Raw genomic sequence first — 57671 nt, 5'->3', positions numbered from 1 at the left:
GCGGGGTTGAAGTATTAGGTTTCAATCTCGTTTTTTCTTTCTAATTAAAGAAATATTTCAAGATTACTTCTTACCTTTGCTGTTACGAAATCACTTTTAAACTAAATGAACAAGTAATTATGGCAACAACACCTCCGTTCAAGTATCAGCCCATGTTCGAAAAGGGTAAGGATACGACTGAGTATTATCTGCTTACCAAAGACTATGTGTCTGTAAGCGAGTTTGAAGGAAAACCTATCCTGAAGATTGAAAAAGAAGGCTTGACTGCAATGGCCAATGCCGCTTTCCGTGACGTTTCGTTCATGTTGCGTCGTTCGCACAACGAGCAGGTTGCTAAAATTCTGAGTGACCCTGAGGCAAGTGACAATGATAAGTACGTGGCACTGACTTTCCTGCGTAATGCTGAAGTTGCCTCGAAAGGCGTGCTGCCTTTCTGCCAGGATACGGGTACTGCCATTATCCACGGTGAAAAAGGACAGCAGGTATGGACGGGCTATTGTGATGAAGAAGCTCTCTCACTGGGTGTGTACAAGACCTATACCGAAGAGAACCTGCGCTATTCTCAAAATGCTCCTCTTACGATGTACGATGAGGTAAATACGAAGTGTAACCTTCCGGCACAGATTGATATCGAGGCTACCGAGGGCATGGAGTACGAGTTCCTTTGTGTGACCAAAGGCGGCGGTTCTGCCAACAAGACTTATCTCTATCAAGAAACGAAAGCTATTCTGAATCCCGGTACACTTGTGCCTTTCCTTATTGAGAAAATCAAAACGTTGGGTACGGCTGCATGTCCGCCTTATCATATCGCATTCGTTATCGGCGGTACATCTGCCGAGAAAAACCTGCTGACTGTAAAACTGGCTTCCACTCATTTCTATGACAACCTGCCGACTACGGGTAACGAATTCGGCCGTGCATTCCGTGATGTAGAGCTGGAGAAAGAAGTGCTGAAAGAAGCTCACAGAATTGGTCTTGGTGCACAGTTCGGAGGTAAGTATCTGGCTCATGATATACGTATTATCCGTCTGCCGCGTCACGGTGCTTCCTGCCCGGTAGGCTTGGGCGTTTCCTGCTCTGCCGACCGTAACATCAAGTGTAAAATCAACAAGGACGGTATCTGGATTGAAAAGCTCGACAGCAATCCGGGTGAACTGATTCCTGCCGAACTCCGTAAAGCCGGTGAGGGTGATGTGGTGAAGATTGATTTGAACCAACCGATGGAAAATATCCTGAAAGAGCTGACTAAGTATCCGGTTTCCACCCGCCTGTCTCTGAACGGCACTATCATCGTGGGTCGTGACATCGCTCATGCCAAGCTGAAAGAACGTTTGGACCGCGGTGAGGATTTGCCGCAGTATATCAAAGACCATCCTATCTACTATGCCGGTCCTGCCAAAACTCCGCAGGGAATGGCTTGCGGTTCGATGGGCCCGACAACGGCCGGACGTATGGACCCGTACGTAGACCTCTTCCAGAGTCATGGCGGAAGCATGATTATGCTTGCCAAAGGTAACCGCAGCCAGCAGGTTACGGATGCCTGCAAGAAGTACGGCGGTTTCTATCTCGGCTCTATCGGCGGTCCTGCCGCTATCTTGGCGCAAAACAATATTAAGAGCATCGAATGTGTGGAATATCCCGAACTCGGTATGGAAGCTATCTGGAAGATTGAAGTGGAAGATTTCCCGGCATTTATCCTGGTGGATGACAAGGGTAATGACTTCTTCAAACAATTGAAACCGTGGAATTGCAGTAAATAACGGATAATCCCGAATATGATATAAAAGCCGCTCAGGAAACTCTCCTCGAGCGGCTTTTTGTATGATGACCGGTGGAATATAAGGCAGGTAATGGAATTTCCTTTTTAATGTTGCCGTTAATCTTTTATCTGTTTTTTCCACTGTTCGTACTTTTTCAGCACTTTCAATCCGGCATTGTTATACCAGCTATAGCCGTTGCGGCGCTCATACCCTATCTCGGAAATATCGTACTTCTTCACTCCGTCGCGGTCGCAGAAGAAAGGGCGGTTGTCTTCAAGGGTATAGAAACGTGCCCAAAATACGGGGCAAGGATAGTCATCCTGTGGGCAAGGAACCATCCGGTAGTCTTTTTTACCTTCGTTGTTGGTAAAGTCCTTACGCATGATACCCGTAATCTTGTTTGCCTTGAACCAACTGACGGCTGCTTCTACAGAAGCGATAATCCGGGGTGAGGGGTCGGGGATGGACATCAGCAGCAGGACGATATTGTCCGATTCGGCGCCGCTGAGCGAGGGAAGTTCGTAGGCGCGTGCCTTGGCAGGGGCAAGGGTGTGTTCATCGTGCTGGGCGCACCACACAGTCAGTTTGCCGTTTTGTTTTACCTGAGTGTTGAGAATGCACTCCACACCTTTGTCGAATGCGATACGGGCGCGTTGGCAAAGGGTATCCGGTACATAGGTGTACGGGGCTTTCTTGTTGTACACATCACGCAACAGGTTCATGACGTTCACCATTGCATTGTCGTTGTAGGTGATGTGGGTATAATAACCTTTGGGGCGCGGCCAGAACTGAGGCCAGCCGCCGTTGGGGTATTGCGCTTTCAGTAGGTAGCGTATGCCTTCTAAGGCAGCGTCTTTGTATTTCTCTATGCCGGTGGCAAGGTAGATGCGGGAAAGGTAGCGTATCTCTGTGCTTGTGGCATTGTTGTCGATGGTGCTTTGGTTGACGTTATCTTTGTCGGCAAGGGCTTTCTGGTACTCATCGGCTGTCAGTTCGGCGGGCATATAGATGTTTTTGGGCCAGCCACCGGTTGTTTGCTGGTAGAGCAGTACGTTGTCGGCAATACGGACAGCTTCGGGAGTCGTGAAGAAGGCATCGTCCAATTTAGGGGCCAGCTTTACCCAATCCTTATAAGGATGTTTCTCTTTGTAGTCGGTTGTTTTCTGTGCATTGGCGCCTGTAAACAAGGCAAGCAATGCACAGAAAAAGATTGTTCGTTTCATATTGGTATTGTTTTTGGTTTCTCTTTACGAACAAAAGTAGGGAAAAGTTTGAAGAGAAGATGGCAATATTTGTTTTTAAGGGAGTAAAAATTGTGATTTATACGGTATGTCTATTCCAAATACTGTTCTACTCTTCCGCTGATTTGCAGCAGGGATATTTCGCACAATTTGGTGTCGTACTCTGCCGATAGGATACGCTCCTCGGCATCCAGCAGACTCTTTTGCGCTTCGCGCATCTCGATGCCGGAGAGGTTGCCGAGCATATAGCGTTCCATGGCAATCTCATGGTTCTCTTTGGCTGCAACGAGGTTCTGTCGTTCCAGCTTCAGCATCTGGAGATTGTTCTGGTAGGCTTGCCACAGGTTGCTCAAGTCGGCGCGTAGGGCTTGTTCCAGTTGCTCGCGTTCCAAACGGGCGTTTTGTACGGCAATGCGTGCATTGCGGAGTTCGCGGCGGCGGTTACCGTCAAAGAGATTGAAACCTACGGTGACGCCGAAGTTCAGCCCGAGGTTGCTGCGGCGGCTGTTGGCGGAAATATCATATTTGTTGAGGGTATAGCCGTAGCCGCCATTCATCTTTATGTACGGGTAGTCGCGGGAACTGGCTTTTTTATAGTCCAGCCGTGCCAGCGTATTGTTCTGTTCGGCTTTCAGTAAGGCGGCGTTGGCTTGCAAGGTGGCATTCCAGAGTTCATCGAAATTCAGTTTGGCGCTGACGTTGATGAGGCTGTCTTCAACGATGAAAGGGCGGTCTACGTCTTCACTTGCCATCAGCTCGTTCAGTTGGATACGCGAGGTATGCAGCAATTCCTGTTGTTTCATGTATTGCGCGCTGTCGGCATTGAAGTCTACTTTGGCCTGCTGGTAGTCCAGGCGGGAGAAGTTACCGATGTGATACCGTTCCTCTACGATGCGCAGACGCTCTTTGGAGAGCGATACGGCGTAGCGGAAGTTTTTCAGACGGATGGTGTGCTGCACGTAGTTGTAGTACTCGGCGGCGATGTTGGCAATGAGGTCTTCGATGGCGATACGGGTGTTGGTTTCGCCCTGGCGTTCCAGCTCTTTCAGCTTTTGGTAGTTGGCGGTGATGTTGAAGCCGTCGAAGATTGTCCAGCTCAGGTTGATGCCGGCATCGACGGTCTGGTCGAACACGCCGTTTTCTTTGGTGGTTTCACCGGTGGTGCGCAGCTTGGTTTCGGTATTGTCCAAAGTACCTTTATAGCCGGCAGACAAGTCGAGCGTGGGCAGGTAGCCGGCATTGGCAAGGGTGGCATTGTTCTTGCTTACTTGCTGTTCGTTACGGGTGATACGCAGGGAATAGTTGTTCAGCAGTCCCTGTTTCAGACAGGATTTCAGGGTATAGACAGGTGCTGGCTGTGCCTGGACGGCAAGCGCGGTGCACAGAATGATCAGGAAAGATAAAAGCGTACGTTTCATTCGTTCTTCAGTTTACTTCGGTTGGTAGATACATAACTATAAATAGCGGGGACGATGTACATCGTAAGCAATGTAGACACAAGCATACCGCCTACTACGGCCGTACCCATGGCGATGCGTTGGTTACACCCTTCGCCCGTGGCGAATGCCAGCGGTATCAGTCCCAGTACGGTAGAAGCGCTCGTCATCAGGATAGGGCGCAGACGTTGCAGGGCGGCATCCTTGATGGCTTGCATCTTGTCCTCGCCGGTTTCCTGCTTCTGGTTGGCGAACTCTACAATCAGGATACCGTTCTTTGCCACCAGCCCAATCAGCATGATGATACCGATTTGGCTGAATATATTCATCGTGATGCCGCCGAAATACATGAATACCAGTGCGCCCGCAATGGCAAGGGGCACGGTCAGCATGATAATCAGCGGGTCCTTGAAACTTTCGAACTGGGCGGCAAGAATCAGGTAGATAAGCAGGATGGCCAGGATGAAAGCGAACATCAGGCTGGAAGAACTTTCGCGGTACTCTTTTGAGTCACCGGTGAGGGCGGTGCGGAAAGTATCGTCCAATGTTTCTTTGGCAATCTTGTCCATTTCGTCCAGACCTTGCCCAATGGTCTTGCCGTCGGCAAGTCCGGCGGAAATAGTAGCGGACACGAAACGGTTATAGCGATACAACTTGGGCGGGGCGATGCCGTTTGTCAGCTCTATCAGGTTGTCGAGCTGTACCATGTCTCCCTTGTCGCTACGGATGTAGATACTTTTCAGGTCGGCAGGCTTGTTGCGTTGCTGACGGTTGATTTCTCCCAATATCTCGTATTGCTTTCCATTCATATAGAAGTAGCCCATACGCTGGCCGCTCAGACCGTATTGCAGTGTCTGGGCGATGTTGCGGGTGCTGACACCCATGATGCTTGCCTTGTCGCGGTTGATGTTGATGCGGGCTTCCGGCTTGCTGAACTTCAGGTCTACGTCCGCCATCTGGAATACCGGATTCTCATATACCTTTGCCATGAACTTGGGCAGCACTTCCTGCAATTTCTCAATGTTGGTGGCTTGCAACACATACTGTACGGGCATACCGCCGCGCCGTCCGCCGAAGGATGAGGACTGTTGTACAAAAGAGTGTGCCATGGTCTTTTTCTGTACTGCTTTCGATAGCTTTTCCGCCACTTCCATTTGCGTGTAGTCACGGTCCTGCATGTCTTTCAGGGTGATGCGTACGTTACCGCTACCGCTGGATACGCGGGCGGTTACCGCTTCGGCATCGGGGACGATGGAGTCGACAAGCTGATTGATGTCTTCCGTGTAGTCGCGGATGTATTCGTAGGTAACACCTTCGGCTCCGCGCGTGTTGATGCTGATTTGCGAACGGTCTTCCAGTGGCGCCATTTCCGCAGGGATATGGTTCCAAAGAAAGCCGATAATGAGAATGGTTGCCGCAGTGAAAGGAAGTGCAATCCAGCGTTTGCGCAGGAAGGCTGCCAAAGAACGGCTGTAAAGGTTGTTCAGTCCTTCAAAGAACGGTTCGGTCTTACGGTAGAACCAGCTTTGCTTCTCTCTCTTTATCAGCAGCTTGGTAGCCAGCATCGGCGTAAAGGTCAGTGCGGCAAAAGAGGAGATGATAACCGAACCGGACACCACGATACTGAACTCACGGAACAGACGTCCCGTCATACCGTCCATAAATACGATGGGAAAGAATACCGCTACCAGCGTAATGGTGGTAGAGATTACGGCAAAGAAGATTTCTTTGGCTCCCTCGATACCGGCCTCTTTCGGGGGCATTCCTTTTTCGATGCGGACGTAGATGTTCTCCGTCATTACAATGGCATCATCAACCACAAGTCCCACGGCAAGTACAATGGCAAGCATGGAGAGTACGTTGATGGAGAATCCTGCCAGGTACATAACGAAGAATGCTCCGATTAATGATACGGGAATTACGATACACGGAACCAGGGTGACGCGCCAGTCGCGAAGGAACAGGAAGATGATGATGATGACAAGGACGAAGGCCTCGTATACGGTCTGTTTTACTTCATCGATGGAGGCACGGATGAATTTGGTGTTGTCGAAGCCGTAGGAGTAATGTACGTCTTCCGGCAGGTCTTTCTTCATGTTCTCCATTCGCTCGTACACGGCATCGGCTATCTGGATGTGGTTGGCACCCGGTTGCGGAATCACTACGACGCCTACCATAGGCACGCCGTTCATCTTCATATAGCTTTTGATGTCTGCCGGACCGAGTTCGGCACGGCCTATGTCGCTGAACCGGACAATACGGTTGCCGTCCTCTTTCAGGATGAGATTATTGAATTCCTCTGCCGTATGCATCAATCCGAGTGTGCGGATAGTCAGCTCGATGGTGTTTCCCTCGATGCTGCCCGAGGGGAGTTCCACATTCTCATTGTCTACCGCATTCTTTACGTCGATAGGAGTAATGCCGTAACCGGACATCTTGATAGGGTCGAGCCACAAGCGCATGGAATAACGTTTTTCTCCCCAAATGCTTACACTGCTCACATCGGAGATTGTTTGCAGTTGCTCTTTTACGGTGAGGTCGGCTATTTCGCTGAGTTCCAGCAGCGAGCGTTTGTCGCTTTGCAAAGCAACCATGAGGATAGGCATGGCGTCTGCATCGGCTTTGGATACGGTTGGCGGGTCGCAGTCGCGTGGCAGGTAACGCTGGGCGCGCGACACTTTGTCACGTACATCGTTGGCGGCTGTCTCCAGGTCTACGGAAAGTTCGAATTCTACCGTAATACGTGACGAGCCCTGTTGGCTGACACTGGAGAGTGAACGAATGCCGGGGATACCGTTGATATTCTGCTCCAGCGGTTCTGTAATCTGGTTTTCAATAACGTCGGCGTTTGCTCCGGGGTAGGAGCAGGATACGGAAATGATGGGATTGTCCACCGACGGATACTCGCGGACACCGAGGTAGTTGTACCCGATGAAACCGAAGAGTAAGATAATCAGTGTCAATACCGTAGAGAGTACCGGTCGCCGTATGCTTAATTCGGATATATTCATGATATGAAGCGTAAAGTATGAAGTATTAAGGTATAAAGTGCAAAGTCTGGAATATAAAGTATAATGTACGGATTATGAGTTATATCGCCCGGCATAGACTTGCCATAGCTCATACTTTATACCTTATACTTTATAAAATTTCGTACTCAGTTAATGTTGTCCAATGTCACGGGCAGTCCTGTGCGGAGCTGCAAGGTTCCCGAAGTAATGATTGTATCGCCTATGTTCAGGCCTTGCAATACTTGCACTTCGGCTTCCGTCCGAATGCCGGTAGTAATCTCTACCGGTTGTGCTTTTCCTGATTTATAAAGGAAAATCTTATCCTTGCCCATTTCCGGAACGATGGCCTCGGAGGGTACGGCAAGTGCGTTTTGTATTTCGTCCTTATTCAGCTTGATACTGGCATAACGGCCCGGCAGTACGGCGCTGTTGGCATTGGGATAGAGCGCACGGATAGTCAGTGTATGGGTCGTGGGGTCTATCTTTGATTCGCGTGCATAGACGGTGGCATGGAAAGTGTTTAGTTTGCCTTCGAGCGTGAAGTCCAGTCCCGCACCTGTCTTTACGTCATTGGCATAGCGTTCGGGTACTGCAAACTCTACTTTCAGCGGAGAAAGTTTGGTGAGCTTGGCTACAATGGTGGAGGGAGACGCGTATGTCCCGACACTGACCTGCCGCAGACCGATCACTCCGTCAAAAGGAGCGCGAAGTTCGGTTTGTGCAATGTTGGACTCTATCAGGTCGATGTCGGCATTCAGGGTTGCCAGTTCGGTCTTTACCTGTTCGTATGCTTCCTTACTGACGGCATCTCTTTCCAGCAACGCATTTTGACGGAACACGCGGTCTTCCGCCAGTTTCAACTGTGATACCAGCCTTTGTAATTGCGCCTGAAGAGGGCGGTCGTTTACTTTGGCGAGCAATTGCCCTTTCTTCACGAAGCTGCCTTCTTCAAAGTTTATTTCGATAATCTTGCCGGATGTCTCGAATGAAAGGTCTACTTCCTCATCAGGCAGCAGGCTGCCGCTGATTTGTATTTCGTCTTTCAGCAGTTGCGGTTTGATTATTCGGGCATTTACGTTCAGCACCTTTTTGCCGCCACGTTTACCGGTCATTACCTTGTCGGCAGCTGCCAATTCTTCATTTGTCTTGGGAAGCTGGGAATAAATGCCTCCGCCTATCAGTCCGGCACCAATGAATATGATGATGCCCCATTTCACTTTTTTATTCATGTTGTAGTATTAGTAGTATATTTAGCCATAGATTTTGACGGAAAATATACCCGAAGGTTTAAAACGGGAAAAGTTAATAAAAGTGATAGGGTAATAGAACGGTAAGGCAAACCTGCCACTTTATTATTCTCTTAGTATGCTGCCCTGTATTTGCCCTCTTCCTTATCTTCCAGCATGTTCAGGTAAGAGGCGTAGCGGGATTCGCTGATGTAATGTTGCTCTACCGCTTCGCGCACGGCGCAGCCCGGTTCGTGGCGGTGGGTACAGTTGTTATAGCGGCAGTCGGCGGAAGCCTTGAATATTTCCGGAAAGTAATGCCCTATTTCTTCTTCCTCCATGTCGAATGTTCCAAAGCCTTTGATGCCCGGTGTGTCGATAATGTAGCCGTCACCCGGCACGGGAAACATCTCGGAAAAAGTAGTGGTGTGCATGCCTTTGTTGTGATAGGCGGAGATTGCGCCGGTTTTGATATCCAGTTCCGGAAGGATGGCATTGATAAGGGTGGATTTACCTACTCCGGAATGTCCGGAGAAGAGCGTTATTTTCCCTTTGAGTTTTTCTTTTATAGTGTCGACTCCCTCACCGGTTTTGGCGGATATCTTGAAACAAGGGTAACCGATGGTAGTATAAAGATTGATAAGTCCGTTCAGGTAGCGAAGCTCGTCTTCGTTGTAAGCGTCTGCTTTATTGAAGATGATATTGACGGGTACGCGGTATGCCTCGGCCGATGCCAGAAAACGATCGATGAATGTAGTGGAGGTTTCCGGATAATTCACCGTTACCACCAGCATACACTGGTCAAGGTTGGCGGCAAGGATGTGAGACTGTTTGGACAGGTTGGACGAACGCCGGATAATATAGTTCTTCCGGTCTTCAATTTCGTTGATGAACGCTGTTCCTTCCTGATTCAATATGATTTGCACATGGTCGCCTACTGCCACCGGATTGGTGCTACGGATACCTTTCAGGCGGAAGTTGCCTTTAATTTTGCATTCAACGTATGTTCCCTCGTCGGTCTTTACCAGATACCAACTTCCTGTATTTTTAATTACCAGTCCCCTCAAAATAGTTGAAAGTTGAGAGTTGGGAGTTGAAAGTTGAAAGTAAGGAGTTGTTGGAGAACGGTCGGTGCCGTACGGTAACTCTCGGCTTTCAATTTTCAACTCTCAACTATATTTATACTGTCATAATCTCTTTATCCTTTGCTGCCAGCATATCGTCAATCTGCTTGATATACTTGTCGTGAATCTTTTGCAGCTTCTCTTCACCGCCTTTTTGGGCGTCTTCCGCCAATCCTTCTTTCACTGATTTCTTAAAGGCGTCGATGGCATCGCGGCGTGCGTTACGTACACTCACTTTGGCGGTTTCGCTTTCGTTCTTACACTGTTTGGCAAGTTGTTTACGGCGCTCTTCCGTCAACGGGGGAATGCCGATGCGGATAATTTCGCCGTTGTTTTCGGGCATGATGCCGAGGTCGGAGTCGATGATTGCCTTTTCAATGATGCGGAACATGCTCTTGTCCCACGGCTTGATGGCGATACTGCGGGCATCCGGAGTGGTTACGGCTGCTACGTTGTTGATGGGAACCATGCTTCCGTAAGAATCGACACGGATTCCGTCCAGCAAACGAACATCGGCTTTTCCGGCACGGATGTGGGCCAATGATTCTTCCAGATACATTACGGCCATATCCATTTTCTCTTGTGCTTCGTCTAAGATGTCTTTTACGTCTTTCATATTTCTATTGTTTGAAGTAGCTTTTAGTTTGAAACTTTGCAAATATAATTGTTTCACGACAGATTACACAGATTTACACAGATTATTTTATCCGATAATCTGTGTAAATCTAAATCCGTATCCATTAATGTAAACCGGCGGATGTACGCCGAGGAATGTCAGTTATGTACCAGCGTCCCTATTTCTTCGCCCTGCATCACTTTCTTCAGATTACCTACGGTGTCCATGTCGAAGACGATGATGGGCAGGTTGTTTTCCTTGCACATGCAGGTAGCCGTCAAGTCCATGACTTTCAGGCCGCGTTTCAGCACTTCGTCGTAAGTGATGTCGTGGAATTTCGTTGCCGTAGGGTCTTTCTCCGGGTCGGCGGTGTAGATGCCGTCAACGCGTGTGCCTTTCAGCATGACGTCCGCTTCTATTTCGATGCCGCGGAGGCTGGAGCCGGTATCGGTCGTGAAGAACGGGTTGCCCGTTCCGGCAGACATGATAACCACTTCACCTGCTTCCATACACTCGATGGCTTTCCATTTATTGTAGAATTCGCCGATAGGCTCCATGCGGACGGCGGTCAGTACACGTGCCTTTACGCCTGCCGCTACCAGTGCCGAGCTCAGTGCAAGGCTGTTGATAACGGTTGCCAGCATACCCATCTGGTCGCCTTTGACGCGGTCGAAACCTTTGTTGGCGCCGCTCAGTCCGCGGAAGATGTTGCCGCCGCCGATAACGATGCCGATTTGTATGCCCATCTCGTGTATTTCCTTAATTTGTGCCGCATATTCGGCAAGGCGTTTCTCGTCGATGCCGTATTGCTTTTCTCCCATCAGGCTCTCGCCGCTGAGTTTCAGTAAGATTCTTTTGTATGTTGCCATAGTTTATTAATTTATTTCGCTTAGCGGCAAAGATAGAAAAATAATGCCAATCGGTATAAACAAATTCCGGTTATTCTTTCAACGTGTAGTCGCCGGCTTGGGCGGTGACCACTGCCTGTAACTCGTCGAGTGTCTTTTCGCCTTCCGAAAACTCCACGACCGCTACTGGCGGGTTGAGGGTTACGGTGGCATGTACGCCTTCCATACTGTTCAAGGCTTTTTCCACATGCATGCGGCAATGGTTGCACATCATGCCTTCCACTTTAAATTCTTTTTTCATGACGTTTTCAGTTGATGGTTCTACTTTATTTTCCGGTTGTCCTGCCGGGGTGGCGGCAGGGCTTTCCGCAGTCTCTATCTTTTTCCTTTTCAGCCGCAGACTGTTGGTTACTACGCTGACACTGCTGAATGCCATGGCTGCACCGGCTATCATTGGATTCAGCAGGAAGCCGTTGACGGGGTAGAGTACGCCGGCTGCAACGGGTACACCTATTATATTGTAAATGAACGCCCAAAACAGATTCTGACGGATGGTGCGCACAGTCAGTCGGGAGAGTTTCAACGCTTCCGGTATCTTTGTAAGGTCGGAAGAAATGATGGTCATCTTGGCCACATCCATGGCGATGTCGCTGCCACCGCCCATGGCAATGCTTAAATCGGCTTGCGCCAGGGCTGCACTGTCGTTGATGCCGTCGCCTGCCATTGCCACTTTCCTGCCGTTTTTCTGCAGGCTGCCGATAAAGGCGGCCTTATCCTGCGGCAGCACCCCCGCCCGATAATGGAGGATGCCGGCTTTGCGTGCAATCTCCCGGGCAGTGGCTTCGTTGTCGCCCGTCAGCATATAGACTTCGATGCCGGCGGCTTGCAATTCGCTGACGGCTTGTATGGAGCTTTGTTTTATTTGGTCTGTAATCCCGGCTATGGCAAGTGCGTTTTCGCTGTCGGCAAACCAGATGACGGTCTGTGCATCCGCTGCCAGGCGGGCGGCTTCATCGCTTAGCGACCGGCTGACGGTAATCCGGTTTTCTTCCAGCAGTTTCCGGTTGCCGGCATAATAGGTCTTTCCGTCCGACTCGCCTTTCACACCTTTGCCGGTAATACTTTCAAAGTTGTCTATACTTACGTCCCGGGCATTCTGTAAATGGCGGACTACGGCTTCGGCAAGCGGATGTTCCGATAACTTTTCCAGACTGTAGAAAATGTTTTCATGCGCTGCCGTCTGCGTTGCCCAAATCAAATCGCCGACTACCGGCTTTCCTTCGGTCACGGTTCCGGTCTTGTCCAGTACCACCGTATCAATCTTTTTGGCGGTTTCCAGGCTTTCGGCGTCTTTTATCAGAATGCCCCGTTCCGCACCTTTGCCGATGCCTACCATGATGGCGGTGGGTGTGGCAAGTCCCAGGGCACACGGGCAGGCGATGATAAGTACCGTAACCAGCGCCAGCAATCCGTGTGTAAAACCGTTCTGCCCATCCAGCAACATCCATGCGATGAAGGACAGTACGGCAATGCCGATAATAACCGGCACGAAGATGCCCGCAATCTTGTCTGCCAATTGCTGGACGGGGGCTTTGCTGCCTTGCGCATCCTGCACCATGTGGATGATTTTAGCGAGCAGCGTATCCGTCCCTACTTTCTCCGCGCTGAACCGGAAACTCCCTTTTTGGTTGATAGTGCCGGCAAAGACTTTGGCGTTCTTTTGCTTGGCTACTGCTACCGGTTCACCGCTCAGCATGCTTTCGTCCACGTACGAACTGCCTTCCGTAACGATGCCGTCCACGGCAATCCGCTCTCCCGGTTTCACTAAAATAATGTCTCCCGGACGAATCTGTTCAATCGGAACAACCTTCTCAGATGAGGGACCGGTGATAACGGTTACCGTTTTGGGTTGCAGACCCATGAGCTTCCTTATGGCGGAAGAGGTATTTCCCTTAGCCTTTTCCTCCAGCAACCGCCCTAACAGGATAAAGGCGATAATGACGCTTGCAGCCTCGAAGTAGACGTGCGGATGGATGCCCCTTTCCAGCCAAAATTCAGGGAACAGCATGTTGAACAGGCTGAACAGGTAGGCGATTCCGGTGCTGTTGGCTACCAGCGTATCCATATTGGCGGTGCCGTGTTTCAGTTGTTTCCATGCGCTGGTAAAGAAACTTCTTCCCAACCAGAATACGACGGGAGTAGAGAACAGCCACATAATAAGATTGGCGTACAGCATATCCATAAAGAACATGCCGATAACCATAACGGGCACGGACAAGACGATGGCCCATGTGGCGCGGAATTTCAGCGCGCGATATTTTTTGTCGTGCGCCTGCTCCACTTTATCCGGTGTATTCTCATCCTGTTTAATCAGCAAGTCGTATCCGGCATTCTGCACGGCCTGCTGCAGGGCTTCGGGAGAGCAATTTTGGGAGTCATATTCCACAGTTGCCGTTGCCGAAGCATAATTTACGGTTGCTTTTCGGACGCCGGGCTGGCGGTTCAGCGTCTTTTCCACTCTTGCGGAGCATGAGGCGCAACTCATTCCCATTACGGGAAAGGTTTCTTGAACGATGCTTTTGTTTGTCATATCAATAGTAGTACAATTTATTTCTTCCAGGATAAACTTCCGGTTTAATGGGAATAAACTTGAAGTTCAATAGGAGTAAACTTGAAGTTTAATAGGAATAAACTTTTAGTTTAATGTGGATAAACTTTTCTATGAAACAAAGATACGGCAAGGAAGTTGTCCGATAGTTGCAAAATTCGGGATATGATTTATAAGATTCTGCTTATATTTCGTCAAGCGGCTTGCGTTTGTTCCCCTTTATTTTCTTGAAGTGACTGGGAGTCATTCCGGTTACATGCTTGAATTGGGCGCTGAGGTAGGAGACACTCGAATAGTTCAGCATATCGGCTATTTCGTTCAGGGATAGCTCCCCGTACATCAGCAGTTCTTTGGCACGCTCTATCTTCTGTGCGATGAGGTATTTTTCGATAGTGGTGTTGGTTGTTTCCGAGAAAAGCTTGCTTAATGCGCTGTAGTCCCGGTGCAGCTTGGATGCCAGGTAATCGGACTGATTGGTTTTCAGTCCGTTGTCATCGTAATGTACCAATTCGATGATAGCATCTTTTATCTGCTCTACAGTCTGTGATTTCTTGTCGTCAATCAGTTCGAATCCGAATGTTTCAAGCGAGGCTTTTACACGCTGATACGTTTCGTCGCTGACTGCGTCGGGCAGGACGGCGATGCCCAGTTCTACCGAAAGCGGGTGCAGCCCCAGTTGCTCAAGCTGGCTTTTCACCACCATGATGCAACGGTTGCAGACCATGTTCTTGATGTGCAGTGTGTTTTCGGGATTGGGTGTAATATCGGGCATTCCGTTCTTTTTCGGGCAAAGATAATAGGTATGGTTTGTTTTTGCTTTCATTTGTCTGCGAATAAATATTAATGGGGTTTATGGCAACCTCATCGTGAAATGCCTTTAGTGAAAGCTTTTTTCCATAACCTTCCGGCTGAGCAATGTCTGCATAGCGCCCCGCATGGACAGGTAAACAAGAAAAGCAAGCCACAGGGCATGGTTGCCTAAAACCGTGTGGAATCCGTAGTACACCGCAAAGAAGCTGACGGCTGAGGCTGCCATGGAGAGAAGCATGCCGCGCGTTGCCGTTGCGCCGATAAAGATGCCGTCCCAGATAAAGGCGGCAATTCCGGCAGCGGGTATGGCAAGCGCCCAATAGAAGTAAGTGTCGGCGGCGGTTATTACGTTCCGGTCATCGGTCAGCAGTGCCAGAAAAGCATTGCCTCCCGAGGCATAGACCAGCGTGAACAGTACGGTCAGCCCGGCGCCCCATATAAACAGATGCCGGACGGTATCGGTAAATGCTTTCCGGTTGCGGGCACCTATGTATCGTCCGCTCAGGGCTTCTCCCGCATAGGCGAAACCGTCCATCACGTAAGAGAAAAGGGTGAAGAGTTGCATCAGCAACGTGTTTACCGCCAGGATAATTTCACCTTGCGAGGCTCCTGCCGAGGTAAAGAATAACGTAACGGCTACCAGACATAATGTCCGCAGGAAAATGTCGCGGTTCACTTGGAAAAAGCGTATCATTGCCTCTTTTTGAAGCACTCCTTTCCAAACGATATACTTCTTCAGTTTGCCGTAGCGGTTCATCCACAGTACCAGCCCCATAAGAAAACCCGCATATTGGGCAATCAGTGTTCCCAAGGCTACGCCTTCCACTTTCATCCCGAAGAAACAGACAAGGCTGAGGCTTGCCATGATGTTGACAATGTTCTGCGTAATGGCTATGTACATGGGAATGCGGGAGTTCTGCATACCGATGTACCACCCGGAGAGTCCGTATAGCCCCAGCATGGCGGGAGCGCCCCATATGCAGATATGAAAGTAGAGTGTTGCCATTTCCCTGACTTCTTCCGTGGGGTGGATAATCTGGAAAGCCGCTTGCCTGATAGGAACTTGCAGCAGGATAAGGCATAATGCCACGGCAAGTCCTATCCCCACCGAACGTATCAGCAGGCGGACAATTTCCGGCAGGTCCCGCTTGCCGTAAGCCTGTGATGTCATGCCGCTGGTTCCCATACGCAGAAAGCCGAATATCCAATAAATGATATTGAACAGCATGCCGCCTACTGCAATGGCGCCGATATAGGCAGGAGAACCCAGGTGTCCTACAATGGCTACGTCAATCAGCCCGAGCAGGGGCACGGTGATGTTCGATACGATGGAGGGTAAGGCTATCTGCAATATCTGTCTGTCTATAGGATTCATTAGCAATGTTTTATTTAAGAGAACGCAAAGGTACGCAGAAAAAGAAAAAACAGTGGGAAAGATTAACTATATTTCTACTTTCATCTATTGACGATTGCCGCGGAAATCCGTAAATTTGTAGATGAATTTCTATTGGGATATTTCAGGCTGTTTAACTATATACACTTTAAAATGAAAACCTTGACTTTTCTTTTCTTCGGACTCCTGCTGTGTCCGATGACGCTTTTGGCACAATCGGCAGATGTATTGTTGCAGAAGGTGGCTGATGCCTTGTCGGCAGGTAAGGACGATTATGCCGTGAGTCTGTTCCGTCAGGCTGCCGATGCGGATGCGGGACAGACGGAGATGTTCTATTGGACAAGCGTTGGAAAAGCCACTGCGGCAGCTCCGCGGCTTGCGCAGGAACTGGCCGTTTGCTACAGAGACAAACGGAATTACGACAAGGCATACCTTTTTTATAAGGAGTGGCTGCAGTATTATCCGGAAGATGTTTCCGCACTTGTAGCCTGTGCAGAGATGCAGATGATGCGCGGTGAAACGAAAGACGCGATGAAGCTCTATGAGAAAGTGCTGGCTTTGGATGCCGATAATCTTCAGGCAAATATATTTTTGGGCAACTATTACTACCTGCAAGCCGAGCAAAAGAAGAAAACGTTGGAGGACAACTATAAGAAAATCGTATCGCCCACACGTATGCAGTATGCCGGTTACCGTAACGGATTGTCGGATATTTACTCCAATGGGTATAGCAAGGCTAAGGGGTACTTGCAGAAGGTGCTTCAACTCTTCCCGTCTACCGAAGCGGGGAAGACCTTGGAGCGGATAAAGAAATTGGAAAAAGAGATGAATAATTGACGGTTCATCTCTTTTCTTTTCCTGCCTGTAGCAATGTCTATTTGGCGGTACGGATTGGCAACTTCATAAGTCCGTCTGGTGCAGAACGGGTGTCTGCTTCCTGAACGGCTTTGGGGCCCGGTATCAGAGGACTGTATAACAAAACATGCCGGATGCGTGCCCGCTGTTCGGGAGTAAATTGGTCGGAATGGCTGATTGCGTAATCCATGATGTTGTGTGAGACAAAGGATTCGCCTGTCAGGCAATTCTCACGGTTCACCAAATTGGCAAATGTGAAGTTTCCCGGTTCATTCGCCGCGATATATGCGTAATTCATATCGTATGCTTCCTTATTGTAGGTGGGGGTATCTGTGCAATAGTCGGTATCTTCACAACTGTTTCCTCTTTCTGTTTCGGAGAATACATGGTGTAATCCTAAATAATGCCCTAATTCATGAGCCAATGTAACGGTAATGTCTGCTGGTTTGTATGTGGTTGCCGTACTTTCTTCGTTGATGAACCGGCTGTTGATGGATACACAATAGGGGAAGGACAAGTTCTTCAGTTCCAATCGGGATACATTGATTTCACTGAGACCGGCCAGGCTGTTCGCCCCTTTTGTGGTAAACGGCAGATGGGATATTCCTAATGTCGTTGTATTACTGCCGGGCTCATTGGCAAAGTTGTAGACCATTATATTGATATATCTGTTGGGGTCCCATACATATCTTACATACCCTTTTCCCGCAGTTTCGTTTATATCATCATTCATAAAGACATCGCAATCTATCGGATAGCTGCCCGGCCATGAAATGTATTCCACTCCCGGCTGGTCCGTCTTTTCTCCATCCGGACTTGCGGTGGCGAGTGTAAAGGTAAGGTTCATGTCTGCGTTTTGCACGCTCTTCTTATAAAGCCGGTTTACTGCGTTCAATATTTCAGACAGGCGGTTGGGGCTGACATACTGTTGCGCGTCGGACTTGTTTTGGTAAAGCACATGGAAAACTACCGGCAGATTGTAGTGATATTGTTCTATGGGTGTATATCCAGCTGCTTGAGTGATTTCTATTTTTCTGCTCATCTTGGTAGCCGGTGATGCGACTGTTACTGTAACTTTTCTCTCTTTACTGTCGGGGTTGGCTTCTATTTGCAGGGTCAATGTCTGATTTCCGGAGCCTTTGCCTGGAGTGACGTTGCACCATTGTGCCGTTTTGGATATTTGCCACTCCACATCGCTTGTTACGGAAACCGTCAATGTGGCTCCGTCGCCATCGACATTGCTGAATGACGATTCGGAGAGTTCCAAACAGTTGGCTTCATTATCTTCGCAACCATATAAGATAAAACTTGCTATAACGGCTACAATTAAGGCTTGTATCTTCATGGGTTTATATATTGATTTCATACAAAACGTGTTTTATAAAGATAATGTTTGCCAATTTGTCTAATCAGATAATGTATTGCACCTCTTTAAATAAATATTCCCGTTCCTTGCCGTTCTCGTCTTCCAGGACAAAACGTCCGTCTTGCTCCACACGCAGCAGGCGGGCAGAGAATTTGCCGCCGGCATCTTCGTAAGGGTGAAAACCTCTGCGGCGGAATAGGGAGCGGGCATAACGGGCGGTTATTTCGGCGGTATAAGTACCGCTGTCTTCCGTTTGCAAACCGTTGTAGTAGATTTGTACCCTTTTCAGTATGTGCGATAAAATCTCATAGCGGTCGTGTTCCTGACCGGTAATTTGTTTCAGCGATACCGGGTTGGGGGCATCACTGTGAAACTCATTCTGATTGATATTGATTCCGATGCCGGAAATGCTGCGTCCGATGAAGTGTCCGGATAGGTCGTTCTCTATCAGTATGCCGCATATTTTCTTGTCTCTCCAGTAAATGTCATTCGGCCACTTTATCGTAATTTCGTCCGACCATCTGTCCAGCTCTTCCTTGATGGAAAGAGACACGATTTGTGATAGGATAAACTGGCGGCGCGCTTCCAGAAAAGTAGGATAGAGGACAAAGCTGAAAAGCAGGTTCTTGCCTCTTTCCGCTTCCCAGGTGTTGCCGCGCTGGCCTTTACCGGCTGTTTGAAATTCGGCTGTAACTGTAGTTAGTTCGGCAACGGATTCTTGCAACTCATTACATAACTGGCTGATGTACCGGTTGGTTGAGTCGGTTTCATCCAACACTATCAGCGGATAAGGAAACGTTTCAGGGCAGGGCTTCATACTCATTGCGCATTTTTTTAGTGAATTTCTTTATTACTTCTTCGTAGGAGTGGTCTATCAGATGTTTTATCAGTTTGTCATCTGCATCACTGTCCAGGAGCACCTGGTTCCAATACTTCTTGTTGAAGTGCCAGGCTCCTTCAACGGCATTGTAGCGGTCGCGCAATTCCAGCGCGTATTCCGGGTCGCATTTCATGGTGATGCGGTCGGGAGTGTTGAGATTGATGCATAAAAACATCTTTCCCATTACCCGGATAACGAGGAAATCCTCACCGAAAGGAGTATCTTCGGTTGCGGCCTTTTTACTGAGGCAATATTCGCGGGCGGTTTCTATATTCATTGTATTCAGGGGTTAGGGTTCTTTTAAAACACAGGCGGGTAAAATGCTTCTTTGATGTGCTCTATCTTGAAAGCACCGGCATCGCCCACTGCTGTAATGATGTCGAAGCGCACGGGGGCGTCAATGCGGAAATGCTTTACGTAAGCATCGGCTGCTATGACAATACGGCGTATTTTCTGCCAGTTGACGGCATCTTGCGGCTTGATGTATTCCGTGTTACTTCGGGTTTTTACTTCTACAATAATCAGTCCGTTGTCCTTGGTGGCAACAATGTCCAGTTCCAAACGGTTTTTCCGCCAGTTCCGGTCGCGTATCACATATCCGTTATGTTCCAGATAAGCCGCAACCGCATCTTCTCCGGCTTTTCCCAGAGCATTATGTATTGCCATAGTACAATTTTCTTTCTTTCAGTACAAAAATACGTTTTTTCTGCTTTGTTTTTACAGAAGTAAAGCTAATTTTGCAAAGAAATATGAGAAAGAGAGACAAAACGTGTGCAAAAGCAACACCGGAAGAACCTAAACGCGAGCAGCGCATGGTATGCCTGATGAGCGAAGAAGAGCTGCGGATTGTGGATCGTTATCTGGAGAAGTATAAGATAACGAACAAATCGCGCTGGCTGAGGGAAACCATTCTCATGTTTATCCATAAGAATATGGAAGAAGATTATCCTACACTGTTCGGTGAGCATGACATGCGAAGATGAGAAGTGGTGGAATAGGATAGATGTGTGATGTGGAATGAGATAAACTGCAAGTAGTAAGAATTATGACAGATACGGATTATATGAAGCAGGCGCTTTTGGAAGCGCAAAAAGCAGGTGAGCGGGGTGAAGTGCCCGTTGGTGCCGTTGTTGTTTGCAAAGACCGTATCATTGCCCGTGCCCATAATCTGACTGAAACGCTGACGGATGTCACTGCACATGCCGAAATGCAGGCTATCACTGCCGCCGCTGCTACGCTTGGTGGCAAATATCTGAACGAATGTACTCTTTATGTGACCGTTGAACCATGCGTGATGTGTGCCGGTGCCATAGCATGGGCACAAATGGGACGGTTGGTATTTGGTGCGGAAGATGAGAAACGGGGATACCAGCGTTATGCACCAAAGGCTTTGCATCCTAAAACTGCGGTAGTGAAAGGAGTATTGGCGGATGAATGCGCTGCATTAATGAAAGACTTTTTTGCTGCAAAACGCAGATAATACTTTTCTGAAAAATTTCGCTATAACAGGTTTGTCTTGTAGTGCGGAATACAAATAAATTATCTTACGGGATAATTATTGTGTAATGATATGACTCTCTGCAATTGTTATTCTTCTTTGATTTCTTCGAAATCCACATATTCCCCCTCGTCCTGGGAAAACAGTTTCTTGTGCCTGCCATGTGCGGTTTCTTCTTTTATCCTTGTTTTAGGTTCTTCGTTGGAAGAAGAGCCGGATTGTTGTCTGCCATTGAAAGAATACCCTCTTCCGGATTGATAATTTCCATTATCGTTCCGGTAAGTGTTTGATGAGCGGCGGCTACCCAAGCCGAAAATACTCCGGATAACAGTGCCGATGATGCTAAGTCCGATAAGCAGGATGGCGATTATAATGATAAATAAAAATCCTAAAAAATGAAACATGGGCTAATGTCTTTTTATGTGTTCGTTTTCAGCGAACGATAATACAACAACCGTGCCAAGAAAATGTTTACTTACGCTTTCCTGTGAGAAGTGACAGCAAGATGTACCATACAATTACCGCTGCGAAACCACTGACTTTCAAAAAAACAAGAAGCGGAATACTGATAATCAGGAAACTGAAACTTACTTTGTTGTCTTTCCATGAGAGGCTCTTGAATTTCAATGAGAACATCGGTATTTCCGATACCAGCAACCACGAAAACAAGCAAACCAATGCTAAGAGATAAAGCGGATTAAAGCTCTCCGAGATAAGTATGGGATGTATTCCCGCCACTAACGACGCCCAAAAAAGGGCATTGGCAGGAACCGGTACGCCGATAAAAGAACTGGTCTGGCGGGTGTCGTTGTTGAACTTAGCCAGACGCAACGCCGAGAATACGGAAATAAGGAATGCTGTGTAAGGCATATAAGGAACGATGAACTCCATGGATGCCGGATAATGCATTTCTTTAAATAAAGAGAACACTATTAGTGAGGGCGCTACGCCGAAACTTACATCATCCGCCAGCGAATCCAAGTCTTTGCCGATGGGAGAGTGTGCATTCAGCAGACGTGCCATCATGCCGTCGAAAAAATCGAATACGGCACTGAGGATAATGAATGCAAGCGCCAGGTTATAGTTGGCTTCAAAAGCCATGACGCAGGCGATACACCCGGAGAACAGGTTCAGGCAGGTTAAGGTATTCGGTATGGAGCGGGTAATGCAGTTTGCCATTGTTACTTGAGTTTTGCTATTACGGTCTGGTTGCCGGTAGTCAGTTGTCCGAGTTTAACAAGAACTTCCGTACCCAGCGGAAGGAATACATCCACACGCGAACCGAACTTGATGAAGCCCATATGTTCGTCGATATAACACTCTTCGCCCGGTTCGGCATAAGTTACGATACGGCGTGCCATGGCGCCGGCAATCTGGCGTGCCATGATTTCCACACCTTCGGGGGTTTCGATTACTACAGTGGAACGTTCATTGTCGGTGCTTGCTTTGGGCAACCAGGCTTTCATGAACTTGCCGTTCTGGTGAGATACCGACTTCACGGTTCCGTCCACCGGATACCAGTTGGCATGTACGTTGACCAGACTCATAAATATGGAAACCATGATACGGCGGTCATGGAAATATTCGGTTTCTTCAACCTCTTCCACTACCACAATCTTTCCGTCAGCCGGGGCAACCACGATTTTTTCAGTATTTTCCTGGCCGAACAAACGTATAGGACAACGGAAGAAGTTCACTAAAATGCCATAAACCACAAGGCTGATAACTGCCACTACGTAGAAGGGAATCTTACATTCCAAACCGAAGTAAAGCCCTGCGTTTACGGCGAGTATCAACAATAAACTGCCGGCCAATGTATGTGTTCCTTCACGGTGAATACGTATTTTCTTTAATTTTTTAAGTCGACCCATGTATCTTGTTTTATTCTTTTCTAATGCAAATTATCTGCAAAAATAGGCTTATTTTGAAAATCTAACAAGAATTTAGTCATAGAATTACAGATGTTGATAACTTTTTGAGGAATATTTTTGTTAGATGTAGCATAGGTCGTACCTTTATGCTCACTTATAGAAAGGATAAATTTATGCAGGATTTTGTTCATTTGCACGTACACACCCAGTATTCACTTCTTGACGGTCAGGCCAGCGTAAGCCGGCTGGTAGACAAGGCGATGAAGGATGGTATGAAAGGTATAGCCGTTACCGATCATGGCAATATGTTCGGTATCAAGGAATTCACCAACTATGTCAATAAGAAGAACAGCGGTCCGAAAGGGGAGATAAAAGACCTGAAAAAACGGATTGCCGGCATAGAGAGCGGTGAGATAGAATGTGAGGATAAGGAAGCGGAGATAGCGGCTTGCAGAGCAAAAATAACGGAAGCCGAAAATAAACTGTTCAAGCCCATTATCGGTTGTGAGATGTATGTGGCACGCCGCACAATGGACAAGAAAGAGGGTAAGCCCGACCAGAGCGGTTATCACCTGATTGTATTGGCGAAGAATGAAAAAGGTTATCACAATCTTATAAAGCTGGTGTCCCGTGCATGGACTATGGGATACTATATGCGTCCGCGTACCGACCGCAATGAATTGGAGAAGTATCATGAAGGATTGATAGTCTGTTCCGCCTGTATCGGTGGGGAGGTTCCTAAAAAGATTATCAACGACCAGTTGGAAGAAGCGGAAGAGGCCATCCGCTGGTATAAGAATCTTTTCGGGGATGATTATTATCTGGAATTGCAACGTCATAAGGCAACTGTTTCCCGTGCCAATCATGAGGCTTATCCTTTACAGCAAAAAGCCAATGCCAAACTGTTGGAATATGCCAGGAAGTACAATATAAAAGTAATCTGCTCCAATGACGTTCACTTTGTGGACGAGGAGAATGCCGAGGCGCACGACCGCCTTATCTGTTTGAGTACGGGCAAGGATCTGGACGACCCGAGCCGTATGCTTTACACCAAGCAGGAATGGATGAAGACCAAGGCGGAGATGAACGAGCTTTTTGCCGATGTTCCCGAAGCGCTTTCCAATACACTGGAGATTTTGGACAAGGTGGAATATTACTCCATAGATCATGCCCCTATCATGCCTACTTTTGCCATTCCCGAAGATTTCGGAACGGAAGAGGAATACAGGCGGAAATATACGGAAAAAGATTTGTTCGACGAGTTTACGCAGGACGAAAACGGAAATGTCGTCTTGGACGAGGAAGCCGCCAAAGCTAAAATCAAGCGTTTGGGCGGTTACGAAAAACTTTATCGTATTAAATTGGAAGCCGACTATCTTGCCAAACTGGCATTTGACGGTGCCAAACGGCTTTACGGTGACCCGTTGTCGGACGAAGTGAAAGAACGTTTGGTTTTTGAGTTGTACATTATGAAGACGATGGGTTTCCCCGGTTACTTCCTGATTGTACAGGACTTTATCAATGCCGCCCGTACGCAATTGGGCGTTTCGGTGGGACCGGGACGTGGTTCGGCTGCCGGTTCGGCCGTGGCATACTGCTTGGGCATAACCAAGATAGACCCTATCCAGTACGACCTGCTGTTCGAGCGTTTCCTTAATCCCGACCGTATTTCCTTGCCTGATATTGATGTGGACTTCGATGATGACGGACGCGGTGAAGTATTGCGCTGGGTAACGGAAAAGTATGGTCAGGAGAAGGTGGCGCATATCATCACGTATGGTACTATGGCAACCAAACTGGCCATTAAGGATGTCGCCCGTGTACAAAAGCTGCCTTTGTCGGAATCCGACCGTCTGGCAAAATTAGTTCCCGATAAAATTCCCGATAAGAAACTGAATCTTCCCAATGCCATCGCTTATGTACCTGAGCTTCAGGCTGCAGAAGCATCGCCCGACCCGCTGGTGCGCGATACGTTGAAGTATGCCAAGATGCTGGAAGGTAACGTGCGCGGTACGGGTGTGCATGCTTGTGGTACGATTATCTGTCGTGACGACATCACCGACTGGGTTCCTGTGAGCACGGCAGATGATAAGGAAACGGGAGAGAAGATGCTCGTTACCCAGTACGAGGGTTCGGTCATTGAAGATACCGGATTGATTAAAATGGACTTCCTGGGACTGAAGACCCTTTCCATTATCAAGGAAGCCGTTGAAAATGTACGTTTACACCGGGGACTGTCGTTGGATATCGACAAGATTTCCATTAAAGACCCCGCTACCTATAAATTATACTGCGACGGACGGACTATCGGTACCTTCCAGTTCGAGTCCGCCGGCATGCAGAAATACCTGCGCGAGTTGCAGCCAAGTACTTTCGAGGACCTGATTGCCATGAATGCTCTTTATCGTCCGGGACCTATGGACTATATCCCTGACTTCATCGACCGTAAATGGGGACGCAAGCCTATCGAGTATGATATTCCCATCATGGAGAAATATCTGAAAGATACCTACGGCATTACCGTCTATCAGGAGCAGGTGATGCTTCTGTCCCGTTTGTTGGCAGACTTTACCCGTGGTGAGTCCGATGCCTTGCGTAAGGCAATGGGTAAGAAACTGCGCGACAAGCTGGATCATATGAAGCCGAAGTTCATTGCTGGCGGACAGAAGAACGGACACGATGCGAAGGTGCTCGAAAAGATTTGGGCGGACTGGGAGAAGTTTGCATCCTATGCTTTCAATAAGTCTCATGCCACCTGCTATTCATGGGTTGCCTATCAGACGGCGTTCCTGAAAGCCAATTATCCGGCAGAGTACATGGCTGCCGTAATGAGCCGAAGCTTGTCCGATATAACGACGATAACCAAGCTCATGGACGAATGTAAGTCCATGGGCATCAAAGTGCTTGGACCCGACGTGAACGAATCGAACCTGAAGTTTACCGTGAACCCCGAAGGTAATATCCGTTTCGGATTGGGTGCCGTGAAGGGAGTAGGTGAGGGTGCTGTGCAAAGTATCATGGAAGAGCGTGCGAAGAACGGGCCTTATACCGGTATTTTCGATTTTGTGCAGCGCGTCAATCTGAATGCCTGCAACAAGAAGAACTTGGAATGCCTTGCCCTTGCCGGTGGTTTTGACAGTTTTCCTGAGCTGAAGCGCGAACAGTATTTTGCCGTCAATACCAAGAATGAAGTCTTTATTGAGACATTGGTGCGCTATGGCAACCGTTATCAGGCAGATAAGGCGGCAGCGGTCAACTCCCTGTTCGGTGGAGAAAATGTAGTGGACATAGCCACTCCCGAAATTCCGCAGGCAGAACGTTGGAGTGATCTCGACCGGTTGAACAAGGAGCGGGACTTGGTAGGCATTTATCTCTCCGCTCATCCCTTGGATGAATATGCCGTGGTGCTGGAATATGTTTGTAACACACACATGGCGGAACTGGAGGACAAGACCGCCCTTGTGGGACGTGAAATAACTATGGGGGGCATCGTTACTTCCGTCCGCCGGGGCATCAGTAAAAACGGCAATCCTTATGGCATTGCCAAGATAGAGGACTATTCCGGGTCGGCAGAGTTGCCTTTCTTCGGAAACGACTGGGTGACTTACCAGGGATACCTGGGCGAGCGTACCTTCCTTTATATAAAGGCGCGCTGCCAGCCTAAACAGTGGCGGCAGGACGAACTGGAGCTGAAGATTACCTCAATGGAACTGCTTCCCGATGTAAAGGAAAAACTGATAGAGAAGATAACGATCCTTATCCCGCTCGGCGTGCTGAACAAGGCACTGGTGACGGAATTGGCGGAACTGACGAAGGAGCGTCCCGGTACAACGGAACTTTACTTTAAAGTGACCGACCCGGAGAGCAAGATGACCCTTGACCTGGTGTCCCGTCCGGTGAAGCTTTCCGTAGGCCGTGAGCTGATCTCTTATTTAAAAGAGCGTCCGGAGCTTGATTTTCGGATAAATTAATTATCTTTGCTTCACTGATGGCAGTAGGCGGATAATGCTGATACTGTACTGTTGAATTGATATTTAACTTAATATTTAGAAGAAATGGCATTAGAAATTACAGACAACAACTTCAAGGAAATCCTGGCAGAGGGTAAACCTGTGGTAATTGATTTTTGGGCGCCGTGGTGCGGACCTTGCAAAATGGTGGGTCCTATCATTGAAGAACTGGCCGGCGAATATGAAGGCAAAGCGCTTATCGGTAAATGCGATGTAGACGAAAACGGAGATGTTGCCGCCGAATACGGTATTCGCAATATTCCTACCGTACTGTTCTTCAAGAATGGAGAACTGGTGGACAAGCAAGTGGGTTCTGCTCCTAAACCGACTTATGCAGCGAAAATTGAAGCACTGTTGTAAGGTGGTGGTACTATTAATCCTTTAAAGATATAAAGCTATGGGACTGGAAGACGATTTTTTGAAGAATGATCTCGATGATGAAAAGACCATTGAGTACATCAAAAACTATTTGCCGCAGGAGTTGAAAGAGAAGTTCTCTGACGATGAGTTTTATTATTTTCTCGATTTGATTGACGAGTATTATTCCGAGAGCGGCATCCTCGATGTGCAGCCCGACGGTGACGGATATATCGAAGTCGATCTGGGAAAAATCGTAGATTACATCATCAAGGAAGCTCATAAAGACGAAATGGGCGATTATGATCCGGATGAAATCCTTTTCATCGTGCAGGGCGAAATGGAATACACGGAGTCATTGGAGGATGAGTAATTCACAGTTTGGATTATAATGAAAAAGGAAAGGCGCGGGATGAAAACCTGCGCCTTTCCTTTTTTCCTGTATGTTGTATATCAGTCTTTCCGTTTATGCTACCGGCGGAGTATTCAGAAAAAAGAATACCGCCGTGCCGATAAGTATCATTCCCAATACCCCGTAAAACCAGCGTGCTTGCCGGCGGCCTACATTCCGTACGACAAACTGCGTGTTCTGGGCGGTAAAGAACCAATCCCAATCTAAGATTGCAGCCAGCAGGGAGATAATTCCCGCAACGGCAAAGATACCCTGAACGATGTACTGGCTCATGTAGTGCGATTAGCGGTTGATGATTAACGGCCGGTACTAATCCAGCGGTTGCAGTGTAACTTCCCGTTCACCGTTTTCTATCTCTTCGATAGTGACTTTCACGGTATTTCCCGGCAGCAGCTCTTCAATCAGTTCCGGCCATTCGATGAAGCAGAGCGCACCGCTGTACAGATAATCTTCGTATCCCATATCGTACACCTCTTCCAGTTTCTTGATCCGGTAGAAATCGAAGTGGTAAATCAACTCTCCGGCAATTTCGGAACGGTATTCGTTTACGATGGCGAAAGTAGGGGAGGTAATGACATCGGATACGCCGAGCTCTTCGCAAACCGCCTTGATAAAGGTCGTCTTGCCGGCTCCCATTTTGCCGTAAAAAGCAAACACGGTATTGTCGCCCATTGCCTCGACGAACCGGCGGGCGGCTTCATGAATCTGGTCTAATGACTGAATCTTGATTTCCATTATTTTGTATTTTTCTGCAAAGATAATGCAAACCGAGAGCATAAAAAATGAACGTGCTCATTTTTTATGCCGAGGCACAGCTTATCTTCGCTTTTTCTGCAAAGATAACCAAAAACTTTTTCCCCCTTTACAGATTGCATAAATAATAATGGAGAAGAAGATGATGGCTGCTCCCGAAGGAACATTGAGATAGTATGAAATGAGCAGTCCGCCCAGGCAACTGAGGTAACCGATGCTCACAGACAGCCAGATGATGCGGTGAAACCTATGTGAAAAGAGATTGGCAGTCATCTGCGGGATTGTCAGCAATGAGATAACCAGCACGATGCCCACCATACGCAGGCAGGCTACGATAGTCAGCGCAATGAACATCATCAGTACATATTCAAAGGTCTGTACGGGTATTCCTTGCGAACGGGCGAATTCGCGGTCGAATGCCACATAGATTATCGGATGCAGGAAAAACGAGAAGAACAGGATAAGCAGTGCTGCCAGTCCGCCCAGCAGGGCGATGTCGCCAAATGTAATAGTCAGGATATTCCCGAACAGGTAGGCGGAGAGGTCGGGTGCAAATCCGGGAGACAGGAATGTGAATATGATGCCCAATGCCATTCCCAGTGTCCAGAATACCGCAATGGCAGAGTCCTCGCGCATGTCTTTCCGCTTGCTGAGCCATTCCACGCCGAATGCTGACAGTACGGAAAAGACCGCTGCCGACAGAATCGGTGAAATCCCCGCATACAGTCCCAGGCCTATACCGCCGAAAGAGGCATGCGTCAGTCCGCCGCTGATAAAAACCAGCCTCCGGGTGACGATGTACGTACCGATAATTCCGCAGACAATGCTTGCCAGCAGACTGCCGATGAGGGCATGTTGAAAGAATGTATATTGTAAAAGTTCCATGCGGCGGGGGTTAGTGGTTATTTCTTCTTTCTCCTACAATCAGGAATACTTCGTCTTTTATATTGTCGGGCAGTGCAATGCCGCGCAGTTGCAGGCTGCGCACCCACCCTGCCACGTCTTCCGACTGCATGGTGTAGAACACATCACGGAACTCATCTTCCTGTTCGGGCGTATACTCGTCGGGAGCGGTTCCGATGTATTTGTCCAGCTCCTCGTCGTCATAGTATTCTATCTTCTTGCTGACGGCGGCGAGCAGGCTCTCTTTTTCGCATACCTCGTGCTGTCCGCAACATTCCGCATCCACTTCCTGCACTTCGGGCATAGCGTCCAGTTCGCCATTGTCAATTTTCTTCTGGAGTCTGCGGTTGCGTACGGTTCCGGCTATGGCAGCTACGACGGCAAGGGCAATCAGGCTAATAATCAGTATCCACATACGTTCTCTTTCCTTGAAAAAAAAGTGTCCTTATACAATAGAACGGACAAAGATACACATTGTTTTCGTATCTGCCCGCTTTTGAACAGGCAAAAAGAAAGTGTGCCGGAATGCTTTTCAGCTGTCATGCAATCAGGCTGTCCGCAGCGGTGCGTCGGGCGATGTTAATGACAGATGATAAAGCCTGCTTGCTTCAAATCTTCCCAATAGCCCGGATAGGATTTGGATACTACCTGGGGTTCGTCAATCCTTATCTGCGGCAGTGCGATACAGGCGGGGGCAAATGCCATTGCCATGCGGTGATCTTCGTAGGTGGCGATAACGGGAGCGCTTTCGGCAGGGCAACGTTCACCCTCCCACAGCAGGATGCTGTCCTGCTCGGAACGTACCGCATAGCCTAATTTACGCAGTTCGGCGATAAGGGCGGTGATGCGGTCGGTCTCTTTGATTTTGAGGCTTTGCAGGCCGGTAAAGCGGAAAGGGATATTCATCAGGCAGCAAGTGACGACAAAGGTCTGCGCAAGGTCGGGAATATCTACCATATCTTCTTCGAGACGGTCAACGGGCGTCCCCGCAAGTGTGAGCCGTACCCCCTTGTCCGTGTATTCGGTATGTACGCCCAGGCGGGAGAAAATCTCCGCACCGCGGCTGTCACCCTGATAACTGTGGGGGAACAGTCCGAGCAACTCTACCGTTTCCTCTTCATTCCCTTTCGGTAACTCTCCACTCCCCGTTTTCCGTTCTTCATTCCCCCTCAACGCCAGTATCTGATACCAGTAGGATGCCGCGCTCCAGTCGCTCTCTACAGTGAACGGAACATCCCGGTAACCGCCGGGATATACAGTGATACTGTTTTCGGAACTCCATTCGGCATGTCCGCCGAAGTCCCGTATGAGCTTGAGGGTGAGGTCGATGTAGGGACGGGAAATGATACAGCCCGTAAGATGCAGGTGCAACCCTTGGGGAAGAACAGCTCCTATCATCAGCAGGGCGGATATATATTGTGAACTCACGTTTCCGGCAAGCGATATTTCACAGCCTTGCAATTCCGAACCGGTGATGCGCAGGGGCGGGAAGCCCTCATTGCCTGCGTACTCGATGTTTGCACCGAGCTGGCGCAGGGCGTCTGTCAGAATACGGATGGGCCGCTGCTGCATACGTTGCGTTCCGGTAATGATACGGACACCGGGCGTTACGCTGAGGTAGGCGGTGAGAAAACGCATGGCCGTCCCTGCCGCCATGATGTCTATATGTTCGGGATTGCCTTGCAGCGCACGCACCATGACGCGGGTATCGTCGCAATCGCTCAGATTGCAGAGTGTCTGCCTGCCATGGGCAAGGGCGTGCAGGATAAGCGCACGGTTACTGATACTTTTGGATGCCGGTAGCCGGATAGCGGCATGCATCGGTACATCGGGAGCGGAAACGGTATAACGCATAGTTGTATTTGTTAAGTTACGGTAGCGGATGACTTTATACTCCGCTTGCAAAAGTAAGACAAATCTTTGGGAAATGGAAACTGTTGGCTCCACATTCGTGCTTTTCAGAATACCGGATGCAGGCAATCGGCGGGCAGTTCCACTTCGCCCCAGTCTATCATTGCATTGAACAGGCGGACGGTGGAATAAGCCGGAAGTTCTTCCATGCGTATGTCCTTTTCCGTAAGAATACCTTTGTCCAGCAGTTCGGCACGTTTGGTCCCTTTCAGCAGAGGATGTTGCGGAGTATGCCAATGGCTGCCGTCAAAGAGGGCGATGTTGGCGATGCTGGTGTCGGTGAGCAGATGCCGGCGTACAATCAGAATATCATCATACGCGCCGCGCCGGGCAAACAACCGGTTGAGCGCACTGCGGTCGGTGCTTTTGCAGGCGTAGTCGATGTCGTCGGCCTGTATCAGTGCCAGTGAGCGGACGGGGCGCAGGGTATAAGGGGTACAGGTCACTTCCTCGATGCCGTTTTGCCCGTACACTATACGCAGCTTGTGTACGCCGCTTCCGGGAATGGCGGGCAGGTAGCCGGCCAGTTGCAGAGTGGGGCTTTCAGGCCAGAAGTGCGTACGGGTATCGTTCATTCTCCGTTCATGGTAAGCCGTGTTGCGCACTTCTCCGCAATCCACCCGTATGGTTTCAATAAATCGGCACATATATTTTCTGTATTACTTCGTTGTATTCGCTTTCCCAACGGCTTTGGGCGGTGATGCCGCCACCGGCTTTGAAATAGAGCTGTCCGTCTTCCTGCTCGATGAAGCGTATCATGACGGCGCTGTCCAGCCGTCCGTCGGCGTAGCAGCCCATGACTCCGGTATAGAATCCCCGTTCGTAGCCTTCCGCTTCGGCAATAATTTGCATGGTACGCGGTTTGGGAGCGCCGGTAATGGAGCCGGCGGGCAGCAGGCTGAACAGAATATCGCCGAGGCGCTTTGTGTAATCGCCGGGCAGCATGCCGCATATTTCGGAGCTTGTCTGCAGGATAGGTCCTTTGTTGGTCTGCAGGCGGTCTATGTAGCGGTAGGACGCTACGGTGACGTGTTCGGAAACCATGCTGAGGTCATTGCGTATCAAGTCTACAATCGTGGCATGTTCGGCAGCTTCTTTGGCATCGTCCAGCAGGATTGATTCGGCATGGGGCAGGGTGGCGTCAATCGTGCCTTTCATCGGGAAGGATTTTATCCTGCCCTCTTCCATGCGGACGAAGATTTCGGGCGAGAAGCAGACGAACCGGTCTTTCAGCCAGAGCTTGTACAGGGCGTGTGAATGCAGGAACACATCTTTCAGCGTCAGGTTGGTGCGGAGCGGCACTTTGCATGTCAGATTGGTCAGGTAGCTGTTGCCGCCCAGCAGGTTGCGCCTCACGGTATCGAAAGAACGGCGATAGTCGGCGGGAGCGGGCGGTGTGAATTCCCAGTCTATCGTTCCGGCATACCGGGCACCGGCATCAGGTGCATTGCCTGTTCCTCTGAACTGGTAGAGGCATACGGACGTATCTATCCCGTCGAGAGGTTCTACGTACGAATGTTCCTGCATGTAGTCGATAACAAACAGGAAGGGCGTACCGTTGCGCCCGAACGTATTCATCCGGGCAATAGCTGTTTCTTTATCCAGTGCTTTCATTGTCTTAAATCATTGTAGCTATGATTTGAATGGACAGTATGAGGAATACCATTGCAATGGGGTAGACCGTTGCGTATGCCACGCTCGGAATATTACTGTCGGTCATGGAATCGGCAGCCGCCAGGCCGGGGGTACTTGTCATGCCGCCGGTAATGGTTCCCAAGAGGTCGAGAATACTGATTTTAAACACCATCCTGCCCACAATCACGGCTATCAGCATGGGAACCAGGGTAATGGCTGCGCCTACTCCGAACAGCAGCCAGCCGCTTTCCTGGAAGGTGGCAACCAGGTTCTTTCCTGCCGACGTACCTACTTCGGCGAGGAACAGCAGCAGTCCCAACTGTCGCAGCAGTTGGTTGGCAGGGCCCGACATCGACCAGATGACAGGACCTGTCTTGCCTATTGCGCTGAGGAACAGGGCCACTATCAGGATACCGCCCGTCAGTCCCGGTGAGAACGACAAACCGCCGGGAAAGGATATATTCAGTTTGCCGAACAGTACTCCGAGCACAATACCCATTGCAATCGGGAAGAAATCGGTATCGGACAGTTTCTTGGCGTTATTGCCCAAGAGGCGCGCCAGTCCTTTCAGTCCTTCCTTTTCGCCTACCACCGTCAGCTTGTCGCCGAATTTCAGCGCGAGGTCGGGCGAGGGGGCAAGGTCTATTCCGCTTCGGCGGACACGCGTTACGGTACAGCCGAAGTTCTTCATCAGGTTCAGGTCGCCCAGTTGCTTGTTTATCATATCCTTTTTGGTCAGCAGCAGAGATTCTATCTCTTGGGTGTGGCTGAGCGGGAGTTCCCCTTCTTCGCGTTCGCCCACCAGGGTGGCAAGCTGGTTCAGGGCTTCGTCACTGCCCACTGCCTGTATGTAGTCGTTTTCACGGAGTACGGTGTGTGCGGTGGGGATGGAGATTTGCTCGCCGTGCTTGTGGCGGGAGATTACAGCACCGGTTATGGCACGGGCATTGATTTGCATCAGGCTGCGTCCGAAAACTACGGGGTTCGTGACACGGTAGATGCAAGTGAGCAATTCGGGAAACTGTCCGCGGCGCTCTGTCTCCAGGCGGCGGGCTTCCCGGTCGAGGTCGATGTGCATGATGCGGGGCAGCAGTTTCACGAACAGGATAACGCCGATTACTCCGAACGGATAGGCGATACCGTAGGCAATGGATGCCAGCGGCGAGTGGGTGCTGTCAATGGCAACGGCAAGTCCCGGCGTACTGGTAAGCGCTCCGGCTATGAGTCCCACCACGCTCGGCGTGTCGATGTCGAAGGCATATTTCAGTCCCGTTGCCGTAAGGGCGGCGGAGCAGATAATGAGCAGGGTGATGATGATGAGGGTCTTCCCTTTGCTCCGGAAGGAGTCGAAGAAGCCGGGTCCCGCCTGTATGCCGATGGTGAAGATGAACAGTACGAGTCCGAAGTAACCCAGCTCCTTGGGGATGATGACGCCGAAATGCCCGAATAGCAGGGCGATGAAAATAACGGCGGATACGTCGAGTGACAATCCTTTGATTTTAATCCTTCCCAACATGAAGCCGAGGGCTACGATGAGGAACAGGGCGAAATAAGAGGAATTGAGCAAGTCTGTGAACATAGGCTTTGATGAATTAGGTCTTTTCTTGGGAACAAAGGTAATGGAAAAAAGTTAGATAGGGAAGGCTATTTTCCTTTTCGGTTTTATTGCTTACCTTTGCAGGTTTTAAAAGAATGAAGAAAAACGTTTTATGGAAATTGATTTAACTACCCCCGCTTTGCTGTTCTCGGCAATATCTTTGATAATGTTGGCATATACCAACCGTTTTCTGTCCTATGCCGGTCTTGTACGTGCTTTGAAAGAGCAACATCAGAAGAGTCATTCGTCGGTGACGGCCGCACAGATTGCCAATCTGCGGCAACGGCTTTACCTGACGCGGGCTATGCAGGTAACCGGTATAGCAAGCCTGCTGCTGTGTGTGGTCAGCATGTTCTTTATCTATATCCGGCTTCATCTGGTATCGGTCTATATCTTTGGCCTGGCATTGGTGCTGCTGATTATCTCGCTGGCAATTTCGGTGTATGAGATTTATATCTCGGTGAAGGCATTGGAGATACATCTGAATGATATGGGCGATTGAAAAGGAGCTGCCGGAAGCCCCGACATATTGTCCTTCAAAAAAGAGGGTGTGTCAAAACTAACATTCGCTTGCTATTTGTTTCTTTTTAGGCACGGATTACACGGAAAATACAGATTTTCTTTGTTCTTTTTCCGTGAAATCCGCGAAATCCGTGCCTAAAAGAAATCATCATTTGTCCAGTTCTTTCAGCAATTCTTCTACGGCAACTTTCAGTTGGGTATCTTCACCCTTTACGATGGTTTCGGGCGAGTTGGCCACTTTGATGTCCGGTTCCAGTTGGCTGTTCTCCAGGTAGCTGCCGTCGGGCAGGCGGTAACCCACCACGGGGATGCCGAATACGAGCGACGGGTCTTGCAGACGCTCCCAGGATACGCTTGTCATGGTTCCCGGAACGGGCATACCCACCAGTTTGCCGATATTCCGGTGGCGGTACACCCACGGTGTGCCGTGTGCATTGGAATAGTTGGCTTCGCAGGTCACCATAATGGAAGGCTTGTTCCAGCGGCGGCTGGGCATGTCGCAGGCTTCGCGGCCGCGAACCACTTGCGTGAAGTACTTCTGGCCGCTGAACAGAATTTCGATGTCCTCGTGCAGGCGTCCGCCGCCATTGAAGCGGGTGTCGATGACGATGCCCTCGCGGTTGTTGTATTTGCCCAAAATGTCCGAGTAGACGGAACGGAAACTGTCATCGCCCATTGATTCGATATGAACATATCCCAGCCGTCCGCCGGACCATCTGTCCACATCTGCCGCACGTTGTTTCACCCAGCGGGTATAGAGCAGGGTATTCAGTGCGCTGCCGCTTATCGGAATTACCACCTCTTCCCAGCGTTCTTTGGTTTGCGGGTTGTAGAGTGAGACGAGGGTTTTCTTTTTGGCTTTATCATTCAATAATGTGTAGTAATCCATTTCAGGGGTAATCTCTGTGCCGTCAATCTTTTCAATGATGATGCCTGCCTTTGCTTTGGTTGAGGCGTTATCGAACGGACCTTTCTCTATGACTTCGGCAATGCGCATCCCTTTGTCCCGGTAATTCCAGTCGAAAAGCAGTCCCAGGCTGGCAGTCGGTTCGCTTTGTCCGGAAGCGTAGTAACGGCCGCCGGTGTGCGACACGTTCAGCTCGCCCAGCCACTCGCTCAACAGTTCGGCAAAGTCGTAGTTATTGTCTATGTGAGGTAGGAACTTGCGGTAGGCGGCGCTCACGGCATCCCAGTCTACGCCGTGCATATCGGTGTTGTAGAAACGCTTCTTCTGCTGTTTGTACACGTGGTTGAACATATATTCGCGTTCCGCCGCCAAATCCATTTTGGCTTGCGCCCGATAAGTGACAGGCTTCAGCTCATCCGATGCCATATTCATCTTCTGTATGGTTTTGCCGCCCAGCAGGAAAAGGTTCTTGCCGTCTTTGTCCATTTCCATGGAAGCCCAGCCGGCATCCATTTTGTGAAGCAGCCGGGTGTCTTTCTTGCGGAGATCCATTTTCCAAAGGTCGTAACCGCCTTCAAAGGCGGCAAAGTAATAAAGGGTCTCACCGTCTTTGGAGATGATGACGCTGCCCATGTCCGAGGAATTCGGGGTGAGGCGTACCATGCGGTCTTCCATGTTTTTCAGTTCTACGGTGATGTCCTTTACCTGAGCCTTGTCATCGTCCGCGGCTTTTTCTTGTCCTGCATCTTTCTTGCTGCCTTTCTTACCTTTGGCAGTGTCCTTGCTTTGCGCTTTTTTCTGTTCGGCTTCCAGCTCCTTGCGCAGTTCGTAGTCTTCCTTGCTCAGGCAGTATTTGTCGTAGGCGTCCTGATTGAGGAAAACGAGCATGGCATCGTCCTGCGAACCCCATGAGGCATGAGCGCGCATGCCGTAACGCTCCGTCTTGAAGAGAATGGCATTGCCGTCGAGGGCAAAACGGGGCGAACCGCTCATGTAGCCGCTGTTGGTCAGGTTGATGATGGGGCTGTTGCCTTGTGCGCTGACAAGACCTATATCGGAATACGGGTCGTGCCTGTTGCCGATGAATTCGAGGGTGAACCATTTTCCGTCCGGCGACCAGGCATAGTCGAACCCGCCGTCTGTGCTGTACCAGGTGGAGCCATCAGTAATCTGGCGCACTTTCTTCGTATCAAGGTTCACCACCATGAGGCGGGTACGGTCTTCTATGAATGCCAGCTCTTTACCGTCGGGCGAGAATTGCGGGAAAGCACGCTCAACGGTGGCTGACGGCAACAATGCCTCTTCTTCTACAATGGTGGCGTTCGGGAAGTTGGGGTCTTCCTTGCGGACTATTTTGGCAAGATACAACTGCCAGTTGCCGTTGCGCTCACTGGCATAAGCCAGCGTGCGGTTGTCGGGCGCGAAAGACAGGCCGCTTTCACCGGCAGGGGTATGGGTTATCTGTTTGGTTGTGGCATAGTCTGCCGAAGTGACGAACACTTCGCCACGGGCGATGAATGCCACTTGCTTGCCGTCCGGCGAAACGGTTGCCGAGGTGGCTCCGTTGGTAAAGGTCAGGCGGGCTGTATCGGGCCGGTCGTCGCGGATAATCTCTATTTGTACTTTTTGCGGGGCGGCGCCATCCTGCTGGGTATATATTTCACCGTCGTAACCATAGCACAATGTTCCGTTGCCGCTTATGGAGAGGAAGCGCACGGGATGGGTCTTGAAACTGCTTACCGCTTTTACCGCTTCGGGGTGTGCCGGCTGTAGGGAGTACACATTGAAAGAACCGCCGTTGCGCTCGCTCAGGAAGTACAAGGTCTGTCCGTCCGGCGAGAGGACGGGGTTGCGGTCTTCGCCCGCGTGGCGGGTGAGGTTGGTGTGCTTCTCTGTACGGCAGTCGTACATCCATATGTCACGTGTAATGGAAGAGGTGTGGTGCTTCCGCCACTGGTCTTCAAATCCTTTTTGGTCTTGGTAGAAAAACATGTCGCCCGTTTTGTCGAAGCAGAGGGCTTCGGCGGGAGTGCCCAATACCTGTTCGGTGCGTCCGCCGGTTGCGGGGACTTTATAAAGCTCGGTCATGGCAGGACTGGGGAAGAGCGCACTTCCGGCCGGGTCCTGTATGGCGGCGGAGAAAAGGATGTACTTGCCGTCGGGCGTGAATGCGGAAGGGATTTCTCCTGCCGAGTTGGTGGTCAGGCGTTGTGCCGCACCGCCATCGGACGGCATTACGAATACGTCGAAATTTCCTTGCCTGTCGCTGGCAAACGCTATCTGTTTGCCGTCCGGCGACCATACGGGAGACGATTCGTAAGACTCCTGCGTGGTGAGCTGTGTGGCCGTACCGCCTTTTGCGGAAACTTTGTAGATGTCTCCCTTGTAACAGAAAACGATTTCCGTGCCGTCGGGTGAAATCTGTATGTCGCGCATCCAGAGAGGAGTTGCGGCATAGGTGGTGAGGGTAGTGAAACCCAGTGTGAGATAAGCAAAAATTTTCTTCATATCGGATAGGATTCTATTAATATTCTTGGGGGGGATTGAAGCCCTTTTTCGGTGAGACAGTCTTTCGCGGCTATTTGATACCTCTTGCTTTGTAGATTATCTCTTTGGCATTGTTGATATCCTGGAGTTTCTCTTCGGCGGCGCGTTTGATGTCTTCTCCCAATGTGGCTACCCGGTCGGGGTGGTGCTTCAGTACCAGTTTGCGATAGGCGGCACGCACCTCCTCATCGGTGGCTGTAGGAAGAATTTCCAGAACTTTGTAGGCAGCTTCCAGGGAGTTGCCGCCCAGGTTGAGCATGGATTCCACTTCTTTTTCGGACAGTCCCATATAGGTTGCCACTTCTTTCAGCGCTTCTATCTCTTCGCGGCAGACGTTGTTGTCGCTCCGGGCTATGTTGGCAAGGAATCCCAGCAGTTGCAGGCGTTCCTCGTATGTGAGGTTGGCGGCTATCTGCCTGCCGCAATCACGGATGGTCTGTCTGAATGCGAGAGGATTCTGCATGTCCATTCGCTTGCGTTGCTCGAAGAGGTTGAGCAATATCCGTTCGCCTTCGCCTACTGCCGCAACGCCGAAGTTGGTCCGTAGGAAATTGCGGACATATTCCATTTCACTGTGCATGATGCGTCCGTCTGCCCGTATGATGTACGAGGCCATTACCAGCATCGAAAAAAGAAAACTGTTCCGTTGCCCGGCAAAGACATCTTCCTCAGTCTGCCCGTTGCCATAGTCTGTCGTATAACTTGCAGTATTGTCACCGAGCTCTATCAGCGACCCGAGTGCATATCCTGCCAATGCGCCGAGCGGTCCGCCTGCCATGAAGCCGATGATACCGCCAATCCATTTTCCTGCTCCCATAATTTTGTTCTTTTATCTGCAAAAATAGCAATTCTTATCCGAATAAGAGAAAGGGGTTAAAAAGAAAAACGGTCGTCACTCGTCACTTTTAGTCTCTATCCCTTTGTGGGAGAGCGATACAGACGTGGTGACACGGACGGCGACAGGTGACGACCAAATTCGGTCGTCACGGGAAAAGGCTCTTTTTATCCGTCTTTCAGTTCTTAATCGTCCTATAATCAGTGTGTTATTGTTTAAAACAAGATTTCCTGCATTTGGGGAGATTTTGTTCATATCAGGGGCTAAAAAAGGTTAAACCGTGACTTTGCCTCCCGAATGCGTAAGATAAATGTGATGTTGCCTTGTTGTTTTTCCGCTATTGCATCTTGTATAATGTTGCAACAGCATGTAGTATTCCTCGTTTTGCAGTTGCGGGCTGTAGAGCCCGCAGTTGCAAACCCTGCGGTTCGCAGTTGGCAACCGCAGGGCCCGCAACTGGAAAACGGGGTTTTTATTGTGGTACGGCTACATTTATCATGCTGCTTTTCAACAAAAAAGAATAAGGAAAGTGCTGTTTTTGTGTGGGAAAAACGGGTTAGGCTTAGGCAAAAGAGAATGGAAGAAGCGGGGATTTTTTACGTTGAGCTGTTGTTGTAGATTTATTTTATTAAACTTGTAGCAAAGCATTGATTTTTCAGAAACTACAGACATTACTGCATCAATCCACCTTCAACAAAGAAAACGACTTCATTCAGCCGTTGTTTATTTTTTTTCTCGTCTTTAAAAACAGCAGGAATATGTAACACATTATCTTGAATCAGATTATCCATTAAATACCACATAACCTCATGGTACAAAATCACCATTGCTGTTTTTTCATCACTTATATTATATTGGGTTGCTATATTGCTGCAATTACTTTTAAGTTCAGAAGAAATGGAGTCAACCAGCTTTTTGATAATGTGATGAAAACGGTCTTGCTGTTTTTTTATAATAGGAAATTGTATATCCCCGTTACTGTTTGTCAAGCCATAAGGTATGAGTTTAGAAATAAGTTGTGGATTGTTTATTTTCCCAAATTTGGATATTTCTTCAGCACTTTCATCCATCGTTTTACTGCTTGGTGAGACTTCGCTGTTGAGATAGGTTAGTATAAAATTCATATCACCAAAGCCATTTGTTCCGAATTTAAGGTCTTTGCGTGGCTCATATAAAACCCAGTAGCAACCACTCCAACCAGCATGGTTGTTTATCTCATCGAATAAGACCAGTTTAGTCCACATCCTACCATCCAAAAGATATGAAAACACCAATGAGAGTGCGTTATTTTCAAATCCCATCTCCTTGATTGTATGTACGAGAGAGACAAAATCACTCTTAGTGTTTGAATACATAGATTTCGCAATCTCCTTACTGATATTTCTTAAAGAGGTTGTCTGTTCTTCGTCAAGAATAGGAATTGTGCATTTCCATTTTCCTTTGGTTCTGTCAATTAGTCCTCCTACTTCCAATAATAATAATTGGCTGTCAGAACACTTAACTCCCATTTTAAGAAGTTCATTTAGGGTGTGAGGCGTTCGTAGATTATATATTATTTCCCAATTATTATCTGCAAGAACATAGTCTTCCGGTTGATGTCCACTTACAGCAACGAATTGCGTAGCTTCCCACTTCTCATAAGCTCGGACATTAGTCTGAGCTTGTATTCTTGGTAATGAGATTGATAGCAAAAAGATTGTTAAAACAGAAAGTTTGAATTTGTTCATCATAATAAATTTAATTTATAATTCAGTGTTTACGTATATTTTTCCGAAAGTTTTTGCTCGTCACGTATCCGGCATAGCTCCCGATGTACTTTGGACCCGTAAAAATCTACTGACCCACGATTTGTGTTATAAATGTGTCATATATAAAAGAAAAAGGAGCTAAGTTTATCACTTAACTCCTTCATTTTTACCAGTCGGGGTGACTGGATTCGAACCAGCGACCACACGCCCCCCAGACGCGTACTCTAACCGGGCTGAGCTACACCCCGAATTGCGGATGCAAAAGTACGTCTTTATTTTGAAATAGCAAATACTTCTGTGATTTTTTATTGCCTTTATTTTACCTTTATTTTAAAATTCGCTGTTTATCAGTGCTTTCTTATTGTTAAATAAATCTGAAATAGTAGGTGATTGCAATATCCGGCCGGAAAAACAGATGATTCTTTGGGGCATATTACCTTTTTTTTGTTTATTTATATTAGCTTTGCCATTTCCCAAAAGCAGTTATAAACCGTATAAACAATATATTTGATGATGGATATACCTAAATTGCGCTTGTTGAACCAGCAGTTGGCGAATCCTTTGTTTCATTCTCCGAAAGAGTTGGTGTCCTGGATGGGAGCTGTCCAGGCACAGGATTATGCAATGGCTAAATGGGCGGTGGGTATGCGCCTGGCTTCGGCCACTGTCCGGACGGTGGAAGAAGCGTTGCAGAAAGGAGAGATTTTAAGAACGCACGTAATGCGCCCTACGTGGCATCTGGTGGCGGCAGAAGATATTCGTTGGATGCTGAAGCTCTCTGCCCGGCGTATAAAAGCTGCCAATGAGGCATACGCCAAAGGCAGGGAAGAGATATCCGAGGAACTTTACAGTAAAAGCAATCGTGCATTGGAAACGATTCTTGCCGGAAAGAAAAGGCTGACCAGGCTGGAAATAGCGGAACACTTCCGGCATTCGGGGCTGGTGGCGGACAACTATCATATGACCCGCTTTATGGTACGGGCGGAAGTGGAAGGCATCGTTTGCGGAGGAGAGTCTAAAGGCGGAAAGCATGCTTACATGCTTCTGGAAGAGTGCGTGCCATCTGTGCCGGACATAACGAAGGACGAGGCTCTGGCACGTTTGGCAAGGAATTATTTCCGTAGTCATACCCCTGCCACTTTACAGGATTTTGTGTGGTGGTCCGGACTATCCGTAACGGAAGCGAAACAAGGTATATACCTGATAGGCAGTGAACTGACGGAAGAACAGTGGAAAGGGCAGACCTGGTATCTTCATGAGTCCGGCAGAACCCGCGGCAGCATAAAAGGGCATATACGGTTTCTGCCGCCGTACGATGAACTGCTGCTGGGTTATAAAGACCGGACGGATGTGCTCCCTTCCGAACACTATTCCAAAGCTTTTACGAGGAACGGACTGTTCTTTCCGGTAATACTTTACGAAGGGCAGATTGTTGGGAACTGGGACAGGAAGGTTAAAAGAAACGGATGCGGCCCGGGGTGTTCTCTCTTCCGGCAGGAAAGCCGCATAGATGAGGCTTTATTGGACAAAGCACAACAGCAGTATATGCAGTTCTTGGGAAAGTGAGGGATTTATACCCCCATACATTCCCGGTAAAAGTCGAACACCTCGAAAATCGTTTCTTTGTCCGCCGTCTGGTTCAGGCAGATATCGCCTACCTCTTTCAGCAGCGTGAAATTGATGATGCCGGCAGTGTTTTTCTTGTCATGCAACATCAGTTCGTAAAGGCTGTCGTATTGCTTGCAGCTAAAGACGAAAGCACCGTAATTCTCTTTGATAAATTGGATGGTCTGGCGCATTTTATCTTTAGGAAAGCCGGCTTTGAGGTAGGAGAGGTAAAGTTCGCACACAAGTCCCCACGCCACGGCATAACCATGCAGTACCGGACGGTTTTCGGCCAGGGCAAGACTCTCGAAAGCATGTCCTATGGTGTGTCCCAGATTGAGCGCCTTGCGTATGCCGTGCTCTTTGGGGTCTTGTTCCACAATATCTTCCTTTACCTGTACGGAGCGCCCTACCATTGTTCTGAGTGCGGAGTAGTCTATGTTTTCTGTATCGAAAGACAGCAGTTCCGCCAGATGGTCGGAAGTGCTGATGAGTCCGTGCTTCAACATTTCGGCATAGCCGGAGAAAAAGTTGCGGGCATCGAGGCTGCGCAGGAACCCGGTTTCCAGCAAGACGGAGGAAGCAGGGGCGAAGACACCGATTTCATTCTTCAGTCCGTTGAAGTTGATGCCTGTTTTTCCGCCTACGGATGCGTCTACCATGGCAAGCAGGGTGGTAGGGATGTTGATGTATGCAATGCCGCGTTTGAAAGTGGCAGCCGCAAAGCCGCCGAGGTCGGTGACCATTCCGCCGCCCAGGTTTATCAAGAGCGAATGGCGGGTGGCTCCCTGTTCGCTCAGAGCCTGCCACACGGAAGCCAGCGTCTCCAGATTTTTGTGCACGTCTTCTGCTCCGATAATGATTTCGGCGGCATTTTCCAGTGCGGGGATGCTTTGCAGTTGCGGCAGGCAAAGGCGGTGTGTATGTTCGTCGGTAAGGATGAAAAGCTTGTCGTGAGGACATTTTCCGATGGCATGCGTCAGGTCGTTTTCCAACTCCTTGCAGAGGATTACTTCTTGTTTACTCATTTGACTTATTACGGATTAGAAGTTGTAAATTATGGAAGGGAGCATTGCTCTCTTTATTTATTATGCTACAAAGATAGTTCTTTCAACAATAAAACGTTATCTTTGTTTCCGAAAATCTATGTATTTGTAAGGTGTCCGCACCGTAACCTTTAATTTGTATGTAAGAAAATGAAAGCTTTACTTCCCGTATACTGCCGTCCGTTGGGCTATTTCGTAATTGCGCTGGCCTTGTTCCTTCCGTTCCTGATGATGCTTACGGGCAGGGTTACAGATGCCAATCTGCTGTTTTATAAAGAGTGCTCCAAACTCCTGATGATGCTGGGGGCATTGATGATACTCTTTGCGCTGACGAAAGGCGAATGCAAGGCGATAGAGGAGATACGCAACAAAGCCACGCGCAATGCGATGTTCCTTACCGTGCTCTTTATTTTCGGAGGCATGCTGTACAGGGTGGCGCAGGGCGATATTATGTCCGTCGATTCTTCTTCTTTCCTGATATTCCTGATTATGAACGTCCTCTGCCTTGAATTCGGCATAAAGAAAGCGACCGTGGACAACCTGTTCAAGCGGAATAACCGGTAATTAAACAAAATCATTCTGTAGCCCGTTAAACCTTTTGCCCGTACTTTTGTCAAAAGAATCAGTTACAAATAAACAGTGTTGATTATTTAGAAGACAGGGCATGAAAAAAATTATCACTGCGGCGGTGCTGTTGCTGGCAACGGCATTGTCTGCTTTTTCACAAACCAAAAACATCACCGTATCCGGCCGTGTGCTTGAAGACACGAACGAGCCTGCGGTGCAAGCTACCATTCAATTGCTATCGTTGCCGGACAGCGCTTATGCAGCCGGTGTTGCCACTACGGGAAACGGCTACTTTACCCTGCCGAAGGTGAATGCGGGGAAATATGTGCTGAAAGTTTCCTATATAGGTTTTAAGAATAAGTTTCTCCCGCTGCATCTCTACGCCAACGTGCGCAATAAAAATGTGGGTACGATAACGCTCGAAACGGATGCCATTATGCTTGCCGAGGCTGTGGTAGTGGCGGAAGCGCCGCAAGTGCAGGTGGTGGAAGATACGCTGATGTACAGTTCCTCTGCCTATCGCACGCCGGAAGGGGCTATGCTGGAAGAACTGGTGAAGAAACTGCCCGGTGCGGAAATCGATGATGACGGCAATGTGACGATTAACGGCAAAGAGCTGAAGAAAATCATGGTGGACGGCAAAGAGTTCTTCGGGGGCGATATAAAGACGGGCTTGAAGAACTTGCCGGTGGATATAATTGATAAACTGAAAACCTACGATAAGAAGTCCGACCTGGCACGCATCACCGGTATAGATGACGGTGAAGAGGAGACAGTGCTCGACCTTACCGTGAAGAAAGGTATGAATAAGGGGTGGTTCGGCAATGCGGATGTGGCTTATGGTACGGAAGACCGTTATATGGCACGCATGATGGTAAATTACATTGTCGATAAGACGCAATTCTCTTTGATTGGTTCTGCCAATAATGTCAACGACCAGGGGTTCTCCGGTGGTGGAGGCGGTCCGCGCTGGCGCAGGAACAACGGTTTGGTAGCCACGAAAACACTGGGAGCGAACTTTGCGACGGAGACTTCAAAGCTGGAGCTTGACGGTAGCGTCCGCTATGATTATAAAGGTGCGGACATTATCAGTACCAACTCTTCGGAACGTTTCCTGCAGAACGGAAGTTCATACTCCAATTCGAACGCTGTCAACAAGAACAAGAATTCGGATGTCTTTGCCAACTTCCGTCTGGAGTGGAAGCCGGATTCGATGACGAATATCATTTTCCGTCCTAACTTCTCTTACGGCAAGACAAACGGTACTTCCGGTTCGGAATCGGGAACATTCAACTCGGACCCGTATAGCCTGATTGCCAACCCGAACGATTTTCTCGACTTCGACAAGCTGGAAGACGACCCTTTGGAAAGTATCCGTGTCAATGCAACGAATGATGCTTCTCTGACCAAAAGCAAAAGCATTTCGACGTCCGCCACGCTGCAACTCAACAGGAAGCTGAATAACCGCGGACGTAACATAACCTTCCGCGGACGCTTTAGCTACGGCGACAACGATAACGACCAGTACAGGCAGTCGGAAACCCGCTATTACCAGATATTGAACGCGTTGGGCGGCGACTCCGTGCTGTATCGCAACCAGTATATCACAACACCTACCAACAATTATAATTATAGCGCCCAGGTTACGTACAGCGAACCGATTGCACGCGCCACTTTCCTGCAGTTCAGCTATCAGTTCCAATACAAGTACAGCGAGAGCGACAAGACCACATTCGATATGCTGGACTATCCGGAGTGGGACATCAACGGGCCTTTGCCGTCCGGATACGAGTCGCATGCCGTGGATAGCCTGGGCAAATATGCGGAGTACAGATACTACAATCACGATGCGTCCGTGTCGTTGCGCTTCATCCGTGAGAAGTATCAGTTGAGTGCGGGGATGTCTTTCCAGCCGCAGCATTCGGTATTGTCCTATAAGCGCGGGGATTATATGATTGATACGGCCCGAAACGTTTTCAACTTTGCCCCGAACATTGATTTCCGTTACCGTTTTTCTAAAGTGAGCCAGTTGCGTTTTATGTATCGTGGACGCAGCAGTCAGCCGAGCATGGAGAACCTGCTGCCTATTGCCGACAACTCGAATCCGCTGAACATCAGAGTCGGAAATCCGGGACTGAAGCCGGCATTTACGCACAATATGCGCCTCTTCTACAATACTTATAATGGTGAGTTGCAGCGCGGAATGATGACACATCTCAGCTTCTCGACCACGCAGAACAGCATCAGCAACAGTACGGTGTACAACGAGCAAACCGGTGGACGGACCACTACGCCCAAGAATATCAACGGCAACTGGAGCGCTTTCGGTATGTTCGGATTCAATACGGCGTTGAAGAACAAGAAGTTTACGGTAAACTCTTTTTCGCAACTCAGATACAATAACAACGTGGCTTTCCTATACGATCAGAATACGAAACAGGATAACAAGAATACCACCACCGAACTTATGCTGAGCGAGCGGGTGAACGGGGCCTACCGCAACGACTGGTTTGAATTCGGAGTGAACGGTTCGGTTTCCTATACGGCAGAGCGCAGCAAATTGCGCCCGGAGAATAACCAGAATCCCTATACTTTCTCCTACGGTGCGCTGACCAATATCACGATGCCCTGGAAGATGACGCTTTCCACCAATATCACCAATCAAAGCCGTCGCGGCTATACGGACAGCAGCATGAACCGCAACGAGTTGATTTGGAACGCGCAACTTTCGCAATCGTTCCTGAAAGGTGCGGCGACTGTGAGCTTCGAGATGTACGATATCTTGAAACAACAGAGCAACATCAGCCGCTCGTTGACGGCGGATGGCCGGTCGGTTTCGTCTTATAATGGTGTCAACAGCTACTGCATGCTGCATTTCATTTACCGTTTGAATATTTTTGGCGGTAAGGGTGCGCGCGAAAGCATGCGTGGCAGGCAAGGCTTCGGCGGTCCCGGTCCGGGCGGCCACCGGGGTGGCTTTGGCGGCGGGCGGCGTCCGTTCTAATGTTAATCAATGTAATAGGTCGTAAAACTTCCTTCCTTTTTCATATATTTGTTTTAAAATCTGTTTTGATTTTTATTCGGGACTTATTTCTTCTTGTGACAAATGTATGCTTGATTGGAACTTCATAGCCGGCCTGATTGCCACAGTAGCATTCGATATTATCTATTTTGGCGCAATTATCGGAACAATCACGGTTATCATTCTCGATAACCGGAATCCGGTAAAGACAATGGCGTGGATATTGGTGCTGATGTTCCTTCCAGTGGTGGGACTGGTGTTTTACTTCTTCTTCGGCCGCAGCCAAAGGCGGGTGCGTGTCATTGGCAAGAAGAGTTACAACCGTCTGTTGAAGAAGCCGATGGCCGAATATCTTGCTCAGGATTCCTGTGCGCTTCCGGCAAATTACGGCCGCCTTATCTCTCTGTTTCGCAACACCAACCAGGCTTTTCCTTTCGATGGAAACCGTGTGGAAGTCTATACGCGGGGACTTTCCATGATTCAATCCTTGCTGCGCGAATTGCAAAAGGCGACCAGGCACATCCACATGGAGTTTTATATCTTCGAGGATGACGCCATAGGCCGTATGGTGCGCGATGTGCTGATGGAGAAAGCGAAGCAGGGAGTGGAAGTGCGTGTGATTTATGATGATGTGGGATGCTGGCATGTTCCCAACCGCTTTTATGAACAGATGCGCGAGGCGGGAGTGGAAGTGCGCAGTTTCCTGAAAGTACGTTTTCCTTTGTTCACCAGCAAGGTGAATTACCGCAACCACCGCAAGATTGTAGTCATTGACGGGCGCGTGGGCTTTGTAGGCGGAATGAATCTGGCCGAACGTTATATGCGCGGCTTTTCATGGGGCATCTGGCGTGATACGCACCTGCTGCTGGAAGGTAAGGCTGTGCATGGCCTGCAAACGGCTTTTCTGCTCGACTGGTATTTTGTAGACCGTACCTTGATTACGTCTGCCCGCTACTTCCCGAAGGTGGATGCCTGCGGCACTTCACTGGCGCAGATTGTAACGGCCGAACCGATAGGTCCCTGGAAAGAAATCATGCAGGGACTTGTCATGGCGATAACCGGCGCCCGGAAATACTTTTATATACAGACTCCTTATTTTCTTCCGACGGAAGCCGTGCTCGTAGCCATGCAGACGGCTGCACTGGCAGGGGTGGATGTGCGTCTTATGCTGCCTTATCGTGCGGATAACAGGCTGACGCATCTGGGCTCCTGCTCGTATCTGGCAGAGGCGTTGCGTGCAGGTGTCAAGGTGTACTTTTATAAAAAAGGTTTCCTGCACTCCAAACTCATGGTATCGGATGACGAATTGTCCACAGTAGGCTCTACGAACGTGGATTTCCGCAGTTTCGAGCATAATTTTGAGGTGAATGCCTTTATATACGACACCGAGACCGCATTGCAGATGCGTGAGATATTCTTGCAGGATCAGCGGGAATGTGTGCAGGTATTCTCCAAGAATTGGGAGAAACGTCCCTGGCACCGTAAGGCGGCAGAAAGCATAGTGCGGCTGCTGGCACCGTTACTGTAGCTTTCAGCCTTGAATGCCGAAGAAAGAGAAATTGACACTGCCGTAGATTCTTCTTTCCAAAAAGCAGGGATGTTCCTCGAAGTTATTGGTTTTTCCATGCTCCAGCACGAACAGGCCGTCTTCTTTCAGCAGGTTGTTGTCGAAAATGAGGTCGGGCAGGGTTTCAAGCTCTTTGAGTCCGTACGGCGGGTCGGCAAAGATAAAGTCGAACCGTTCGCGGCTGCCTTGTATATATCTGAATACATCGCCGCGGACAGGCAGGCATTTGTCGGTCTTGAGTTCTTTCATTACCTTGCAGATGAAAGCGTAATGGTCGCGATCTTTCTCTACGCTGATTACCTGGTCGCAGCCTCTGGACACAAGCTCGATGCTGATGCTGCCTGTACCGGCAAATAAATCGAGTGCGCGTACGCCTTCTTCAAAGTCCATGTAGTTGGACAGTACATTAAACAGATTCTCTTTGGCGAAATCGGTTGTGGGGCGTGCCTTGAAAGTATGGGGCACGTCGAAACGCCTTCTTTTGTATATTCCGCTAATTACTCGCATAGGTTGATGGCTTGTAGGTCGAGATTGGCGGCAGGGTTCATGATGAATACCTGCCGGATAAATTTTTTCAGTTCGGGCAGCAGTTGCTCTTTGTCGTACAGTTCGCCGGTGAGGTGGAGCTCGTCGCGTTCCTGTGCCATGCCGAGCTGCTTCCATACACAGAGGATGTAATAGAGGCGGTCGTTTGTCTCCTTGCAGGCAAAGGTGTTGGCGAATGCCAGCCGGCCGCGTTCGTAGGCGTATATCTCTGCCGCTTCTTTGCGCAGGTGCACATACATTTTTCGGCAATTGCCCAGGCGGCTCTTTGCCGCAAAGTACTCTATGAGAGGGCTTGCCTGCGCATAGAAACGGACGTCGGGATACTGTTCGCGTAAAAGGGAGCAGGCGCTTTTGTCCATTCCAAACAGTACGACTATATTGTTCTTATGCAAGATGTTGTATTGCACCAGCTCGTTGTCTTGTCTGGAGTGATTATGATAGAATACGGTTTCCGCCTGTTCGTCCTCAAAGAATTCCAACGGAATGAATGTAAAGCGTTTGCCCGCCATAAGGACATTGATACGGCGGAAAGGATTCTTCAGCCAGTCCGTTTCGCGGAAAGCCTGTTTCAGGTTGGCAGTGAGGGACAGGGAATCGTCCACTCCGTGCTCGTGGAAAGAAAATCTGCCTTCGCCGAGCGGATTGAATATAGAAAAAGAAAATCCATCCGTACTCAGACGGATGGATAAGGTATATTGTTCCGATTTACTAAAATCAGTCGTTTCTATCATACGTATTGTGTCGGTGGATTATTCCCAGTTACCGGCGTTGTTGTTGGCTGTTTCCAGGCTACCGATCATCAGACCTGAGTATTTGCCCAACTTGGTTTGAACATCTTTCAGGTTAGCGATTTCCTGTTTGTCGAGACCGTTCAGATATACTTCATACGGAGTCTTGACTTCGAGCAGGCAGAAAGGAGCACCGGATTTGGCAGTATCGTTCTTGATAGCCATTTCAAACTGTGCACCGTTGCCGAAAGGAACATATCTCATAGAGTCGGCATTGAAGCCTTTCGGGAAGATAGTGTCCAGCACGGCTACCCACATGGTATCGCGTTTGAAGTTTTCCAATCCCCATTTCTTGACTTCTGCATAGTTACCCGTCTTTTTGGCCTTATTGATGATGTTGATAGCCTTCTTTTCAGTCAAGCCGTCTTCCAACTGCTTGTCGTCCAATTCACCCTGCTTGAAGATAAACGGAAGTTTCTGATTCTTTACGAAGTCAATCAACGTATCGAAGCTGGCAGTATATTGCTGGTTGTGCAAACCACGGTATTCCAACTGCGCTTTACGAATGTCGATAAGGCGGGCAATTACTGCTGCGTCTCTTTGTTTCTTGGCTTTTTCAAAGTTTATAGGACCCATGATGCTGGCATAGCAGATATAAACTAAAGCCAGGGCACACAAGCCTAAAACGATATTAAAAACTGTTTTCATGATAAATATGTTTTTTAGTTGTTATATTCGCACCGCAAAAATAAAAGAAATAAATTTAAAAACGACAGTTCCCGTTACTTTTTTCTCTTACAAAAATGATAAATAACTATTTAGAAAGGCAAATTAAGGAAAATTTTCCTTATCAACCAACTCCGGAGCAGGAAATTGCTATAAAATCTTTGTCGGACTTCCTTCTCGCGCCCCGTAGTGAGACGGTTTTTCTGCTCCGTGGCTATGCAGGTACGGGTAAGACCTCGCTGGTGGGCGCTCTGGTCAGGACTTTGGACAAGCTGCAACAGAAGTCGGTATTACTGGCTCCGACGGGGCGGGCGGCGAAGGTTTTCTCCGCTTATGCGGGACATCCGGCGTTTACAATTCATAAAAAAATTTATAGACAGCAATCTTTTTCCAATGAGACGGGCAACTTTTCGGTGAACGATAATTTGACAACTCATACATTATATATTGTCGATGAGTCGTCGATGATTGCCAATGACGGTCTGTCGGGTTCGGCATTCGGCACGGGGCGTTTGCTGGACGACCTGGTGCAGTTTGTCTATTCGGGTATGGGATGCCGCCTTTTGCTGATGGGAGATACGGCACAGCTTCCGCCAGTGGGCGAGGAGCAGAGTCCCGCTCTGTTTGCAGATGCCTTGAAAGGCTACGGACTGGAGGTGCAGGAAGTGGACTTGACCCAAGTGGTACGCCAGGAGCAGCAATCGGGTATTTTGTGGAACGCTACGCGCCTGCGCCAACTGATTGCCGAAGATGCCTGCGAGGCTCTGCCGAAGATAAAGGTTGCGGGGTTTGCCGACATCAAAGTTCTGCCGGGCGATGAACTGATAGATGCGCTCGAAACGTGTTACGACCGCGACGGGCTGGACGAGACGATTGTGATATGCCGCTCCAACAAGCGTGCCAATATCTACAATAACGGCATCCGCTCCCGGATACTCTGGCGGGAAGATGAACTGAATACGGGCGACTTGCTGATGGTGGCGAAAAATAATTATTACTGGACGGAAAAACAGAAGGAGATGGACTTTATAGCCAACGGCGAGACAGCGGTGGTGCGCCGCGTGCGCCGCACCCGCGAACTGTATGGTTTCCGTTTTGCGGATGTCACGCTGGAATTTCCCGATTACGACAACTTCGAACTGGAAGCAAATCTTCTGCTGGATACATTGCACAGCGATGCGCCTGCACTGCCCAAGGCGGATAACGACCGCCTTTTCTATACCGTTCTCGAAGATTATGCCGATATCACCGTGAAGCGGGAACGGATGAAGAAGATGAAAGCCGACCCTTATTACAATGCCTTGCAAGTGAAGTATGCCTATGCCGTGACGTGCCATAAGGCGCAGGGCGGGCAGTGGAAGAATGTTTTTCTGGACCAGGGGTATATGACGGACGAATATCTGACGCCCGATTATTTCCGTTGGCTTTATACGGCATTTACCCGGGCCACGGGCACTCTTTATCTGGTGAACTATCCGAAAGAGCAGATCTGCTGAAAAAGAGACGGATAATGATGCAGTATTCCGTTATTTTCTGTATTTTTACAGATAGAACAATTGTTATCTGACGATTATGAAGAAACAGTATTTTCTTTTGACTTTGGTATGGTTGCTGTTTGCCGTTTCCGGCTGTAAGGACGATTATCGCAGTGTGGTGCTTTTTGAGGGTGCGGAACCGGTTTATCAGGTTGGAACATGTGATAACCTGGTCTCGTCTCTGGCTTTCTTCCTTTCCGAAACCGAAGGGGAAACGGTGCTCGGCATAGACGGTGGCGATGGTGCTTATACCTTGACGAATGAGCATGAATCGGTGGCTGCCGTAACGTTTGCAGGTGATAGCAACGGTTACAGGCGTATAAGCATACAGCCTTTGGCGGCGGGAGAAACGGTAGTGCGGGTGATGGACGGTTCCGGGTCCGGTGCGCAATTGCGCATTACGGTGAAAGAGCGTCGGGAATATAAGATGTCGAAGCAGGGATTTGAGTATGGAATCAGCGGCGATGCGCCCGTGGAACTGTTGGGTAAGGTGTCGGAAGAACTCTCCGGCCGTTCCTGGCTGGAAGATTCCGGATATTATGTGTTGATACCCGACAAGGGCTCTTCCTATTACCTGGATAAGGGAGTGCTGGAAATCTATCCTACGGGGAAGGAAGATGCATCTCTTACGGGAAGTTACGAGACAGTTCCGATGGCAGGGGAAGACGGGGACGTACATGCGCTGTGGCGGTTTACTTATGACGGAGAGCAGAGAATCTTTACGCGAAGCCTTGCCGGAAGTGACGGAGTGGCTACGGCGATATGCGTGCTTGCAGAGAATGTAACCCCGTTCTGTTCGCCCGGACTGCTGCCTGAGGGGGTGACGGTCATTTATCGCGAGCACTTCCTGTTGAAGTTGGAATAGAAGCCGGGCCCTTTCGGGCAGGAGTTGCAAGCGGGAAAAACAAAAGGAGAAGCGATGGCTTCTCCTTTTGTTGTAAATTGAAGTTGAAATATCTGCCTCTCCGGCAATCTTACGGATTATAATCCTGCCAGTTCCAGGACTTTGTCTACGGCTGCGTTCAAGCCGTCCGGGTTCTTTCCGCCGGCAGTTGCAAAGTGGGGCTGACCGCCGCCGCCGCCTTGTATCAGCTTGGCGGCTTCTTTCACAAGGTTACCGGCTTTCAGTCCGCCGGCTACGAGGTTGTCGCTCAGCATCACTGTCAGCATCGGTTTGCCTTCGAATACTGTTCCCGCAACGAAGAAAAGGTTTTCCGTAATCTCTCCGCGCAGTTGGAATGCGATGTTCTTAACCGTGTCGGCGGGTATCATGGCTGCACAGAACTTGATTACCTTCGTACCGTTTACCTCTTGGATATTCTGTAGAAGTTTCTCTTTCAGTTGTGCTTCTTTCTCTTTCATGAAATCTTCCACCTGTTTCTTCAGACCGGCGTTCTCTTCGATGTATTTGCGGATGGTGCCTGACAGGTCGGGGGCGTTGTTGAAGAGTGCTTTCAAATCGCGCATCGTATCCTGGAAAGCATCGAGCATCTCCTCTACGCGTGCTCCGGTATAGGCTTCGATACGGCGGACACCGGCGGCAACGGAACTTTCGGATACAATCTTCATCATTCCGATGTTTCCGGTAGCGGCTACGTGCGTACCACCGCAGAATTCAATGGAAGAACCGAACTGGATGACACGTACGCGGTCACCGTACTTTTCGCCGAAAAGAGCGATGGCGCCCAGTTCCTTGGCTTCTTCGATAGGTATGTTGCGGTACTCTTTCAGAGGGATGTTGGCACGTATCTTGGCATTCACGATGTGTTCCACCTGGCGGATTTCCTCGTCCGTCACTTTTTGGAAGTGCGAGAAGTCGAAACGCAATGAGTCCGGAGTCACCAAAGAACCCTTTTGCTCTACGTGGTCGCCCAATACCTCGCGCAATGCGGCATCCAGCAGGTGGGTAGCAGAGTGGTTGGCGGCGCAGGCGGCACGTTTGTCCGTATCTACACATGCCATGAACGGTGCTTCCAGGTGTTCGGGCAGCTTCTTGGTGATATGGATAGGAAGGTTGTTCTCCTTTTTGGTGTCGATGACTTCAATCGTTTCGAACTCATTGACCAGTACGCCGGTATCGCCTACCTGTCCGCCGCTTTCGGCATAGAACGGAGTCTTGTCCAGTACAATCTGGAACAGTGTCTGGTTCTTTTGCTTTATCTGGCGGTAGCGCAGAATGGATGTCTCATATTCCGTATAATCGTAGCCTACAAATTCGGTAGTGCCTTCCTGCAGTGTAATCCAGTCTCCGGTTTCAACGGCGGCGGCATTGCGTGCACGTTGCTTTTGCTGCTGCATTTCGGCATCGAACTCTTTGATGTCGGCGGTCATGCCGTTTTCGCGGAGGATGAGTTCGGTGAGGTCGAGCGGAAAGCCGAACGTATCATAGAGCGTAAAGGCGTCTTTACCGCTGATTTCGGTCTTGCCGGCTGCCTTGGCATCCGCCATGGTCTTATCCAGCAGACGGATACCGGTCTCTAAAGTACGGAGGAAAGAATCTTCTTCTTCTTTAATGACTTTGGCTATCAGTTCTTTCTGTGCATTCAACTCGGGGTATGCGCCGCCCATGTTCTCGATGAGTACGGGCAACAACTTGTACATGAAAGCCTGCTTCTGTCCGAGGAACGTGTAGCCGTAGCGCACTGCACGGCGGAGGATACGGCGGATTACGTAACCTGCCTTGGCATTGCTCGGAAGCTGCCCGTCGGTGATGGAGAAGGCGATTGTACGGATGTGGTCGGCAATTACGCGCATGGCGATGTCCTGCTGTTCGTTTTTGCCGTATGTGGCTCCCGTCATGTCACCGATGGCTTTCAGTATCGGTTGGAAAACATCGGTGTCGTAGTTGGAAGTCTTGCCTTGCAGTGTACGTACCAGGCGTTCAAAGCCCATACCGGTGTCGATTACTTTGGCGGGAAGTCCTTCGAGGCTGCCGTCTGCCTTGCGGTTGAACTGCATGAATACGAGGTTCCATATCTCGATAACCTGCGGATGGTCTTTGTTCACCAGTTGCGAACCGGGTACTTTGGCCTTTTCTTCTTCCGAACGTGAATCCACGTGAATTTCGGAGCACGGGCCACAAGGGCCGGTATCACCCATTTCCCAGAAGTTATCGTGTTTGTTTCCGTTAAGGATATGGTCTTTCGGCAGGAACTGTTCCCAATAGGAAGCGGCTTCGTTGTCGCGTTCCAGGCCTTCTTCGGGGCTGCCTTCGAATACGGTGGCGTAGAGGTCTTTCGGGTCGAGCTTCAGCACATCGACCAGATATTCCCATGCCCAGGAAATGGCTTCTTTCTTGAAGTAGTCGCCAAACGACCAGTTGCCCAGCATCTCGAACATGGTGTGGTGGTACGTATCGTGCCCCACTTCTTCCAGGTCATTGTGCTTTCCGCTGACGCGCAGGCACTTCTGTGAGTCTGCCACTCTTTTATATTTCGCCGGGTGATTCCCCAAAATAATATCTTTAAACTGGTTCATACCCGCGTTGGTAAACATCAGCGTGGGGTCGTCCTTAATCACCATAGGAGCCGAAGGCACAATCTGGTGACCTTTACTTTCGAAGAAACTCTTGAACGAGTCTCTGATTTCATTTGCAGTCAACATACTTCTTATTTATGATTTATGATTTCCGATTTACAGCTTGCGATTTATGACTTACGCATTCTATGACCCATCTTTCTATGAAATCATAAATCATAAATCATAAATCTTATAATTCTTGAAAAAACTGTGCAAAGATAGCTTGTTTTTCGTATTTTTGCCGCATTGATAATGAAATATTTACTCTCGATGCGCAAAGTTTACTACATTTATAATCCGCGGACACAGACTTACGACCGAATTTATCCTACCGTCCGGCAACGGGCGTTGAGCATATTGCGCCGGTTGTTTTTCGGTATGGGGTTGGGAGCCGGCAGCTTTATCGTACTGTTGCTGATTTTCGGTTCGCCGTCCGAGAAGGAACTGCGGAAAGAAAACAGCCGGCTTCAGGCGCAGTATAACGTCCTTTCGCGGAGAATGGACGAGGCTATGGGAGTATTGCAGGATGTGCAGCAACGCGATGATAATCTGTATCGCGTAATATTCCAGGCCGACCCTATTCCCTCGGCTATCCGTAAGGCAGGATACGGCGGTACAAACCGTTACGAACATCTGATGGATATGGCCAATTCCGATTTGGTGGTGAATACTACGCAGAAAATGGATATGCTCACGAAGCAGCTTTATATCCAGTCCCGTTCGTTCGATGATGTGGTGGAGATGTGCAAGAACCATGATGAGATGCTGCGTTGCATCCCTGCCATTCAGCCCATTTCCAATAAGGATTTGCGCAAGACCGCTTCCGGTTATGGAACGCGCATCGACCCTATTTACGGAACTACCCGTTTTCATGCCGGCATGGACTTTTCGGCCCATCCGGGAACGGATGTATATGCAACCGGTGACGGCACTGTTGTTAAAATGGGATGGGAAACCGGTTATGGAAATCTTATCATCGTGGATCATGGCTTCGGTTACCAGACGTGGTATGCCCACTTGCAGGGATTCCGTACCAAACTCGGCAAACGGGTGGTGCGGGGCGAGGTTATCGGTGCGGTTGGAAGTACCGGCAAAAGTACAGGACCTCACCTGCACTACGAAGTGCATGTGAAAGGGCAGGTCGTAAATCCCGTGAATTATTACTTTATGGATTTAAGTGCCGAAGACTACGACTGTATGATACAGATTGCGGCAAATCATGGAAAAATGATGGATTAGCGGATTATGAATGTTTAACTGACAGGCTGTTATGCTGAATACCGATAAAGAACTGAAACTATATTACTCCATCAGCGAGGTTGCCAGAATGTTCGATGTCAACGAATCGCTGCTGCGTTTTTGGGAGAAGGAGTTTCCGCAGCTCAGACCGAAGAAGGGAGGGAGGGGGATACGCCAATACCGTAAGGAAGATATTGAAACGGTGAAGTTGATTTATCATCTGGTCAAGGAGCGCGGCATGACGCTGCCCGGCGCACGCCAGCGCATGAAAGACAATAAGGAAGCCACTCTCCGGAATTTTGAAATCGTAGAGCGGCTGAAAAGTATCCGTGAAGAACTTATCGGTATGAAAGAATCCCTTGATGCCTTTACTTATGAGGATGTAGAGGCATTGAAAGAGAATCTTATGAAGGAACAGCCCGGATAGGGGTTATCCTTCTATTCTTGTCACCTGTTTGATGTTCTGTATCTGTTTCAGGTTGTCGCAGATACTGCGTACGTCGTCCACATCGTGTACGTAAAGTTGTATCTTACCTTCAAAAATACCGTCGGTGGTTTCAATTGTCAGCTTGCGGATATTGACATTCAGCTGGCGCGAGATGACCTGCGTTACTTCGTTCAGCAATCCCATACTGTCGATACCTTTCAGATAAATCGTCACGAGGAATGACAGCTCCTTGTGGGTGTCCCATTCGGTGGCGATGATACGGTTGCCATAGCTGCTCTTGAGGCGTGCGGCTACCGGACATTGGCGTTTGTGTATGATTATCCGGTTCTGCTCGTCTATATATCCCAATACATCGTCGCCAGGGATGGGGTGGCAGCAGTCGGCCATGATATAATTCTTCTGGATGGTCTCTTCCGTCAGTTTCAATATCTGCTTGGTATTGA

Annotated in this window: 50 protein-coding genes and 1 tRNA gene (1 of these 51 cut by a window edge); 16 read left to right on the top strand and 35 right to left on the bottom strand. The window is 49.1% G+C overall.

Features of this window, described 5'->3' with window-relative positions; translation table 11 throughout:
• Positions 1–119: 119 nt before the first annotated feature.
• A complete protein-coding gene (locus NQ565_RS00835) occupies positions 120–1760 on the top strand; it encodes a fumarate hydratase (RefSeq protein ID WP_005657676.1) in 1641 nt (546 codons plus the stop codon).
• A 116-nt stretch (positions 1761–1876) separates the two neighbouring features.
• Here NQ565_RS00835 and pelA read toward each other — a convergent pair whose 3' ends face one another.
• The 10 genes from pelA to NQ565_RS00785 all read right to left on the bottom strand — a co-directional run bounded on the left by pelA (position 1877) and on the right by NQ565_RS00785 (position 16055).
• A complete protein-coding gene (pelA, locus tag NQ565_RS00830; RefSeq protein ID WP_005657673.1) occupies positions 1877–2983 on the bottom strand; it encodes a pectate lyase in 1107 nt (368 codons plus the stop codon).
• A gap of 110 nt (positions 2984–3093) precedes the next feature.
• Positions 3094–4419: a TolC family protein gene (locus NQ565_RS00825; RefSeq protein WP_040316225.1), complete on the bottom strand. Its 1326-nt coding sequence runs from the start codon at positions 4417–4419 to the stop codon at positions 3094–3096.
• Complete coding sequence (locus tag NQ565_RS00820) at positions 4416–7448, bottom strand: efflux RND transporter permease subunit (RefSeq protein ID WP_005657668.1); 3033 nt, start codon at positions 7446–7448, stop codon at positions 4416–4418. Before NQ565_RS00820 ends, NQ565_RS00825 begins: the two co-directional genes overlap by 4 nt.
• Before the next feature lie 146 nt (positions 7449–7594).
• Positions 7595–8677, bottom strand: a complete 1083-nt coding sequence (locus NQ565_RS00815; protein WP_005657666.1) for an efflux RND transporter periplasmic adaptor subunit — start codon at positions 8675–8677, stop codon at positions 7595–7597.
• Between the two features lie 131 nt (positions 8678–8808).
• On the bottom strand, positions 8809–9741 hold the full coding sequence (gene rsgA, locus NQ565_RS00810) for a ribosome small subunit-dependent GTPase A (RefSeq protein WP_005657662.1): 933 nt from the start codon (positions 9739–9741) through the stop codon (positions 8809–8811).
• Between the two features lie 112 nt (positions 9742–9853).
• Positions 9854–10414, bottom strand: a complete 561-nt coding sequence (gene frr / locus NQ565_RS00805; RefSeq protein ID WP_005657660.1) for a ribosome recycling factor — start codon at positions 10412–10414, stop codon at positions 9854–9856.
• A gap of 158 nt (positions 10415–10572) precedes the next feature.
• Entirely contained in the window at positions 10573–11283 is a 711-nt protein-coding gene (gene pyrH, locus NQ565_RS00800; RefSeq protein WP_005657658.1) for a UMP kinase, read from the bottom strand.
• 70 nt (positions 11284–11353) lie between these two features.
• Entirely contained in the window at positions 11354–13852 is a 2499-nt protein-coding gene (locus NQ565_RS00795; protein WP_005657656.1) for a heavy metal translocating P-type ATPase, read from the bottom strand.
• Between the two features lie 202 nt (positions 13853–14054).
• The gene (locus NQ565_RS00790; protein ID WP_040316265.1) at positions 14055–14642 is read right to left on the bottom strand and encodes a helix-turn-helix domain-containing protein; all 588 of its coding nucleotides are present in this window, start codon (positions 14640–14642) and stop codon (positions 14055–14057) included.
• Positions 14643–14747: 105 nt separating this feature from the next.
• Complete coding sequence (locus tag NQ565_RS00785; protein ID WP_005657652.1) at positions 14748–16055, bottom strand: MATE family efflux transporter; 1308 nt, start codon at positions 16053–16055, stop codon at positions 14748–14750.
• Between the two features lie 171 nt (positions 16056–16226).
• Between NQ565_RS00785 and NQ565_RS00780 the strand changes: the two genes are divergently transcribed.
• Entirely contained in the window at positions 16227–16910 is a 684-nt protein-coding gene (locus tag NQ565_RS00780; RefSeq protein WP_040316263.1) for a tetratricopeptide repeat protein, read from the top strand.
• 37 nt (positions 16911–16947) lie between these two features.
• Here NQ565_RS00780 and NQ565_RS00775 read toward each other — a convergent pair whose 3' ends face one another.
• Genes NQ565_RS00775 through NQ565_RS00760 form a run of 4 tightly spaced genes read right to left on the bottom strand, consistent with a single transcriptional unit; the run spans position 16948 to position 19840 of the window.
• Positions 16948–18294 (bottom strand): zinc-dependent metalloproteinase lipoprotein, encoded by a 1347-nt coding sequence (locus NQ565_RS00775; RefSeq protein WP_005657648.1) that lies wholly within the window; start codon positions 18292–18294, stop codon positions 16948–16950.
• A 43-nt stretch (positions 18295–18337) separates the two neighbouring features.
• Entirely contained in the window at positions 18338–19111 is a 774-nt protein-coding gene (locus NQ565_RS00770; RefSeq protein ID WP_005657646.1) for a biotin--[acetyl-CoA-carboxylase] ligase, read from the bottom strand.
• Complete coding sequence (locus tag NQ565_RS00765; RefSeq protein WP_005657644.1) at positions 19095–19451, bottom strand: MmcQ/YjbR family DNA-binding protein; 357 nt, start codon at positions 19449–19451, stop codon at positions 19095–19097. The genes NQ565_RS00770 and NQ565_RS00765 overlap by 17 nt, the downstream gene beginning before the upstream one ends.
• A 23-nt stretch (positions 19452–19474) precedes the next feature.
• A complete protein-coding gene (locus NQ565_RS00760; protein WP_005657642.1) occupies positions 19475–19840 on the bottom strand; it encodes a YraN family protein in 366 nt (121 codons plus the stop codon).
• An 83-nt stretch (positions 19841–19923) separates the two neighbouring features.
• On the opposite strand from NQ565_RS00760, the gene NQ565_RS00755 reads away from it, so the two are divergent.
• Positions 19924–20157 (top strand): hypothetical protein, encoded by a 234-nt coding sequence (locus NQ565_RS00755; RefSeq protein WP_004293731.1) that lies wholly within the window; start codon positions 19924–19926, stop codon positions 20155–20157.
• A 62-nt stretch (positions 20158–20219) separates the two neighbouring features.
• Positions 20220–20654 (top strand): nucleoside deaminase, encoded by a 435-nt coding sequence (locus NQ565_RS00750; protein ID WP_005657638.1) that lies wholly within the window; start codon positions 20220–20222, stop codon positions 20652–20654.
• A gap of 107 nt (positions 20655–20761) precedes the next feature.
• Here NQ565_RS00750 and NQ565_RS00745 read toward each other — a convergent pair whose 3' ends face one another.
• The 3 genes from NQ565_RS00745 to NQ565_RS00735 form a co-directional block, all read right to left on the bottom strand.
• Positions 20762–21076: a DUF4834 family protein gene (locus NQ565_RS00745; RefSeq protein WP_005657637.1), complete on the bottom strand. Its 315-nt coding sequence runs from the start codon at positions 21074–21076 to the stop codon at positions 20762–20764.
• Positions 21077–21143: 67 nt separating this feature from the next.
• Positions 21144–21851: a CDP-diacylglycerol--serine O-phosphatidyltransferase gene (pssA, locus tag NQ565_RS00740; protein ID WP_040316223.1), complete on the bottom strand. Its 708-nt coding sequence runs from the start codon at positions 21849–21851 to the stop codon at positions 21144–21146.
• A gap of 2 nt (positions 21852–21853) precedes the next feature.
• Complete coding sequence (locus NQ565_RS00735) at positions 21854–22543, bottom strand: phosphatidylserine decarboxylase family protein (RefSeq protein ID WP_005657633.1); 690 nt, start codon at positions 22541–22543, stop codon at positions 21854–21856.
• 173 nt (positions 22544–22716) lie between these two features.
• Between NQ565_RS00735 and dnaE the strand changes: the two genes are divergently transcribed.
• The 3 genes from dnaE to NQ565_RS00720 all read left to right on the top strand — a co-directional run bounded on the left by dnaE (position 22717) and on the right by NQ565_RS00720 (position 27283).
• On the top strand, positions 22717–26514 hold the full coding sequence (gene dnaE, locus NQ565_RS00730; protein ID WP_016661945.1) for a DNA polymerase III subunit alpha: 3798 nt from the start codon (positions 22717–22719) through the stop codon (positions 26512–26514).
• Positions 26515–26598: 84 nt separating this feature from the next.
• Positions 26599–26913, top strand: coding sequence for a thioredoxin (trxA, locus tag NQ565_RS00725; RefSeq protein WP_005657629.1), 315 nt, complete (start codon positions 26599–26601; stop codon positions 26911–26913).
• A 37-nt stretch (positions 26914–26950) separates the two neighbouring features.
• Positions 26951–27283, top strand: a complete 333-nt coding sequence (locus NQ565_RS00720; protein WP_005657627.1) for a hypothetical protein — start codon at positions 26951–26953, stop codon at positions 27281–27283.
• A 93-nt stretch (positions 27284–27376) separates the two neighbouring features.
• Here NQ565_RS00720 and NQ565_RS00715 read toward each other — a convergent pair whose 3' ends face one another.
• The 8 genes from NQ565_RS00715 to NQ565_RS00680 all read right to left on the bottom strand — a co-directional run bounded on the left by NQ565_RS00715 (position 27377) and on the right by NQ565_RS00680 (position 34103).
• Complete coding sequence (locus NQ565_RS00715; RefSeq protein ID WP_005657624.1) at positions 27377–27595, bottom strand: immunity 17 family protein; 219 nt, start codon at positions 27593–27595, stop codon at positions 27377–27379.
• Between the two features lie 36 nt (positions 27596–27631).
• On the bottom strand, positions 27632–28057 hold the full coding sequence (tsaE, locus tag NQ565_RS00710) for a tRNA (adenosine(37)-N6)-threonylcarbamoyltransferase complex ATPase subunit type 1 TsaE (protein WP_016661944.1): 426 nt from the start codon (positions 28055–28057) through the stop codon (positions 27632–27634).
• An 81-nt stretch (positions 28058–28138) separates the two neighbouring features.
• Entirely contained in the window at positions 28139–28960 is an 822-nt protein-coding gene (locus NQ565_RS00705; protein ID WP_005657619.1) for a metal ABC transporter permease, read from the bottom strand.
• A 10-nt stretch (positions 28961–28970) separates the two neighbouring features.
• Entirely contained in the window at positions 28971–29393 is a 423-nt protein-coding gene (locus NQ565_RS00700) for a hypothetical protein (RefSeq protein WP_005657616.1), read from the bottom strand.
• Between the two features lie 164 nt (positions 29394–29557).
• Entirely contained in the window at positions 29558–30832 is a 1275-nt protein-coding gene (locus tag NQ565_RS00695; protein WP_005657615.1) for a 3-phosphoshikimate 1-carboxyvinyltransferase, read from the bottom strand.
• A gap of 104 nt (positions 30833–30936) precedes the next feature.
• Complete coding sequence (locus NQ565_RS00690) at positions 30937–31536, bottom strand: aminotransferase class IV family protein (RefSeq protein WP_005657613.1); 600 nt, start codon at positions 31534–31536, stop codon at positions 30937–30939.
• Positions 31520–32503: an aminodeoxychorismate synthase component I gene (locus NQ565_RS00685; protein ID WP_005657611.1), complete on the bottom strand. Its 984-nt coding sequence runs from the start codon at positions 32501–32503 to the stop codon at positions 31520–31522. Before NQ565_RS00685 ends, NQ565_RS00690 begins: the two co-directional genes overlap by 17 nt.
• 4 nt (positions 32504–32507) lie before the next feature.
• A complete protein-coding gene (locus tag NQ565_RS00680) occupies positions 32508–34103 on the bottom strand; it encodes an aspartate:alanine exchanger family transporter (protein ID WP_005657609.1) in 1596 nt (531 codons plus the stop codon).
• A 130-nt stretch (positions 34104–34233) separates the two neighbouring features.
• On the opposite strand from NQ565_RS00680, the gene NQ565_RS00675 reads away from it, so the two are divergent.
• Entirely contained in the window at positions 34234–34623 is a 390-nt protein-coding gene (locus NQ565_RS00675; protein ID WP_005657607.1) for a DUF2721 domain-containing protein, read from the top strand.
• A 168-nt stretch (positions 34624–34791) separates the two neighbouring features.
• On the opposite strand, the gene NQ565_RS00670 is transcribed toward NQ565_RS00675, so the two are convergent.
• The 4 genes from NQ565_RS00670 to NQ565_RS00655 all read right to left on the bottom strand — a co-directional run bounded on the left by NQ565_RS00670 (position 34792) and on the right by NQ565_RS00655 (position 40928).
• Positions 34792–38058 (bottom strand): S41 family peptidase, encoded by a 3267-nt coding sequence (locus NQ565_RS00670; protein WP_005657605.1) that lies wholly within the window; start codon positions 38056–38058, stop codon positions 34792–34794.
• Between the two features lie 70 nt (positions 38059–38128).
• Complete coding sequence (locus NQ565_RS00665) at positions 38129–38914, bottom strand: TerB family tellurite resistance protein (protein WP_005657604.1); 786 nt, start codon at positions 38912–38914, stop codon at positions 38129–38131.
• A gap of 689 nt (positions 38915–39603) precedes the next feature.
• Complete coding sequence (locus tag NQ565_RS00660) at positions 39604–40662, bottom strand: hypothetical protein (protein WP_005657598.1); 1059 nt, start codon at positions 40660–40662, stop codon at positions 39604–39606.
• A gap of 191 nt (positions 40663–40853) precedes the next feature.
• Positions 40854–40928: transfer RNA gene (locus NQ565_RS00655), tRNA-Pro, on the bottom strand.
• 265 nt (positions 40929–41193) lie between these two features.
• Between NQ565_RS00655 and NQ565_RS00650 the strand changes: the two genes are divergently transcribed.
• Positions 41194–42246 (top strand): winged helix DNA-binding domain-containing protein, encoded by a 1053-nt coding sequence (locus tag NQ565_RS00650; RefSeq protein WP_034535986.1) that lies wholly within the window; start codon positions 41194–41196, stop codon positions 42244–42246.
• A 5-nt stretch (positions 42247–42251) separates the two neighbouring features.
• Here NQ565_RS00650 and aroB read toward each other — a convergent pair whose 3' ends face one another.
• Positions 42252–43313: a 3-dehydroquinate synthase gene (gene aroB / locus NQ565_RS00645; RefSeq protein WP_005657589.1), complete on the bottom strand. Its 1062-nt coding sequence runs from the start codon at positions 43311–43313 to the stop codon at positions 42252–42254.
• Positions 43314–43481: 168 nt separating this feature from the next.
• Here aroB and NQ565_RS00640 point away from each other — a divergent pair, with 168 nt between their 5' ends.
• From NQ565_RS00640 to cls, 3 genes are all read left to right on the top strand, one after another.
• Positions 43482–43895, top strand: a complete 414-nt coding sequence (locus NQ565_RS00640) for a hypothetical protein (RefSeq protein WP_005657587.1) — start codon at positions 43482–43484, stop codon at positions 43893–43895.
• Positions 43896–43995: 100 nt separating this feature from the next.
• Positions 43996–46902, top strand: a complete 2907-nt coding sequence (locus NQ565_RS00635; protein ID WP_005657585.1) for a TonB-dependent receptor — start codon at positions 43996–43998, stop codon at positions 46900–46902.
• A gap of 106 nt (positions 46903–47008) precedes the next feature.
• Positions 47009–48448, top strand: a complete 1440-nt coding sequence (cls, locus tag NQ565_RS00630) for a cardiolipin synthase (RefSeq protein WP_005657581.1) — start codon at positions 47009–47011, stop codon at positions 48446–48448.
• A gap of 3 nt (positions 48449–48451) precedes the next feature.
• On the opposite strand, the gene NQ565_RS00625 is transcribed toward cls, so the two are convergent.
• From NQ565_RS00625 to NQ565_RS00615, 3 genes are read right to left on the bottom strand one after another with little or no spacing between them, the layout of a single operon-like run.
• The gene (locus NQ565_RS00625; protein WP_034535963.1) at positions 48452–48994 is read right to left on the bottom strand and encodes an RsmD family RNA methyltransferase; all 543 of its coding nucleotides are present in this window, start codon (positions 48992–48994) and stop codon (positions 48452–48454) included.
• A complete protein-coding gene (locus NQ565_RS00620) occupies positions 48985–49764 on the bottom strand; it encodes a DUF3822 family protein (protein WP_005657577.1) in 780 nt (259 codons plus the stop codon). Before NQ565_RS00620 ends, NQ565_RS00625 begins: the two co-directional genes overlap by 10 nt.
• Positions 49765–49782: 18 nt before the next feature.
• Positions 49783–50469 carry a hypothetical protein gene (locus NQ565_RS00615; protein WP_005657575.1) on the bottom strand — a complete coding sequence of 229 codons (687 nt, stop codon included), beginning with the start codon at positions 50467–50469 and terminating at the stop codon, positions 49783–49785.
• Between the two features lie 95 nt (positions 50470–50564).
• On the opposite strand from NQ565_RS00615, the gene NQ565_RS00610 reads away from it, so the two are divergent.
• On the top strand, positions 50565–51983 hold the full coding sequence (locus tag NQ565_RS00610; protein ID WP_005657573.1) for an ATP-dependent DNA helicase: 1419 nt from the start codon (positions 50565–50567) through the stop codon (positions 51981–51983).
• Between the two features lie 76 nt (positions 51984–52059).
• Positions 52060–52887, top strand: coding sequence for a hypothetical protein (locus NQ565_RS00605; RefSeq protein WP_005657571.1), 828 nt, complete (start codon positions 52060–52062; stop codon positions 52885–52887).
• Between the two features lie 116 nt (positions 52888–53003).
• Here NQ565_RS00605 and alaS read toward each other — a convergent pair whose 3' ends face one another.
• The gene (gene alaS, locus NQ565_RS00600) at positions 53004–55625 is read right to left on the bottom strand and encodes an alanine--tRNA ligase (RefSeq protein ID WP_005657568.1); all 2622 of its coding nucleotides are present in this window, start codon (positions 55623–55625) and stop codon (positions 53004–53006) included.
• 186 nt (positions 55626–55811) lie between these two features.
• Between alaS and NQ565_RS00595 the strand changes: the two genes are divergently transcribed.
• Positions 55812–56780: a M23 family metallopeptidase gene (locus NQ565_RS00595; RefSeq protein WP_040316222.1), complete on the top strand. Its 969-nt coding sequence runs from the start codon at positions 55812–55814 to the stop codon at positions 56778–56780.
• A gap of 31 nt (positions 56781–56811) precedes the next feature.
• A complete protein-coding gene (locus NQ565_RS00590) occupies positions 56812–57207 on the top strand; it encodes a MerR family transcriptional regulator (protein ID WP_005657564.1) in 396 nt (131 codons plus the stop codon).
• Between the two features lie 3 nt (positions 57208–57210).
• Here NQ565_RS00590 and NQ565_RS00585 read toward each other — a convergent pair whose 3' ends face one another.
• Positions 57211–57671 carry the 3' portion of a RelA/SpoT family protein gene (locus tag NQ565_RS00585; protein ID WP_005657561.1) on the bottom strand. Its footprint extends 1798 nt past the window's final position, so only the last 461 of its 2259 coding nucleotides appear in the window; its start codon lies beyond the right edge, outside the window — the gene reads right to left on this strand; its stop codon occupies positions 57211–57213.

It is taken from the genome of Bacteroides stercoris ATCC 43183 (genome assembly GCF_025147325.1).
GTDB classification, from domain to species: domain Bacteria; phylum Bacteroidota; class Bacteroidia; order Bacteroidales; family Bacteroidaceae; genus Bacteroides; species Bacteroides stercoris.
This window is presented reverse-complemented; position numbering and strand designations above follow the sequence as displayed.

Bases quoted from the DNA above. Each gene is read 5' to 3' on its own strand.
- NQ565_RS00780 (WP_040316263.1), top strand. From the start codon at position 16,227: ATGAAAACCTTGACTTTTCTTTTCTTCGGACTCCTGCTGTGTCCGATG.
- NQ565_RS00735 (WP_005657633.1), bottom strand. From the start codon at position 22,543: ATGGGTCGACTTAAAAAATTAAAGAAAATACGTATTCACCGTGAAGGA.
- NQ565_RS00590 (WP_005657564.1), top strand. From the start codon at position 56,812: ATGCTGAATACCGATAAAGAACTGAAACTATATTACTCCATCAGCGAG.
- dnaE (WP_016661945.1), top strand. From the start codon at position 22,717: ATGCAGGATTTTGTTCATTTGCACGTACACACCCAGTATTCACTTCTT.
- NQ565_RS00715 (WP_005657624.1), bottom strand. From the start codon at position 27,595: ATGAGCCAGTACATCGTTCAGGGTATCTTTGCCGTTGCGGGAATTATC.
- NQ565_RS00695 (WP_005657615.1), bottom strand. From the start codon at position 30,832: ATGCGTTATACCGTTTCCGCTCCCGATGTACCGATGCATGCCGCTATC.
- NQ565_RS00765 (WP_005657644.1), bottom strand. From the start codon at position 19,451: ATGAATATAGAAACCGCCCGCGAATATTGCCTCAGTAAAAAGGCCGCA.
- NQ565_RS00625 (WP_034535963.1), bottom strand. From the start codon at position 48,994: ATGCGAGTAATTAGCGGAATATACAAAAGAAGGCGTTTCGACGTGCCC.
- NQ565_RS00640 (WP_005657587.1), top strand. From the start codon at position 43,482: ATGAAAGCTTTACTTCCCGTATACTGCCGTCCGTTGGGCTATTTCGTA.
- pelA (WP_005657673.1), bottom strand. From the start codon at position 2,983: ATGAAACGAACAATCTTTTTCTGTGCATTGCTTGCCTTGTTTACAGGC.
- NQ565_RS00790 (WP_040316265.1), bottom strand. From the start codon at position 14,642: ATGCCCGATATTACACCCAATCCCGAAAACACACTGCACATCAAGAAC.
- pssA (WP_040316223.1), bottom strand. From the start codon at position 21,851: ATGGCAAACTGCATTACCCGCTCCATACCGAATACCTTAACCTGCCTG.
- alaS (WP_005657568.1), bottom strand. From the start codon at position 55,625: ATGTTGACTGCAAATGAAATCAGAGACTCGTTCAAGAGTTTCTTCGAA.
- pyrH (WP_005657658.1), bottom strand. From the start codon at position 11,283: ATGGCAACATACAAAAGAATCTTACTGAAACTCAGCGGCGAGAGCCTG.
- NQ565_RS00605 (WP_005657571.1), top strand. From the start codon at position 52,060: ATGAAGAAACAGTATTTTCTTTTGACTTTGGTATGGTTGCTGTTTGCC.
- trxA (WP_005657629.1), top strand. From the start codon at position 26,599: ATGGCATTAGAAATTACAGACAACAACTTCAAGGAAATCCTGGCAGAG.
- NQ565_RS00785 (WP_005657652.1), bottom strand. From the start codon at position 16,055: ATGAATCCTATAGACAGACAGATATTGCAGATAGCCTTACCCTCCATC.
- NQ565_RS00690 (WP_005657613.1), bottom strand. From the start codon at position 31,536: ATGTGCCGATTTATTGAAACCATACGGGTGGATTGCGGAGAAGTGCGC.
- NQ565_RS00750 (WP_005657638.1), top strand. From the start codon at position 20,220: ATGACAGATACGGATTATATGAAGCAGGCGCTTTTGGAAGCGCAAAAA.
- NQ565_RS00610 (WP_005657573.1), top strand. From the start codon at position 50,565: ATGATAAATAACTATTTAGAAAGGCAAATTAAGGAAAATTTTCCTTAT.
- NQ565_RS00835 (WP_005657676.1), top strand. From the start codon at position 120: ATGGCAACAACACCTCCGTTCAAGTATCAGCCCATGTTCGAAAAGGGT.
- frr (WP_005657660.1), bottom strand. From the start codon at position 10,414: ATGAAAGACGTAAAAGACATCTTAGACGAAGCACAAGAGAAAATGGAT.
- NQ565_RS00670 (WP_005657605.1), bottom strand. From the start codon at position 38,058: ATGAAGAAAATTTTTGCTTATCTCACACTGGGTTTCACTACCCTCACC.
- tsaE (WP_016661944.1), bottom strand. From the start codon at position 28,057: ATGGAAATCAAGATTCAGTCATTAGACCAGATTCATGAAGCCGCCCGC.
- NQ565_RS00795 (WP_005657656.1), bottom strand. From the start codon at position 13,852: ATGACAAACAAAAGCATCGTTCAAGAAACCTTTCCCGTAATGGGAATG.
- NQ565_RS00705 (WP_005657619.1), bottom strand. From the start codon at position 28,960: ATGGAACTTTTACAATATACATTCTTTCAACATGCCCTCATCGGCAGT.
- NQ565_RS00595 (WP_040316222.1), top strand. From the start codon at position 55,812: ATGCGCAAAGTTTACTACATTTATAATCCGCGGACACAGACTTACGAC.
- NQ565_RS00755 (WP_004293731.1), top strand. From the start codon at position 19,924: ATGAGAAAGAGAGACAAAACGTGTGCAAAAGCAACACCGGAAGAACCT.
- NQ565_RS00760 (WP_005657642.1), bottom strand. From the start codon at position 19,840: ATGGCAATACATAATGCTCTGGGAAAAGCCGGAGAAGATGCGGTTGCG.
- NQ565_RS00665 (WP_005657604.1), bottom strand. From the start codon at position 38,914: ATGGGAGCAGGAAAATGGATTGGCGGTATCATCGGCTTCATGGCAGGC.
- cls (WP_005657581.1), top strand. From the start codon at position 47,009: ATGCTTGATTGGAACTTCATAGCCGGCCTGATTGCCACAGTAGCATTC.
- NQ565_RS00685 (WP_005657611.1), bottom strand. From the start codon at position 32,503: ATGAAAGCACTGGATAAAGAAACAGCTATTGCCCGGATGAATACGTTC.
- NQ565_RS00820 (WP_005657668.1), bottom strand. From the start codon at position 7,448: ATGAATATATCCGAATTAAGCATACGGCGACCGGTACTCTCTACGGTA.
- NQ565_RS00675 (WP_005657607.1), top strand. From the start codon at position 34,234: ATGGAAATTGATTTAACTACCCCCGCTTTGCTGTTCTCGGCAATATCT.
- NQ565_RS00720 (WP_005657627.1), top strand. From the start codon at position 26,951: ATGGGACTGGAAGACGATTTTTTGAAGAATGATCTCGATGATGAAAAG.
- NQ565_RS00620 (WP_005657577.1), bottom strand. From the start codon at position 49,764: ATGATAGAAACGACTGATTTTAGTAAATCGGAACAATATACCTTATCC.
- NQ565_RS00825 (WP_040316225.1), bottom strand. From the start codon at position 4,419: ATGAAACGTACGCTTTTATCTTTCCTGATCATTCTGTGCACCGCGCTT.
- NQ565_RS00770 (WP_005657646.1), bottom strand. From the start codon at position 19,111: ATGAAGCCCTGCCCTGAAACGTTTCCTTATCCGCTGATAGTGTTGGAT.
- NQ565_RS00775 (WP_005657648.1), bottom strand. From the start codon at position 18,294: ATGAAATCAATATATAAACCCATGAAGATACAAGCCTTAATTGTAGCC.
- aroB (WP_005657589.1), bottom strand. From the start codon at position 43,313: ATGAGTAAACAAGAAGTAATCCTCTGCAAGGAGTTGGAAAACGACCTG.
- NQ565_RS00700 (WP_005657616.1), bottom strand. From the start codon at position 29,393: ATGTGGATACTGATTATTAGCCTGATTGCCCTTGCCGTCGTAGCTGCC.
- NQ565_RS00635 (WP_005657585.1), top strand. From the start codon at position 43,996: ATGAAAAAAATTATCACTGCGGCGGTGCTGTTGCTGGCAACGGCATTG.
- NQ565_RS00680 (WP_005657609.1), bottom strand. From the start codon at position 34,103: ATGTTCACAGACTTGCTCAATTCCTCTTATTTCGCCCTGTTCCTCATC.
- NQ565_RS00615 (WP_005657575.1), bottom strand. From the start codon at position 50,469: ATGAAAACAGTTTTTAATATCGTTTTAGGCTTGTGTGCCCTGGCTTTA.
- NQ565_RS00815 (WP_005657666.1), bottom strand. From the start codon at position 8,677: ATGAATAAAAAAGTGAAATGGGGCATCATCATATTCATTGGTGCCGGA.
- NQ565_RS00660 (WP_005657598.1), bottom strand. From the start codon at position 40,662: ATGATGAACAAATTCAAACTTTCTGTTTTAACAATCTTTTTGCTATCA.
- NQ565_RS00650 (WP_034535986.1), top strand. From the start codon at position 41,194: ATGGATATACCTAAATTGCGCTTGTTGAACCAGCAGTTGGCGAATCCT.
- NQ565_RS00745 (WP_005657637.1), bottom strand. From the start codon at position 21,076: ATGTTTCATTTTTTAGGATTTTTATTTATCATTATAATCGCCATCCTG.